Raw genomic sequence first — 57,303 nt, 5'->3', positions numbered from 1 at the left:
GCGACCTGTCCGGCCGCGTCGCCGCCGGCGGGCAGCTTCCTGGCCGCGGCGGCGTCCGCCTCGGCCGTCGCCAGCAGCGGGGCCAGGGGATCGGGGGCGTCGTCGTAGCCGCCGGAGCAGGCGGCGAGCGGCACAGCCGCGGCGACAGTGGCGCTCAGCGCGCCCAGACGCAGCACGGCGCGCCGGGAAAGGTCTGCGGTCACGTCGGCCCATCCTGCCAGGCCGCCCGGGTGCGCCGCCGCTCGCGCGTCTTCGCGGGGGCGCAGGATAAGCTTGACCTTCACCGACCAACAGGCCGAACAGGAGTGCTCCACGTGCCCAACGAACTCGCCAGCCGGCTGGAGCCGATCGTGGCCGAAGCCGTCACGACCGCGGGTTTCGACCTCGACTCGCTCGAGGTGCAGCAAGCCGGAAGGCGACAGCTGGTGAAGGTGGTCGTCGACTCCGACGACGGCGTCGGCCTGGACGAGGTCGCCGAGGTCAGCCGCACCGTCTCGGCCGCACTCGACGAGAACGAGCACGTGCTGGCGAGCGCCTACACGCTCGAGGTCACCTCGCCCGGCCTCGACCGGCCGCTCACCCAGCGCCGGCACTGGCGGCGCGCCCGGTTCCGCCTCGTCAAGATCACGCCCGTCGAGGGTTCGGCCTACCTCGGCCGCGTCGGCCACGCCGGCGAGAAGGGCGTGCGCGTCCTCGTCGACGGCCGGATCAAGGACGTGCACTACCAGTCCGTCGCGAAGGCCGTCGTGGAAGTCGAATTCAAGCAACCGCCCGCAGACGACCTCAAAGCCCTGACCGCGGACGAGAACGAGAAGAAGGAGGAGTCGAAGTGAACGTGGACATCGCCGCGCTGCGGGCGATCGAACGGGACAAGGACATCCCCTTCGACACGGTCATCGAGGCCATCGAGACCGCGCTGCTCACCGCGTACAAGCACACCGAGGGCCACCAGCCGCACGCCCGGATCGACATCGACCGCAAGACCGGCCTCGTCCGCGTCCTCGCGCACACCCTCACGTCCGAGGGCGAGGTCGACGAGGAATGGGACGACACGCCCGAGGGCTTCGGCCGGATCGCCGCCACCACCGCGCGCCAGGTCATCCTGCAGCGGCTGCGCGACGCCGAGCACGAGAAGACCTACGGCGAGTTCTCCGCCAAGGAGGGCGAGATCGTGGCCGGGGTGGTGCAGCGCGACGCGCGCGCCAACGCCCGCGGCATGGTCGTGATCCAGGTCGGCGACACCGAGGGCGTGCTGCCGCAGGCCGAACAGGTCGCGGGGGAGTCCTACGAGCACGGCACCCGGATCAAGGCGTTCGTGTTCGGCGTGTCGCGCAGCAACCGCGGCCCGCAGATCATGCTGTCGCGCTCGCACCCGAACCTGGTGCGCAAGCTGTTCGCGCTGGAGGTCCCGGAGATCGCCGACGGCACCGTCGAGATCGCCGCGGTCGCCCGCGAACCGGGGCACCGGTCGAAGATCGCCGTGCGCTCCACCATCCCGGGCGTCAACGCCAAGGGCGCCTGCATCGGCCCGATGGGCGCGCGCGTGCGCAACGTGATGAGCGAGCTGGCCGGCGAGAAGATCGACATCATCGACTGGTCCGACGACCCGGCCAGGTTCGTCGGGAATGCATTGTCGCCGGCGAAGGTTGTTTCGGTACGTGTCGTGGACGAGCGCGCCAAGACGGCGAGGGTCGTCGTGCCGGACTTCCAGCTGTCGCTGGCGATCGGCAAGGAGGGCCAGAACGCCCGCCTCGCCGCCCGGCTCACCGGCTGGCGGATCGACATCCGCAGCGACGCGGCCCCCGCCGAGCCGGCCGGTCCGGCGCAGGGTGAGCAAGACCACGCCGGCCAGGCGCGGCCCGCCGCGGCGACCGGTTCGGCCGACTGAAGGTGCAGGCGCTAGACTCGACAACGGTTCAAGTCCCGCGAAGGGCCACTGGGGACACCCCCGACCTCCCGCGTCACCGGCACTCGCCGGTGCGCACGTGTGTCGGCTGCCGGAAACGGGACTTGACCGGCGAACTGCTGCGCGTGGTCGCGGCGGACGGGCGGCTGGTCGTCGACGAACGTCGGCGGCTGCCGGGACGGGGTGCGTGGCTGCACCCGGGACCGGGCTGCCTGGCCAAAGCCGAGCGGAAGCGGGCGTTCCCCCGGGCTCTCCGGGCCCAGGGCGCGCTCGAGGCCGCGGGACTGCACCGCCACGCGGCGTTCGCCGAGGACAACGACGCCGGGACGCTCCCGGGGTCGCGGGAAACAAGGAAGCAGGTCGACCCGTCATGAGTCAGCCGTGAAGCTGAAGCCATGAACGCGCGACGATAAGGACGAGGTCAGCGGGTCCCCGCCTGGCCTCCCCTAGATGAGGAGAGCTGTGCCAGGCAAGGCCCGTGTACACGAGCTCGCTAAGGAGCTCGGCATCACCAGCAAAGAAGTTCTCGCCAAGCTGAAGGAGCAGGGCGAGTTCGTGAAGTCCGCGTCGTCCACCGTCGAGGCGCCCGTCGCCCGCCGGCTCCGCGACGCGTACCCCGCCAAGGGCGGGAAGAAGCCCGGCCCCACTCCGGGACCGCGGCCCGCTCCGGCCCCGAAGCCGCCCGCTCCGCAGCAGCAGAGCGCCGCTTCGCAGGCCCCGTCCGCTCCGGCCCCCGCGCCGCAGCAGGCCCCGGCCGTGAAGCCGGGACCGCAGGCCGCCAAGCCGGCGGCGTCCCCGGGCCCGAAGCCCGGCGGCCCGCGCCCCGGCCCGCGTCCGCCCGCCCCGGCCCAGCCGGCCCCGGCGCAGGAGGTCCCGGCCGCCAAGGCCGAGCCCGCCGCGCCCAAGCCGGCCCCGAAGCAGCAGGACTCGTCGTCCGCCGGTTCGGTCGTGCCGCCCAAGCCGCAGGGCCCCAAGCCCGGCGGCCCGAAGCCCGGTCCGCGCACCCCGCGGGTCGGCAACAACCCGTTCGGCGTCGGTTCAGGTTCCCCAGCCCCGCGCCCGCCCGCCTCGCGTCCCGGCCCCGGCCAGGGCGGCGACAACCGTCCCCCGCGTCCGGGCGGCGGCCAGGGCGGCGGAGAGCGTCCGCCGCGTCCCGGCGGGCAGGGCGGCGGCAACCGGCCTAGCCCGGGCAACATGCCCCCGCGCCCGAACCCCGGCATGATGCCGGGCCGCGCCCGTCCGGCCGGACCGGCAGGCGGCCGCGGCGGTCCTGGCGGCGGCGGTCGTCCCGGTGGCGGCGGCGGCCGTCCCGGCGGCGGCGGCGGTGGCGGCGGCTTCCGCGGCGGCCCCGGTGGCGGCGGCGGTGGCGGCGGTTTCCGTCCCGGTGGCGGCGGCGGTGGCGGCTTCCGTCCGGGCGGCGGCGGTGGCGCCCCGGCCGGCGGCGGCGGTTTCCGCGGCGGCGGCGGCGGTCGCGGCGGCCCCGGCGGTCGCGGCGGCACGGCCGGCGCCTTCGGCCGTCCCGGCGGGCCCTCGCGCAAGGGCCGCAAGTCGAAGCGGCAGAAGCGCCAGGAGTACATGGACAACATGCAGGCGCCCAGCGTCGGCGGCGTCCGCCTGCCCAAGGGCAGCGGCGAGACGATCCGGCTGCCGCGCGGCGCTTCGCTGACCGACTTCGCCGAGAAGATCGACGCCAACCCGGCTTCGCTGGTGCAGGTGCTCTTCCACCTCGGCGAGATGGTCACCGCGACGCAGTCCGTGTCGGACGACATCCTCGAGCTGCTCGGCGGCGAGATGAACTACGTCGTCCAGGTCGTCTCCCCCGAGGAGGAGGACCGCGAGCTGCTGGAGACCTTCGACATCACCTATGGCGAGGACGAGGGCGGCGAGGAGGACCTGCAGGTCCGTCCGCCGGTCGTCACCATCATGGGTCACGTCGACCACGGCAAGACCCGGCTGCTGGACACGATCCGCAAGACGAAGGTCCGCGAGAGCGAGGCCGGCGGGATCACCCAGCACATCGGCGCCTACCAGATCGAGACCGAGCTCGAAGGCGTGCCGCGGCTCATCACCTTCATCGACACCCCGGGTCACGAGGCGTTCACCGCCATGCGTGCCCGAGGCGCGAACTCGACCGACATCGCGGTGATCGTGGTGGCGGCCGACGACGGCGTCATGCCGCAGACGGTGGAGGCGATCAACCACGCGCAGGCCGCGAAGGCCCCGATCGTGGTCGCGATCAACAAGATCGACAAGGAGGGCGCGAACCCGGACAAGATCCGGCAGCAGCTCACCGAGTACAACCTCATCGCCGAGGAATACGGCGGCGACACGATGTTCGTCGAGATCTCCGCACGGGAGAACATCAACATCGACGGGCTTCTCGAGGCGATCCTGCTGACCGCGGACGCGGCTCTGGACCTGCGGGCCAACCCGGACATGGAGGCGCAGGGCGTCGCGATCGAGGCGCACCTCGACCGCGGCCGCGGCCCGGTGGCCACCGTCCTGGTCCAGCGCGGCACGCTGCGCGTCGGCGACTCGGTCGTGGCGGGCGACGCCTACGGCCGCGTCCGCCGGATGGTCGACGAGCACAACGAGGACGTCACCGAGGCGCTGCCCTCGCGTCCGGTCCAGGTCATCGGGTTCACCTCGGTGCCGGGAGCGGGCGACACCTTCCTGGTGGTCGACGAGGACCGCGTCGCCCGGCAGATCGCCGAGCGCCGCTCCGCTCGCACCCGCAACGCGCTCAACGCGTCGCGCCGCAAGCGGGTCAGCCTCGAGGACCTCGACTCCGCCTTGAAGGAGACGAGCAGCCTCAACCTGATCATCAAGGGCGACAACTCGGGTACCGTCGAGGCGCTCGAAGCGGCGCTGCTGCAGCTGGACGTCGGCGAAGACGTCGAACTGCACGTCGTCCACCGCGGCGTCGGCGGCGTGACCGAATCGGACATCGACCTGGCGACCGCGTCCGACGCGATCGTTCTCGGGTTCAACGTCCGGGCGCAGGGCAAGGCGACCGAGCGGGCCACCCGCGAGGGCGTCGACGTGCGCTACTACACGGTCATCTACCAGGCGATCGAAGAGATCGAGCAGGCTCTGAAGGGCATGCTCAAGCCGGAGTACGAAGAGGTCGAACTGGGCCGCGCCGAGGTCCGGGACGTCTTCAAGTCCTCCAAGATCGGCACGATCGCGGGTTGCCTGGTCATGTCCGGCGAGATCCGGCGCAACGCCAAGGCCCGCCTCCTGCGCGACGGCAACGTGGTCGCGCAGAACCTGCCGATCAACTCGCTGCGCCGCTTCAAGGACGACGTGGTCGAGGTCCGGGAAGGGTACGAGTGCGGTCTCACGCTGGGCTCGTACAGCGACATCAAGGTCGACGACGTGATCGAGACCTACGAACAGCGGGAGAAGCCCCGTAGCTGACGGCTTCCGCTGGGGGAGGGGCGTGCTCGCAGGCTGCGCTCGCCCCTCCCCGCCGTCAGCGTGTTGTGCGGGGGTCGAACCCCCGCGCCCCCGCCAGGGGGCAAGCCCCCTGGACCCCCGCGTGGGGTCCAGTCGGGCTGTCCGTCGAGTTTGGTAGGTGCTGACTAGCTTTGTTCGTTGGAGCTTTGGAGCTCGACTTGCTGCTCGACGACGTGCATTCGTTGAAGCAGAAACGATCCGTGGTGCGGCCGGTGGTGGCCGAACTGCGGAAACGCTTTTCCGTCTCGGTCGCCGAGGCGGGACATCTGGACCTGCACCGGCGCGCGCTCATCGGCGTCGCCGCGGTCGCCCCCGACGGCGAGCACATCCGGGACGTGCTCGACGCGTGCGAGCGGTTCGCGGCGGGCCGCCCCGAGTTCGAACTGCTGTCCGCGCGCCGCCGGCTGCTCGGCCCGGACGACTAGAACACCCGGAAATCCGGAGAAGGAGACCTCAGCCATGGCCGATCCCGCTCGGGCACGCAAGCTCGCCAAGCGGATCTCGCAGATCGTGGCCTCGGCGATCGAACACGACGTCAAGGACCCGCGACTGGGTTCGGTGACCATCACCGACGCCCGCGTCACTGCGGACCTGCACGACGCCACGGTGTACTACACGGTGCTCGGCGAAAGCCTCGACGCGGAGCCGGACTTCGCGAGCGCCGCGGCCGCCCTGGAAGCCGCGCGCGGCGTCCTGCGCACGAAGGTGGGACAGGGCACCGGCGTCCGCTACACCCCGACGCTCACCTTCGTCGCGGACAGCGTCCCGGACGACGCCCGCCGCATCGAAGAACTGCTCGCGAAGGCCCGCGAATCGGACGCCGAGGTGGCCCGCCGGGCGACCGGAGCTCAGCCCGCGGGCGAAGCGGACCCTTACAAAGCTCCTCGGGCCGACGAGGACGAGGAGCAGGCAGAAGAGGAGACGCGCGGCTGAAGCGATGCGGTCAAAGCCCGGTGTCACGCGACGCGGCCTGCTGTTCGGCAGTGCCGCGGCGCTCGTCTCCGCCTGCACCGGGCGCTCCGCCCCGGTGGTTGCGCCGACCTCGGCTGCCCCGGCCTCCAGCCCGTCGCCCCTGAAGGCGTCCGTCACGATCCACCGCAGGCACTCCGCGGCCCGCGGCCGGGACGTCGACGTCGTGCTCATGACGCCGGACGACGTCCCCAGCACCGGCCTGCCGGTCTGCGTGGCACTGCACGGCCGCGGGTCGAACGCCCGCACGTTCCTCGACCTGGGCGCGCCCGCGGCCCTCACCGCCGCGGTCCGCTCGGGCACCCCGCCGTTCGCGGTCGTCGCGGTCGACGGCAGCCACTACTGGATGCCCGACGGCGACGACGACCCGCACCGCATGCTCACCGACGAACTCCCCGGCTGGCTGTCCGAGGCGGGCCTCCGCCCGATGACCGGCCTCCTCGGCATCTCCATGGGCGGCTTCGGCGCCCTGAACCTTGCCCTCCACCGCCGCGACGTGACCGCCGTGGCGACCTGCAGCGCGGCCCTGTTCCGCACGTGGCCGGAAGCCCGGTCGCGGCACATCTTCGCGTCCGAGGACGACTGGACCGCCGCCGAACCGCTGCGGCACGTCGACGAACTCCCGACCCGAGGCCTCGGCGTGTGGTGCGGCGACGGCGATCCGTTCCTGGCGGCCAACCGGAAGCTGATCACCAGCGCCAAGCCGGAGGTCTCGCGAATCACGGCGGGCAAGCACACGGCGGAGTACTGGCAGGGAGTCCTGCCGGAAGTCCTGCGATTCCTCGGACCGCGGCTGGCGTAGCGGGATCTGCCAGTCCGGCGCGAATTCAGACCGGCTTTCCCGCCACCACAAGATCCCGCACGATCGCCTGATCCACGCGGTGCGCCAACTCTTCGTACGGCCCGCCGGACCGCACCGCCAGCCCCGCCCGTTCCAGGATCGCCACCAGTTCCTCGCGCGGCAGCACATGCGTGTTCCACGAGATCCCGATGGCCCCGCCCGGCCGCAGCACGCGGTTCCACACCGGGATCGCCGCCGCGAGGAGGTCGCGCGGGCTGCGCGCCAGACCGGTCTCGCGGTGGCTGCCGTGCTGCACGCCGTACGGCGCGTCGGTCACGATCAAGTCCACTGACGCCGGGCGGAGGACCTCGTCCGTGGTCAGCGTGTCCGCGTTCAGGTAGCTGAGCCGGCGGGTGCGGCCGGACTTGTAGTCGTCCTTGTCGAACGCGTACTCGATGTCCAGCCGGCGGCCGAGGCGGACCTTGTTGCGGCGCAGCTGCCCGGATTCCGCGGTGTGCTTCACGCGCTTCGTGCGCAGCCACGTCTTCACGAACTGTTCGTACGCCTCGAAATCGCGCGCGTCGACGTCGAGGCCGGTCGCGTCGAAGCCGTACATCACGGCCTGGTTCAGCGTCGTCCCGCGCCCGCACAGCGGGTCGAGGACGTGCAGTTCGCGGTCCGGCCAGTCCGCGGGCCGCGAGGTCGCCAGCAGGGTGAGGTTGAGCAGCAGTTTCGTGAACTGCTCGTTGGTCTTGCCCGGGTACTTCTGGATGGTCAGCAGGTCGGAGTCCGCCTTCGCCAGCGGGTGCACGGCGACCGGCCGCAGCACGCCGTCGCCCAGTTCGAACAGGGCGTACAGCGAGGACAGGTTCGACAGCAGCGCCAGGTCGCGCTCGCCGAGCGGGGCGGCGCAGGCGAATTTCACGTACCCGACCCCGCCGAGTTCGATCTCTTCGATCGCCGACACCTCGGCGGACAGACCGGCGCCGAAGGCCGCCAGTTCGGCGCGCAGCAGCGCCGGCGACGAGGCGGCGTACACGCGGTTGGCGGAAGGCAGAACGAGGATCACGTACTCAGGCATCCCGCAGAGCGTAGCGTGACACTTCGTGACAGCTTCCCTGGTACAGGACATCGAGGCCGCCGCCGCACTGCTGGCCGGGGCCACCGACGTGACGCTGCTCGGCCACGTGCGCCCCGACGCGGACGCTCTCGGCAGTGCGCTGGCCCTCGGCCACGTGCTGCATCGCCGCGGCGCGAACGTGCGGGTCGCCTTCGGCGAGCCGGACGAGGCCCCGGAAACACTGGCGTGGCTGGACGTCGACGGCCTGATCACTCCCGTCGATGCCCTCCCTTCGACGGACGGTCTGCTGGTCGCGTTGGACACCCCGACCCTGGCCCGCCTGGGCAGGCTCGCCCCGCGGGTCGCCGCGGTCCGCGACGCGGGCGGTTCGGTCCTGGTCGTCGACCACCACGCGACCAACGCCCGCTACGGCACCCACCACGTCGTGGACGACACCGCCGAAGCGACGGCAATCCTGGTCACGCGGATCGTCGAGGCGATGGGGGTCGAACTGGACGCGGCCGCCGCGCGCTGCCTGTACGCCGGGGTGGTCACCGATACGAGCGGCTTCCGCCGGGCGAGCCCCGAGACGCACCGGATCGCCGCCCGTCTCCTGGAAGCTGGGGCCGACCCAGGCGAGGTGGCCCGTCGCATCGTCGATGATCACCCGTTCGCGTGGCTGCCGATGCTGTCGACGGTCCTGTCCGAGGCGCGGCTGGAACCCGAAGGGGCGCAAGGATTCGGCTTCGTCCACACGGTGGTGCGCGCGGCCGCCGCGGCGACGGTGCGGCTCGAAGAGGTGGAGTCCGTGATCGACGTGGTGCGCGCGACCCGGGAGGCCGGCGTCGCGGCGGTGCTGAAGGAGGCCGGGCCGGGTCCAGTGTGGACGGTCTCGCTGCGCTCAGCCGGCGACATCGACGTGTCCGCGGCCGCCGCGGAGTTCGGCGGGGGAGGGCACCGGATGGCGGCGGGGTGCACGGCGGAAGGTCCGGCGGAGGAGGTGCTGGACCGGCTGCGGAAGGCGCTGGGGCGGGCACCGCTGTTGCGGGCTTCCTGAACCGGGCTGGGCGCGTTCGACGGGAGCATGAGCGCAGCCGCGTCCGGAAGCTTCGCTGGACCCGTGTCGTACTGCTGACCGGGTCCAGTGCTCGCGGCCGTTCGCGCCTGGTCAGCCTGGTCAGCCTGGTCGGCGCAGGCCGTCCAGCACGAGGGTGATGACGTCGTCGGCCTCGGCCCGCCACCGAGGACGGTCGTGGGCCGCGCCGATGCCGTGCAGAGCCATCATCACGGCCCCGGCATCCACGTCGTCGCGCACAGCACCGTCTCGCACAGCAGCGGCCACCAGGTCGGTGACGGCCTCCTCCAGCGCCTGGCTGCCCCCGGCCAGCGCGTTCGAGCGGTCGGCCATGAGTGTGGCCAGCGTCCGGGCCAGGCCCGCGTGGGCGTCGATGTGGTCGACCATGCCGCGCAGGAAGGTCGCCAGCGCCTCCGCTGCGGGAAGCGTGGCTTGCAACTCGCGGGCGCGGTCGCACAGCGCGGCGACTTCCCCGTGGTAGACCGCCTCGGCCAGCGCCTCCCTGGTGGGGAAGTGGCGGTACAGCGTGCCGGTGCCCACCCCGGCCAGGCTGGCGAAGTCGTCGAAGCGCAGGTCGAAGAATTCGCCCGCGTCGAAGATCTCGCGCGCTTTGGCGACCAGGAGATCGCGGTTGCGCTGGGCGTCGGCCCGCAGCGGCTTGCCCGCGGTCATGCGCTGCCCTCCCGTCAGCAAGCGGAGATTGTCTCCGATTCAATCGTACTGCACGAGGTGGCGCGAAAATCCTGCTGTCCGGCCGTGGCTGAGACAGCCCGCCGCCCGTGCCGGAGCACGCCACAGAGGATTCCCGCCTCTCCGCGATTCCCTTGCCTGATAAGCGAATCCCGTGTCTTGCTTGCCCGCCTAGGAGCGTCCTCGCGGTCCGGGCCGCCGGAATTGTCGGTGCCGGTAGTTACTCTCCTCCCGTGTCCGAAAACGCCACGACCACCGCCGTAAGCGGTGACCGCATCCCGCCCCGCCGAGTGTTCGGCCTCGCCGTGCCCGCGCTCGGCGTGCTCGCCGCCGAGCCGCTCTACGTGCTGGTCGACACCGCCGTCGTCGGCCATCTCGGGGCGTTGCCGCTCGCCGGCCTCGCGTTGGGCGGCGTGGTGTTGTCGCAGGTCTCCACGCAGCTCACCTTCCTGTCGTACGGCACCACGTCGCGCACCGCGCGGCTGCACGGCGCGGGCAGGCGCGCCGACGCGGTCCGCGAAGGCGTGCAGGCCACCTGGCTGGGCGTGCTGGTCGGGCTGGTGCTGCTGGTGGCGGGGCAGTTGTTGGCCGGGCCGATCGCCCGCGCGCTTTCGGGCAGCGACGAGATCGCCGCGGCGGCCGTGTCGTGGCTGCGGATCGCGTTGTTCGGCGCGCCGCTGATCCTCGTCACGATGGCGGGCAACGGCTGGATGCGCGGCGTGCAGGACGCCACCCGTCCGCTGCGCTATGTGCTGGCGGGCAACGGAATTTCCGCCGTTCTGTGCCCGGTGCTGGTGTATGTCGCCGATCTCGGGCTGGAGGGGTCGGCGATCGCGAACGTCGTCGCGCAGGTCGTGTCCGCGTCGATGTTCGTCGCCGCGCTGGTGCGGGAAAAGGTGCCGCTGCGGCCGGATTTCCCGGTGATGCGGGCACAACTGGGTCTCGGCCGGGACCTGGTGCTGCGCAGTTTCGCGTTCCAGGCGTGCTTTGTGTCCGCTGCCGCGGTGGCCGCGCGCACTTCGACGGAGGCGGTCGGGGCGCACCAGGTGGTCCTGCAGCTCTGGACGTTCCTGTCCCTGGTGCTCGATTCGGTCGCGATCGCCGCGCAATCGCTCGTCGGCGCGGCGCTCGGTGCGGGAGCGGCGCGGCAGGCGCGCGGGGTGGCCACGCAGATCACCGGATACGGCTTGATTTTCGGCTGTTTCCTCGGCGTGCTGTTCGCGGCGTTGTGGAGCGTCCTGCCGCACGCGTTTACGTCCGATCCGGGAGTGCTCGGCGAAATCCCGCACGCCTGGTGGTTCTTCGTGGCGCTGCAACCGATCGCGGGCGTGGTGTTCGCGCTCGACGGGGTCCTCCTCGGCGCGGGTGACGCCGCCTTCCTCCGCACCGCCACGCTCGTCAGCGCCGGGCTCGGGTTCCTGCCGCTGATCTGGCTGTCGCTGGCGCTGGGCTGGGGGCTGAGCGGGATCTGGAGCGGGTTGTCGCTGTTCATGGTGTTCCGGCTGGCGGCCGTGGTGGCGCGATGGCGGTCCGGGCGGTGGGCCGTGGTCGGCGCGGTGCGGGAGGCGTGATGGCATGACGGCGAAACCCGCTCGCCGCCGGCGCCCGGCGGATGCGAGGGTGGGCGCATGCCGAAGTTCACCCAGGTCGACGTCTTCACCGACGAGCTCACCCGAGGCAACGCGCTCGCTGTCGTGCACGACGCGGACGCGCTGTCCGACGAGCGGATGGCGGCGTTCGCCCGCTGGACGAACCTCAGCGAGACCACGTTCCTGCTGGAGCCGTCCGACCCGGCCGCCGACTACCGCGTGCGGATCTTCACGCCGCACGGCGAGCTGCCCTTCGCCGGGCATCCGACGCTCGGGTCGGCGCGGGCGTGGCTGGCCGCCGGGGGAGAGCCGAAAGCCGGGCACCTCGTGCAGGAATGCGGGGCCGGGCTCGTCCGGGTGCGCCGCGACGGCGACCGGCTGGCGTTCGCCGCGCCTCCGCTGCGCCGCGGCGGTCCGGTGGACGAGGCCGACCTCGCCGAGGTGAAGCGTGGTCTGCACCTCGGCGACGCCGACGTCCTCGACGGGCGCTGGGCGGACAACGGCCCCGGCTGGGTCGCGCTGCTGCTGCGCGACGCGGCGACCGTCCTCGCCATCGAGCCGGACTTCGCCGCGCTCGGCGACTTCAAGGTGGGCGTCGTCGGTGCGCAGCCGGCCGGATCCGACACGGCCTTCGAGGTCCGCGCGTTCAGCGACACCGTCGAGGACCCGGTCACCGGCAGCCTCAACGCGGCGCTCGGCCAGTGGCTGATCGGCGACGGCATCGCGCCCGAGTCGTACGTCGCGGCGCAGGGAACGCGGCTCGGCAGGCGCGGGCGGGTGCACGTCGAACGGGACGGCGACGACGTGTGGGTCGGCGGCGAAACAGTCGTCGGCATCCGGGGCGAAGCGGATCTGTGGTGAAGCACACCCCGGTCACGGCTATGTCTCGAGGTTGCTGAGGCGATACAACTATCGAGGCGGCAGCGTCGTCGTCCTCCTAGTCCGACGCTCGCCTGCTTACTGGAGGAACTCTTGACGCCCGCCGGCCGCGCCCCTGTCCGGTCCTGGCTCATCTGGCTCACCGCGGTCACGGTGTACCTGCTCGCCGTTTTCCACCGCACTTCGTTCGGCGTCGCCGGGCTGAAGGCGGCCGAACGCTTCGGCGTCGGGTCCGCCGCGCTCGGCATCTTCACCGTCCTGCAGGTCGGCGTGTACGCGGCCATGCAGATCCCGACCGGCGTGCTGGTCGACCGCTACGGCCCGCGCCGCGTGCTCACCGCCGCCGTCCTGATCCTCGGCTCCGGGCAGCTGCTGCTCGGCGTCGCCGACACCTACGCACTCGGCCTGGTGGCCCGCGGCGTCCTCGGCCTCGGTGACGCGCTCACCTTCGTCAGCGTCCTGCGCCTCGTCGCGGCGCACTTCCCGGCGCACCGGTACGCACTGCTCGCGTCGTTCACCTCCTGCGTCGGCTACATCGGAAACCTCGCCGCGACCGTCCCGCTCACCCTGCTCCTCGACGGTCCAGGATGGACAGTCACCTTCCTCGCCGTCGGCGCGGTGACGGTGCTTTATGCGGTGCCGGTCGCGCTGCGCGTCCGCGACACCCCCGAAGGCGTACCGGAACGCAAACGCGAACCCGTGCGCCCGGCGGAACTCGGCAGGCAAGTCAAACTGGCCTGGCGGACTCCCGGCACCCGGCTGGGTTTCTGGGTGCACTTCTCGACGATGTTCGCGCCGAACGTGCTGACCCTGTTGTGGGGCGTGCCTTTCCTGGTGCAGGGCGAAGGTTTGCCCGCGGCGACCGCCAGCGCGCTGCTCACCGTCTTCGTATTCGGCTCCATGGCAGGCGGCCCGCTCCTGGGCGCGGTGATCGGCCGGGCCCCAGTGCTGCGAGTGCCGCTGGTCATCGGTTACCTCGCCGGAGCGGCGATCGTGTGGGCAGTGCTGCTCGGCTGGAACGGCCACATCCCGGTAGGCGTCCTCGTCCCCGCATTCGCCTTCCTCACCCTGGGCGGCCCGGCGTCGATGATCGGCTTCGCCATCGCCCGCGACTACAACCCGCTGTCCCGCGTCGGAACCGCGACCGGAGTGGTGAACGTCGGCGGCTTCCTGGCGACCACCGTGACCGCCCTGCTGATCGGCATCCTCCTCCAGGCGACCGGCGGCAACTTCCGGATCGCGCTGCTGGTCGTCGTGGCCATGCTGGCACTGGGCGCTTCGCGAATGCTCGTGTGGTGGCGCCGGGCCCGCGCCCACGTATTCGCCGCGGAAGCCCGAGGCGAAGAGGTCCCGGTCCGCATCCGGCGGCACCGCTGGGACCGCGCCCCGGAAGAGGCCGTGGCCGCCGCCTGAGCCACCCGCGCCGACCCGGTTCGACCGCCCCGAGCATGCGTCCGGGGCGGCCGCCCGAGCCAGTCGCCCTGCTCAGGCAGCCAGGTCACTCACTGGGGCCGTCCGTTTGGGGCGCCCGCCCAGTCAGCCGATCGTCCAGGGCGGTCGGCCGGGACACTCGCCCTGGCCGGTTGCGCAGATCGGCGGCCTTGAGCGCTCGCCCGGTCGGTTCCCAGACCAGGTCGACTGCCCAGGGCACTTGCCCGGATCGTCCGCCCGAGATGGTCGACTGCCCAGGGCGCCTGCCCGGCTCATTCGCTGGAGCCGGTCAGCTGCCCAGGGCACGTGCCCGGGCCGGTTGCTCGGGCACGTTGTGGCCCAGTCGGTTCGACTCCCAGCGCGATCGCCCGGATCGTCCGCCCGAGCCGGTCGACCGCCCAGGGCACTGCCCGGACCACCCGCCCGAACCGCCCGCCCAGCCGACCAACCGCCCGGACCAGACGCCGAACCCAACCCCCTCCAGTCCCCACCACCCCGCACCCCACGCCCAGAACCGGGCGCCAGCCGCGGAATCCGGTCTAGGTAGGGTTTCCGCCGTGTCTCGCCCGAAAGAACCGCGTCGTCCCGCCCCTCCTCCCGGATTGCTCATCGTCGACAAACCGGCGGGCATGACGTCGCACGACGTGGTCGCGCGGGCGCGGCGGATCATGGGCACCCGCAAGGTCGGCCACGCCGGCACGCTCGACCCGATGGCGACCGGGGTGCTGGTGCTCGGCATCGAGCGCGCCACCAAACTGCTCGGCCACCTCGCCCTCGACCGCAAGACCTATCTCGCCACCCTGTCGCTCGGCCGGTCCACCACCACCGACGACGCCGAAGGCGAACCGCTCGGCGCCGAGGCCGCGCCGGAAACCTTGGCCGCTGTCACCGACGAGCAGATCGCCGACGGGATCGCCGCGCTGACCGGGGACATCCAGCAGGTGCCCAGCGCCGTCTCCGCGGTCAAGATCGACGGCAAGCGCGCTTACGCCCGGGTGCGCGCGGGCGAGGACGTCGTCCTCCCGCCGCGGCCGGTGACCGTGCACCGGTTCGACGTTCTCGGTCTCCGCCGCGAGGACGACCGGATCGAACTCGACGCGATCGTCGAATGCTCGTCCGGCACCTACGTCCGCGCGCTCGCTCGCGACCTCGGCGCCGGGCTCGGCGTCGGCGGGCACCTGAAAGCCTTGCGCCGCACCACAGTCGGGCCGTTCACGCTCGCCCGCGCGCGCACGCTCGACCAGCTCGAAGAGAAACCGGAACTGTCGCTGGACCTCGACGCCGCCGTCGCCGCCGCGTTCCCTCGCCGCGATCTCGACGCCGCCACCGCCAAAGCCGTCCAGTACGGCAGGCGCATCCCGGCCGCCGGGATCACCGGCACGTACGGCCTTTTCGCGCCGGACGGCCACGTGCTCGCGCTGGCCTCCGACACCGAGGGAGTGACCCGTTCGGTGGTGGTCCTCCTGCCCGCATAGGGTGGGAGGCAAAGGCACCTCGCTCGGGGAGAGTTGACAACAGTGCAGCGGTGGCGTGGGCTCGGGGACCTCCCGGGCGGCTGGGGACGGTGCGTGGTCACCATCGGCGTGTTCGACGGCGTGCACCGCGGGCACCAGGAACTGATCAAGCGCACCGTCGCGACGGCCGCCGAACGCGGCGTGCCCAGCGTGGTGCTCACCTTCGACCCGCATCCGTCCGAGGTGCTGCGGCCGGGCAGCCATCCCGCGCAGCTGACGACCCTGCGGCGCAAGGCCCAGCTGGTCGAGGGGCTCGGCGTCGACGTGTTCTGCGTGCTGCCCTTCACCCTCGAGCTGTCCCGGCTCAGCCCGCACGAGTTCGTGCACGAGGTGCTGGTCGACCGGCTGCACGCGGCCGCGGTGCTGGTCGGCGACAACTTCACCTTCGGGGCCAAGGCCGCGGGCAACGTCGCGCTGCTGCGCGAACTCGGCCGCCGCTTCGGGTTCGTCGCCTACGGCGCGGAGCTGCAGGGCCGTTCGCTCGACGACGACCGCGGCGCCAACGACATCACCTTCTCCTCGACGTACGTGCGCTCGTGCATCGACGCGGGCGACGTGGTGGCCGCGGCCGACGCGCTCGGCCGCCCGCACCGGCTGGAAGGCATCGTCGTGCGCGGCGACGGACGGGGCCACGACCTCGGCTACCCGACGGCCAACCTGTCCACCGCGCGGTTCGCCGCCGTGCCCGCGGACGGCGTCTACACGGCCTGGTTCACCCGGCTGTCCGATCCGGACCGGCGGCTGCGCGCGGCGGTGTCGGTCGGCACGAACCCGACGTTCTCCGGGCGCGAGCGCACCGTCGAGGCGTTCGTGCTGGACGTCGACGAGGACTTCTACGGCCAGCACGTCGCGCTGGACTTCGTCACCCGGTTGCGGGATCAGGCGCGGTTCGGCGCGCCGGCCGATCTCGTGCGGAAGATCGACGAGGACGTGGCCCGGACCAGGGAAGCGCTCGGCTCGGACAGCTGAGCGGACCCGGTCCCGGGACAGGCCGGGCGCGGGGCGAATCGGGCGTTCCGGCCCGCGGGGGACGCCCGGAGTGGCAAGATGGGCCGGCGGCGCCGGGCCGGGGAAGCGAAGTGGGCCGGCAGCACCGGGCCGCGGGGACGACAGCGCTAGGGGAGCGGAGCTAGGTGGAGGACCACAAGATCGTCCAGCGGAACATCGCGCTGCAGCGGGAGTGGTACGGGGAGCCGCTGGGCGATCGGGTGCGCAGGCTGGTCGTGGCCTTCGACGTGTCGCAGGCGTTCCTGGCCGAGGTGCTGGGGATCAGCGCGCCGATGCTGAGCCAGGTGATGAGCGGGCGGCGGGCGAAGATCGGCAATCCGGTCGTGCTGGCCAGGATGATCATGCTCGAGCGCAAGATCCTGGTGCCCGAGGTCGCCGCGGGCGACCGCGACGCGATGCAGGCCGCGCTCGAGGACGTGCGCGATTCGCGGCCCACCGTCGGCCGCGACAACATCCCGGTCAACTCCGACGAGAAGATCGTGCTCGCGGGCATCCGGGACGTCGCCGAGGACGAGAACCTGGCCGAGGCGGCGAAGCTGCTCGACGAGGACTTCCCGGCGATCGCCGACCTGCTCCGCCGCGCGGGAGCCGCGGGCCAGTAGCCGATGCAGCTGTTCACCGCGCTGCGCCCGCCCGCCGACGTCGCGGCGGAAATCGCCGACGCGCTCGGCGAACGGGACCGGCTGCTGCGCTGGTCCGATCCGGCCGGCTGGCACATCACGCTGGCCTTTTACGGCGAGGCGGACCCCGCCGGATGCGCCGCCTTCCTCGACCGGGCACTGGACGGCCGAAAATCCGTTGACGTCCGGCTCGCCGGTTCGGGAACATTCCCGGGAGTGCTGTGGTTGGGAGTGGCGGGGGAGGACCTCGCCGATCTCGCCGCGGCCGCCACCATGGGCTCCGGCGAACAACGCCCGTACCGGCCGCACCTGACGCTGGCGCGATGCTCCCGCACGCGGCCGCCGACGGCGTGGACGGAACACCTCGCCGGCTTCCGCGGCCGGGCCTGGACCGCGGACCGGGTCGAGCTGATGGGCGGCGGCAGCCCGTACCGCACGCTGCGGTCCTGGCCGCTGCGCCGCGCGGGAGCCGGCCGCGAGCCGACGCTGCCCAGCTAGCCGCACGCGGCTGAAGCCGCAGTTCAACCGGCTGGTAACCTCGCAATCGGGTCCGGCTGCAGTCCGTGGCGGCCGCGACCGTCTCACCCGGCCGCGTGGCGCGGTGCGGGCCTCACGGCACTAGATGCACAAGGAGCACCACCAGTGGCGCTGTCCACCGAAGAGAAGAAGACGATCCTCGCCGAGTACGGGCTGCACGACTCGGACACCGGATCCCCCGAGGCCCAGGTCGCGCTGCTCACCAAGCGGATCATCGGCCTCACCGAACACCTGAAGACCCACAAGCACGACCACCACTCCCGTCGCGGTCTCCTGCTGCTGGTCGGCCGTCGCCGCCGGCTGCTGAACTACACGGAAAAGGTGGACGTGGCGCGGTACCGGGACCTGATCAAGCGTCTCGGCCTGCGCCGATAGCGTGCTGACGAGGGGGAGCGGCTTCGGCCGCTCCCCCTCGCCGCAAGCACACCCCCCACACGGCGCGAGCGCGCTGGAGGAACGATCTCGCCGGTCCTCGGTAGTGGTTCCCGGGCAACGGACCCGGGGGCTTCGATCGAAGACCGGCCTCACACCTCCTCGAGCGTCCTCGGGCGAACCGGGTCCCACAGTGGGAGACTCTCGCCGTACGAAGGAACCAAAGAGGAGATTGACCATATGACCGACTCCACCGGAGTCACCGTGTTCGAGACCGAAGCCGTTCTGGACAACGGCCGGTTCGGCACCCGCACCGTCCGGTTCGAGACCGGCCGGCTCGCCAAGCAGGCCGCCGGCGCCGTCGTCGCGTACCTGGACGAAGAGACCATGCTGCTGTCGGCGACCACGGCGTCGAAGCACCCGAAGGAGCACTTCGACTTCTTCCCGCTGACCGTGGACGTCGAGGAGCGGATGTACGCCGCCGGCCGCATCCCGGGCGCGTTCTTCCGCCGCGAGGGCCGCCCGTCGACCGACGCCATCCTCACCGCCCGCCTGATCGACCGCCCGCTGCGCCCGTCCTTCGCCGACGGCCTCCGCAACGAGATCCAGGTCGTCATCACCGTCCAGAGCCTCAACCCGGACGACCCGTACGACGTGCTGGCGATCAACGCCGCGTCGGCCTCCACCCAGATCGCCGGCCTGCCGTTCTCCGGCCCGGTCGGCGGCGTGCGCGTCGCGCTGATCGAGGACCAGTGGGTCGCGTTCCCGACCTGGCCGCAGCTCGAGAAGGCCACCTTCAACATGGTGGTCGCGGGCCGCATCGTGGGCGACGACGTCGCGATCATGATGGTCGAGGCCGAGGGCACCGAGCACACGCTCGACCTGATCGCCGACGGCGGCACCGCGCCCGACGAGACCACCGTCGCGCAGGGCCTCGAGGCTGCGAAGCCGTTCATCCGCGTGCTGTGCGAGGCGCAGCAGCGCCTGGCCGCCGACGCCGCGAAGCCGACCGGCGAGTTCCCGCTGTACCCGGCCTACCAGCCGGACATCTACGAGGCCGTCGCCGCGATCGCGTCCGACGAGCTCGCCAAGGCGCTGCAGATCGCCGGCAAGCAGGAGCGCGACGCCGCGACCGACGAGGTCAAGGCCGCCGTCCTGGAGAAGCTCGGCCTCGGCGAGGGCGAGGCCTTCGAGGGCCGCGACAAGGAGGTCGGCGGTGCGTTCAAGGCGCTGACCAAGAAGATCATGCGCACCCGCGTCCTCACCGAGAAGATCCGGATGGACGGCCGCGGCCTGACCGACATCCGCCAGCTCTCGGCCGAGGTCGCCGTGATCCCGCGGGCGCACGGTTCGGCGCTGTTCGAGCGCGGCGAGACCCAGATCCTGGGCGTCACCACGCTGAACATGCTCCGCATGGAGCAGCAGATCGACTCGCTGTCGCCGGAGACGACGAAGCGCTACCTGCACCACTACAACTTCCCGCCGTTCTCCACCGGCGAGACCGGCCGCGTCGGTTCGCCGAAGCGGCGCGAGATCGGCCACGGCATGCTCGCCGAGCGCGCCCTGGTGCCGGTGCTGCCGAAGCGGGACGAGTTCCCGTACGCGATCCGCCAGGTCTCCGAGGCGCTGGGCTCCAACGGCTCCACCTCGATGGGCTCGGTCTGCGCGTCCACCATGGGCCTGTTCAACGCCGGCGTGCCGCTGAAGGCTCCGGTCGCGGGCATCGCCATGGGCCTGGTGTCCGACGAGGTCGACGGCGAGACGCGTTATGTCGCGCTCACCGACATCCTCGGCGCCGAGGACGCGCTGGGCGACATGGACTTCAAGGTCGCCGGCACGAAGGACATCATCACCGCGCTGCAGCTGGACACCAAGCTGGACGGCATCCCGTCCGAGGTGCTCGCGGCCGCGCTGAAGCAGGCGAAGGACGCTCGCCTCACCATCCTGGAAGTCATCGCCGAGGCGATCGACGGCCCGGACGAGATGAGCCCGTACGCCCCGCGCGTCACGTCGGTGAAGATCCCGGTCGACAAGATCGGCGAGGTCATCGGGCCGAAGGGCAAGATGATCAACTCGATCACCGAGGAGACCGGCGCCGACATCTCGATCGAGGACGACGGCACGATCTACGTGGGCGCGGCCGACGGCCCGTCGGCGGAGGCGGCGATCGGCAAGATCAACGCCATCGCCAACCCGCAGCTGCCGAAGGTCGGCGAGCGCTTCCTGGGCACCGTGGTGAAGACGGCCGCGTTCGGCGCGTTCGTCTCGCTGCTGCCGGGCAAGGACGGCCTCGTGCACATCTCGAAGCTGGGCAACGGCAAGCGGATCGCGAAGGTCGAGGACGTGGTGAACGTCGGCGACAAGATCCGCGTCGAGATCGCCGACATCGACAACCGCGGCAAGATCAGCCTGATCGTCGTCAAGGAAGAAGAGGCGGCGAAGCCCGCTGAAGGCGACGCGGAGGCGGAGAAGGCCGAAGCCAAGTAAGGCTCGCGCCCCGCACAGCTTGGTCCGTGAAGGCCCCCTCTCCGGCCGGGGAGGGGGCCTTCACCGCATGTGAGCAAAGGAATCCATTGGCACGGCAGGTTTCCGGGCACGAGCAGCCCGTCGGCACGACCCGTACGCTCGAGTCCACTTCGGACGGTGCGGTCGTCAAGCGGAGCGTCCTTCCCGGCGGCCTGCGGGTGATCACCGAGCACGTCCCGGCGTCCCGGTCGGCGACGGTCGGGCTGTGGGTCGGGGTCGGTTCGCGGGACGAGCCGTCGCCGGTCGCGGGCGCGGCGCACTACCTGGAACACTTGCTGTTCAAGGGAACCGCCCACCGCGACGCCACCCAGATCGCGGAGGAGATCGACGCGGTCGGCGGCGAATTCAACGCCTTCACCGCGAAAGAGCACACCTGCTACTACGCCCAGGTCCTGGACGCGGATCTGCCGCTGGCGCTCGACCTCGTCACCGACGTGGTCTTCGAAGCGCAGTGCACCGATCGCGACATGGACATGGAGCGCAGCGTCGTCCTCGAAGAGATCGCGATGCGCGACGACGACCCGGAAGACCTGCTGCACGAGGAGTTCGTCAGCGCGATCCTCGGCGACCACCCGCTGGGCCGTCCGGTGCTGGGCACGGAAAAGTCCATCACCGAGATGTCGCCGGTCGCGCTGCGCGGCTTCTACCGCCGTCGCTACACCCTGCCGCGGATGGTGCTCGCGGTCGCCGGGAACGTCGAACACGCCCAGGTGCTGCGGCTGGTCAAGCGCGCACTGAACGATCGCCTGGGCGGCACGGCGACGCCGGTCGCGCCGCGGTCCGGCCGTGCGCGGCTCAAGACGGTGCCGAAGCTGGCGCTGCACCCGGACGACACCGAACAGGCGCACGTGATGCTCGGCTTCCGCGCGCTGCCGCGGCACGACGAGCGCCGGTTCACCCTGTCGGTGCTCAACGCGGCGCTCGGCGGCGGCATGAGTTCGCGGCTCTTCCAGGAGATCCGGGAGCGGCGAGGCCTGGCGTACCAGGTGTATTCGTCGGTGGCGAGCTACGCCGACCTCGGGCACATGTCGGTGTACGCGGGCTGCCAGCCGGAGCGCCTCGGCCAGGTCGCCGGCGTGATCCGCGAGGTGCTCGATTCGGTCGCCGCGGACGGGCTGTCCGACGCCGAGGTCGCGCGCGCCAAGGGGCAGCTGCGCGGCGGGCTCGTGCTGGGCCTGGAGGACACGTCGTCGCGGATGTCCCGGATCGGCAAGAACGAGCTGAACTACGCCCGGTACCTGGGCGTGGACGACACGATCGCGCGGATCGACGCGGTCACGACCGAAGACGTGTGTGCGCTCGCTCGCACTCTGCTGCGGCGCCCCGGCGGGGTGTCGTCCGCGGCGGTGGTGGGGCCGTACGCTCACGCCGACGACCTGCCGGACGATCTGCACGAGGTGATCGCGTTATGACCGAGTCCCCGATCCGCGTCGGCGTGCTGGGCGCACGCGGCCGCATGGGCGCCACCGTGGTGAAAGCCGTGGAAGGCGCCGCGGACCAGGAACTGGTGGCCGCGCTGGACGCGGGCGACGATTTCGCCGCGCTCGAGAACGCCCAGGTGGTCGTGGACTTCACGCATCCGGACGCGGTGATGGACAACCTGCGCTGGCTGATCGCGCACGACCTGCACGCGGTCGTGGGGACTACTGGCTTCAGCGAGGAGCGGCTGGCCGAACTGCGCGGGCTGCTGGCGGACAAGCCGTCGGTGGGCGTGCTGATCGCCCCGAACTTCGCGCTGGGCGCGGTGCTGGCGATGCGGTTCGCGGCGCAGGCGGCGAAGTTCTACGCCTCGGCCGAGATCATCGAACTGCACCACAACCGCAAGGCCGACGCCCCGTCCGGCACCGCCGCGCACACCGCGCGGATGATCGCCGCCGCGCGGGCCGAGGCCGGGGTCACTCCCGGCTCGGACGCCACCACGTCCGAATTGGACGGTGCCCGCGGCGCCTCCGTCGAGGACGTCCACGTGCACTCGGTCCGGCTGCCGGGCCTGGTGGCGCACGAGGAGATCCTGTTCGGCGGCGAGGGCGAAACCCTGACCATCCGGCACGATTCGCTGGACCGGACGTCGTTCATGCCCGGCGTCCTGCTCGGCGTGCGCTCGGTGGTGTCGCGTCCCGGCCTGACGGTCGGCCTGGAGAACGTGCTCGACCTGTGAAAGCTCGCAATTTCGCGCTGCTGATGACGGCGGCGCTCGTGGTGTACCTCGTCCTGCTGGCCGACCGGGCCGTGGCGCTGCTGCAGACCGGGACGCCGGCCGGGATCGCGCTGGGCATCGGCGTGTTCCTGCTGCCGCTGCTGGGCGTGTGGATCGTCGTGGTGACGTGGCGCTCCGGCCTGCAGATCCAGCGGCTGTCGCGGCGATTGGACGCCGAGGGCGGCCTGCCGGACGTGTCGGACCTGCCGCGCCGCCCGTCCGGCCGCGTGGACCGCGACGCCGCGGATGCGTGGTTCGACGAACGCCGCGCGGAGGTCGAGGCGGACCAGGAAAACTGGCGGCCCTGGTACCGGCTGGCGTACGCGTACGACATCGCGGGCGACCGGCGGCGGGCGCGGGCGACCATGCGCAAGGCGATCGAACTGGAAGCGGCGGAACGGAAGTAGCGCCGGCACCGCACTCCCGCTGATGTTCGTGAGGGGCACCCTGAGGGAATCAGATTCCCTCAGGGTGCCCCTCACGTACGTCTAGTCGCTTACTGCAGCCAGCCGGCGAACATCGCGGGCGAAGCCGCCAGCAGGCTGAACCGCACCCACCGCCCGGCGAGGCCCGCGGCGAGGAACGTCGTCAGCCGCATCCGGACCATCCCGGCGAGCACGCTCGTCGCCATGAACGGGGGCAGCCCGACGAGCGAGCTGACCCCGTAGGTGCCGGTCATCCAGTGCGGATGGCGCTGGCAGCGTTCGCGCAGCGCCTCGATCTTGCCGCGGATCACCTTGGTGCGCAGCTGCCAGCGGACCCGTCGCGGCGTCATCGGGCGTTCGCGGTGCAGCCGGTCGTGAAGGAATTTCGGGAGCCGGATCGAGCCGCGTGCGGCCAGGTAGTACATCAGTTTCCCGGCGATCTGCCCGACCGCTACCGCGCCGCCCAGCCACAGCCAGGGCACGCCGGGCTGGCTCGCGCAGAGGCCGATGACGAAGAGCTCGGCGTTGATCAGCGGCACGATCGCCGAGCCGAAGGCGACGCCGAGGGTGATGAGCACCCATCCCATCGCGCCACCCCCTCCGTGTCCGTGCTCACTCCAAGCTATCAGCCATCACGAAAAGATCACGGGGGTTAACCCCACTCTTTCCCGGGGAGCCAACCCCAGAAGATCACCTGGCCGACCGGTCTCGGACACCTTCTGCTGCCACTCTCGAACCCGTGCCTGAGGTGCCGATCGCCGACCGTTTCGCCGGGTTGTGTGCCGCCGTCGTGCGCGTACTGCCATTCGGGTTGCCGCGGATCGTCGCGCCGAGTTTCCTCGGTTTCGCGGTGATCAACGGCTTCACCTTCGGTGTCGATCTTCTGCTGCTGACGCTGTTTCACGGCGGGTTGAAGTGGCCGGTGTGGCTGTCGATCAGCGTCGCATACGTGGTCGCGTTCGGGTTGAGTTTCGTGCTGAACCGAGCGCTCAACTTCCGTTCGCACGCGCCGGTGGGCCGCCAGGCGGTGCTGTACGTGGCGGCGATCGCCGTGAACTACCTGGCGTTTTTGCTCGGGCTGGGCGCTGGATTGGCCGCGCTGGGCGTCGAATACCACCTGTCGCGGCTGATCGCCGGGGCGTGCGAGGGCGTGTTCATGTACTCGGTGATGCGCTGGGTGGTCTTCGCGAAGCGCGAAGAGCCGGTCAGTGTGTGAGTTCCAGTTCCAGGGTGCCGGTGAGCCGGACCTCGCGCAGCGTGCCGCGGCCGGTGTCGAGGGTGCGGACGGTGCCGTCGGGAGACCAGCCGGCGCGGCGGTAGAAGCCGAGCGTCGCGTGGTCGGACTGCGCGACCCAGGTGATGCCGCGGCTGAGCCCGTTCGCGCGCAGGTCGGCGGCGGCGGTCGCGAGCAGCCGCCCGGCGTGCCCGCGACGGCCCCAGCGCGGCTCGACCACCAGCGACGCGATCAGGCCGGGTGCGTCCTCGGGCGCTGACCCGTCGGCCGCGGCGGCTTCGTCCTGCGGGGCCGGGCCCGCGACGCAGTAGCCGACCGTGAAGGAGCCCTCGGCGGCCAGGTAGACGCGGGAGCCGGGGTACTCGATCGTCTCCGCCCAGGTGCCTTCGAGGTCGGCCTTGTCGAGTTCGTCGATGGCTTCGTCGCCCAGCAGGCCGGCGTAGGCGGCCCGCCAGGTCAGCCGCTGGATGCGGGCGATCTCCGCGGCGTCGGACGGGTTCGCGGGACGGACTTCGGCGGCACTCACGCGGGCAATGTACCGAAACTGTCGGGGGTGGCTGGCACCATGGCGGAATCATGCAGACGATCAGCCTTTCCGCCGCCCGCCGCACCGCTCTGGCCGCGCAGGGGTTCGCCGACCCGCGGCCCGCCTCCGACCCGACCCGGCGGCACCTCGCCAAGGTGCTGTCGCGGGTCCAGTTGCTGCAGCTGGACTCGGTCAACGTCGCCGTGCGCGCGCACTACATGCCGCTGTTCTCGCGACTGGGCGCGTACGACCCGGCGCTGGTCGACGACGCCGCGTGGAGCCACCGCGCCCGACGGCCGCGGCTGCTGGTCGAGTCGTGGGCGCACGAGGCGAGCCTGCTGCCGATCGAAGACTGGCCGCTGCTGCGGTCCGGCGCGAAGCGGGACGGCTGGTGGCGGAACTACACCAAGGTGGTCGACACGATGCCCGGCCTGCTCGACGACGTGCTGGCGGTCGTCAAGGAACACGGCCCGATCGGCGCCGGAGCGATCGAGAAGGAACTGGAGACCGAGGCGGTCCGGCGCGGGCCGGGTGCGTGGTGGGAACGCTCGGTGGTGAAGAAGGCGTGCGAGTACCTGTTCGGCGTCGGCCAGCTGAGCACCGGAACGCGGCGGTCCTTCGAGCGGCTGTACGACCTGACGGAGCGAGTCGTGCCGCCGGAGATCCTGTCCCGCAAGGTTTCCGCGGAGGAGGGCGCGCGCGGCCTGATCGACCGTTCGGCGCGGGCACTGGGCGTGGCAACGGAAACCGATCTGCGCGACTACTACCGCCTTGGCCCGGACGTCTCTCGGCAAGCTGTCCAGGAGCTGGTCGAGGAAGGCGTCCTGGAGCCGGTCCAGGTGGCCGATTGGCGCGCGGTCGCGTACCGGCACGCCGACGCGCGGACGCCGCGGGCAGTGTCCGGGCGGGCTTTGCTGTGCCCGTTCGACCCGCTGATCTGGGAACGCGCGCGGACGGAGCGGTTGTTCGGATTCCGGTACCGCATCGAGATTTACGTGCCGGAACCGAAGCGGGAGTACGGGTATTACGTGTTCCCGTTCCTGCTGGACGGCGCGCTGTCCGCACGAGTGGACCTGAAATCCGACCGGGCGGCCGGGGTGCTGCGGGTGCAAGGCGCGTTCGCCGAACCCGGTGCCGACCAGCCGCGAGTGGCAGCGGAACTGGCCGGAGAACTGCGAACGATGGCGGAATGGCAAGGCCTGGACGGCGTGGCAGTGGGGGAGCGGGGGGACCTGGCCCGGGCATTGCGACGAGCGGTGAAGTAAGCGGGGGCTAGTGGGTGTTGGTGCTTACCGGAATTGCCACTCACGACGGCCGCGGAAGTCTTTGCCGCGGCGGGTGAGGTTGGCGGGCGCGGAGGTCCTTGCTTGGCATGCGGGAGGTTCCCGGCGGCTCGCGGAAGTTCCCGGTGGTTATGGCGTGGCGCGCGGAAGTTTGCGGCAGCTGCCGGGCGTGAGAAAGCGTGCTCGGCTGCGGAGGACTCGCAGGCCAAAACGGCCGCCGAGCTTCGACCCGGCTGAATGAAGCAGGCCTCGCGCCCGCAGGACAACCCTGACCCGTCCCGAACCCATTGCGGCACCCCGCGTCCAGCCCATCACCGCCAGAAACGCTTTGCCCCGCCAGGAAAACCCCGTGCAGCACGAAGCGGCGGGCCGCCCCGGGATGCCTCCGGTGCGGCCCGCCGCCTCCCCCTTGCATCCGTCTGCTCGGCGCACTCGGGGTAGTGGAGTGTGCAGGCCAAAGCAGACGGGATGTCAGCCCGCCGCGCGGGTCACCACTGCGTTGCCGGTTCCGGTGCGGGCGCGGACTTTCAGCGCGACCGCGCCCTCCGGCGGCGTTTCCGAGACGTCCAGTTCGCTCGAAACCCGCCCGGCCGCCGACGCCAGTTCCACTTCCGCTCGCACTCCGCTCCGGATGCCGACGCGCACCTCTCCCGAGCCGGTGATCAGTTCGAGCGAGCCGGACGCCGCGTCGGCCACCGAGAGGTCGCCGCTGCCGGTGCGGGCCATGACGTCGCCCTCGACCGCGCCCAGCCAGACGTTTCCGGTGCCGGTGCCGAGCGTTGCCGGTCCGGCGATCGACGCCGCTTCGACCGAGCCGCTTCCGCTGCGCAACTGCAGTCCGGCCAGGGTCGGGCCGAGTTTCACGGCTCCTGTTCCGGTCCGGATGGTGGCCGCGCCGTCCGCGCGTTCCAGCGACACTTCGCCGGACCCGGTGAGGATGTCCGCGCGGCCCGCGGCGCCGGTCACCGTGACGTCCGCCGAACCCGCGCGCACTTCGAGGTGCGACCCGGCCGGCGCGTGCACCGTCACCGCTACCGGGACGTTCCGCAGCTGCCACGCCTTGGCCGCCCGCACGACGATCCGGTTGCCCGTCTTCTCGATCCGCGCCTGGCGCACCGCGTCGGCGACCGAGAACTCCGGCACGCCGCCGAACTGGTCGCCGAACTTCTCGCCGACCCACGACAGCAGGCTGCTGACCCCGTTCACCCACGACGGCTGATCGCCCGCGTCGTGCTGCAACCGCACCGTCACCCCGGACTCCCGCCCGAGCACGACCTCGACCCGCCCGATCGTGACGCCCAGGTCCAGTTCGACCGGACCGTCCGCCTCGAAGTCCTGCAGCCGCACGTACGGACCCGGTTCCGCGCTGTCGGAACCCGCCGAAGCGTCGTCCGCGGAACTGTCCGAAGTGGACGCCGCTTCGCCCGTGGGGGCGGCAGATTCGCTGGCCGCCTCCGAAGCGCCGTCGCCCGCCGAGCTGTCCGAAGTGGACGCAGCCTCGCCCGCGGGAGCGGCAGATTCGGCGGATGTCGTCGAAGCAGCGTCGGCGCTGGCCGCTTCCTCCGTCCCGAAGCCAGGTTCCCCAACCCGGTCTTCGGCGTTCTTCCCCTGGTCTTCCCGGTTCTCGCCCATGGTGGTGCCCCCTTCTAGCCTTCGACCCAGCCGTGCAGCTTGGTCTCGGTGCGGCCCCCGCCGCTGCTGCTGTCGTGCCAGCGCTGGTGCCGTTGCTGGTGCTGCTGCGCCTGGCCGAGCGCCCCCTGCACGGCCTGCGCCACGAACGTGTTCAGCGAAACCCCCTGCGCGGCCGCCGCCTGTTCGGCCTGGCCCTTGATCTGCTCGACCAGCCGCAGCGTGATCCGCGAGATGTCGCCGCCGTCGATCGGAGGGGCGGGCGGTGGCGGCGGCGGGGGAGGCGCGGACGAAGAACGGTCCTCGCCGCCGGTCACCACCACGCGCACGTCCCGGCCGTCGAGCCGGACGTCCACGACCTGGCCGGGCAGCGCGGCGGTCACCTCGGCCGCCAGGTCGGCCAGCGCGTTCATCAGCGTCAGCCGGACCGCCGGCTCCAGAGCAGACGACAGCAGTGCGGCCGCCCGCCGGGTCTGCTCGTCCCCGGCGGAGGCCGTGTTCGCGAGGTCTTCGCGAAGGTTCGCGATATACGGCGTCAAGTCCATGACACCACTATGGCGTCACCAATGACGTCACGTCAAGGCGCGGTGATGTCACCCGTGCCGCCGGGTTAGGCTGGCGGAGCCGACATGAGGGGAGCGAGACCGGTGCCGCCCAAGGTGCAGCTGATCGCGAAAACCGAGTTCTTCCCGCCCGAGGACGTGCCCTGGTCCACCGACGCCGACGGAGGCGAAGCGCTCGCCGAGTTCGCCGGGCGCGCCTGCTACCAGTCCTGGGAGAAGCCGAATCCCGCGACCGCGACCAACGCCGGATACCTCGAGCACGTCATCGACGTCGGCCACCTGGCCGTGCTGGAGCACGGGTCGGTCACCTTCTACCTGTCCGGGATCTCCCGTTCGCTCACCCACGAGCTCATCCGGCACCGGCATTTCTCCTACTCCCAGCTCTCCCGGCGCTACGTTCCCGAGCGCGACGCCGAGTTCGTCGAGCCGGACGTCATCGCCGAAGACCCGGTGCTGCACGAGAAATTCGTCAAGGCGACGCAGGCCAGCGCGGCCGCGTACGACGAGCTGCTCGCCGGGCTGGAGGAGAAGTTCGCGGACACGCCCAGCGCCACCCTGCGCCGCAAGCAAGCGCGCCAGGCGGCCCGCGCCGTGTTGCCGAACGCGACCGAAACCCGCATCGTCGTCACCGGAAACTACCGAGCCTGGCGGCATTTCATCGCGATGCGCGCCACCGAGCACGCGGACGTCGAGATCCGTTCGCTGGCCATCGAATGCCTGCGGCAGCTGCACAAGGCGGCGGCCAACGTGTTCGCCGACTTCACGATTTCGACCCTGCCCGACGGCACCGAGATCGCCTCGAGCCCGAAAGTGCTGGAAGGCTGACAACGCACTGATGAAACACCTGACGATCGACCTCCGCCCCGGCCCCTACTCGGTCGTGCGGCTGCCCGCCGACGCCGCCGTTCCCGCCGAACTGCTCGAACCCGGCGAGCCCGCGCTCGTGTCGGTCACCCGCACGCCCGACGAGCTGTCGGTGATCTGCCCGACCGGCCGTGAACCCGAAGGCGGCACCGTCGAGGACGGCTGGCGGCTGTTCACCGTGCGCGGGCCGCTCGAATTCACCCTCACCGGCATCATCTCCGCGCTCGCTTCGGAGCTGGCGGCGGCGGGCGTCGCGCTGTTCTCGCTGTCCACCTTCGACACCGATCACATCCTCGTGCGCTCGGACGACCTCGACCGCGCCGTGGCGGCGTTCCGCGACGCCGGGCACGAAGTGCTCCTGCCTGCCTGACGAAAGTCCGTGAAGGGCTCCTTGCCGGAATCTGATTCCCTCAAGGAGCCCTTCACGGACCGCCCCGCCGCGCCCGACGCGCGATGCCGACGTCTGCGAGGGCGGGCGCGGCGTGGCGCAGCACACCCTTGCCCCGCAAAGTTCGGCATGCCTAAACTTCGAGTTGGGGCGACCGATACCAGGGAGTGGCGCACATGGCGGTGGCGGAAGCGGCACGTCCGCGCGGCGTGGCCCGGCTGCGCGCCGGCTGGGCGCTGCTCGGACCGGCGTTCGTCGCCGCGATCGCCTACGTCGACCCGGGCAACGTGGCGGCCAACGTCAGCGCCGGGGCGCGCTACGGCTACCTGCTGGTGTGGGTGATCGTCGCGGCGAACCTGATGGCCGTGCTGGTGCAGTACCTGTCGGCGAAGCTCGGTCTCGTCACCGGCCAGTCGCTGCCCGAGGCACTGCGCGACCGGTTGTCCGGCCGGGCGCGGCTCGCGTACTGGGCGCAGGCGGAGATCGTCGCGATCGCCACCGACCTGGCCGAGGTCGTCGGCGGCGCGATCGCGCTCAACCTCCTTTTCGGGCTCCCGCTGGTCGCGGGCGGGCTCATCACCGGACTCGTGTCGCTGGTGCTGCTCGCGGTGCAGGACCGAGGCGGACAGCGCCCGTTCGAATGCGTCGTGACCGGCCTGCTGGTGGTGATCGCGGTCGGGTTCCTGGCGAGCCTGTTCGTCGAATCGCCGTCGGCAGCCGGGATCGCGAACGGCCTGATCCCTCGCTTCAGCGGCGGCGACAGCGTGCTGATCGCGGCCGCGATGCTCGGCGCGACGGTGATGCCGCACGCGGTGTACCTCCACTCCGGACTGGTCCGCGACCGGCACGGCAAACCGGAACCCGAGCGGCGCAGGCGGCTGCTGCGGGCGACCCGCTACGACGTCGGGTTCGCGATGCTGCTCGCCGGCGCGGTGAACCTCGGCATGCTGCTCGTGGCCGCGACGAATCTCCAAGGCCAGCAAGGCGTCGACACCATCGAAGGCGCACACGGCGCGGTCGCCGCCGCGCTCGGGCCAGGGGTCGCGCTGCTGTTCGCGATCGGGCTGCTCGCGTCCGGGCTGGCGTCGACCTCGGTCGGCGCGTACGCGGGCGCGATGATCATGCAAGGCTTGCTGCGCAAGAGGATTCCGATCGTGGTGCGGCGGCTCGTCACGCTCACTCCGGCGATCGTCGTGCTCGCGCTGGGTGCCGATCCGAGTGCCGCGCTGGTGGTTTCGCAGGTGGTGCTGTCGTTCGGCATCCCGTTCGCGCTCGTCCCGCTCATCCGGCTTACCTCCGACCGCGGGCTCATGGGCACGGACGTCAACCGCCGGACCACCACGGTGCTCGCCGCGGTCATCGCGGCGGTGATCATCCTGCTCAACGTCGTGCTGATCGTGCTCACCTTCACCGGCTGACGCCGTCCTGACCGGACGGAACCGGCAAGGCTGTCGGACGGTCGGACTAGCATCTGCGCGAAGCCGACCGAGGAGCCCGACCCCGTGACCGACGAACAGACCCGCCCGCACGACCCGAACCGCACCGCCCCCGCCGGCCGTGTGGTGGCCGGCCGCTACCTGCTGCTCGGCGAACTGGGCCGCGGCGGCATGGGCATCGTGTGGCGCGCGCAGGACCAGGTGATCGGGCGGCAGGTCGCGATCAAGGAGCTGCGGCTGCCCGAAGCAGAAGGCGCCGCGGTGTTCTCGGAGCGGATCCTGCGCGAAGTGCGCGCGGGCGGGCGGCTCAACGACCCGGCCGTCGTCACGGTCTACGACGTGGTCACCGACCAGGGCACCACCTGGATCGTGATGGAACTGGTCGAGGCGCCCACGCTCGCCGACCTGGTGCGCACGCACGGCCCGATGCCCGAGCAGCAGGCCGCGGTGATCGGGGAGCGGGTGCTGTCGGCGCTGCAGGCCGCGCACGCCGCCGGGATCGTGCACCGCGACGTCAAACCGGCCAACATCATGGTCGCGCCGGACGGCCGGGTGAAGCTCACCGACTTCGGCATCGCGCACGCCATCGACGACCCGCGGCTCACCACGAGCGGGATGATCGTCGGCTCGCCCGCGTTCATGGCCCCGGAGCGGGTCGAGGGCCGCGAAGCGATGCCGGAATCGGACCTGTGGTCGCTCGGCGCGACGCTGTACTTCGCGGTCGAGGGGATCGTCGCGTTCGAACGGCCCACCACGGCCGCCACGCTGCACGCGATCATGACCGAGGTGCCGTACCTGACCCGCGTGCAGGGGCCGCTCGGCGCGGTCATCCTCGGCCTGCTGGTGGCGAACCCGGAAGCCCGGCTCACCGCGGCGCAGGCGCGGGCGCAGCTCGCCCACGCCACCGGTCCGCAGCAGCGTCCGGCCACCGCGGTGATGCCGCAGCAGGAGACCCGCGTCGGCGGGCAGCCGACCCGGCTGGCGGCGAAGCCGGAAGGCAAGAGCAGGCGCGGCCTGTGGGCGGGCGCGATCGCGGTGCTGGTGATCGCCGCGCTGGTCGGCGGGTTCTTCCTCGGCAAACCGGTGTGGTCGCCGAAGAAGGACGAGCAGCAGGCCGAAACGGTCACCTACGGTCCCGACGGCTACCTCAAAGCCAAGTTCTCCTCGTACGAGATCTGCTACAACGCGGTCGTCCAGCCGGGCGTGGTGATCAGCTCGGACAACAATGTCGACTGCAAGAAGAACCACACGCTCGAGGTCTACGACGCGGCCGACCCGCTGCCGCTGGAGAACTGGAGCAACGACGACGCGGCCGTCGCCCCGTATCCCGGCCTGGAGGACATCAGCCGGGCCGCCGAGGCCCGCTGCGCGGCGACGTTCCACTCCTCGGTGGTGCCGCAGCAGCAGCGCGCCGGGCTGTCGTACCGGGCGATCGTGCCGACCCAGCAGGGGTGGCAGGTGCAGCCGGACAGCGACAGCAGCAGCGGCCCGAACCGCAAGATCTACTGCGTCCTGTCGCGGGCCAACAACGACCAGATCCCGGCGCAGATCACCGCCAAGGTCAAGTAGCCGCGCGAGAAGTTCCGCCGGGAGCGGCGCGGCGGCGGAAAATCTCCGAAGTTGCCGGTGGCACACCAGGTCGAGGCCGGGTTCGGCGCTCCGACGAGGTACCGTCGTGGCCATGTCCACCTCACCTGCCGCCGCGCCCGGACGTCCGTTCGGCCGCGTGCTCACCGCGATGGCGACCCCCTTCGACCGAGCCGGGGCGCTGGACGTGAAGCGGGCCCAGGAACTGGCCGAGTACCTCGTGGACCTCGGCAACGACGGCCTCGTCGTCAACGGCACCACCGGCGAGAGCCCGACCACCTCCGACGAGGAGAAGGCCGCGCTGGTCCGCGCCGTCGTCGAGGCGGTCGGCGACCGCGCGACCGTCGTCGCGGGGGCGGGCACCAACAACACCGCGCACAGCATCGAGCAGGCGCGGGCCGCCGCCGAGGCGGGCGCGCACGGCCTGCTCGTCGTCACGCCCTACTACTCGCGGCCGAGCCAGGCCGGGCTGTACGCGCACTTCACGACGGTCGCCGACTCGACCGAGCTGCCGGTCATGCTCTACGACATCCCGCCGCGCTCGATCGTGCCGATCGAGGTCGACACGCTGCAGCGGCTGGCCGAGCACCCGCGGATCGTCGCCGTCAAGGACGCCAAGGGCGACCTGATCGCCGGCTCCGAGGTCATCGCGAACACCCACCTCGCCTACTACTCCGGCGACGACGGCCTGAACCTGCCGTGGCTGTCGGTCGGCGCGGTCGGCGTGGTCAGCGTGATCGGGCACGTCGTGGCGGGCCGGATCCGCGCGATGATCGAGGCCTACGAGGCGGGCGACACCTCGACCGCGCGCACGAACCACCGCGCGATGCTGCCGGTGCTGCGGGCGATGTCGCGGGTCGGCGGCGTGGCGTTCAGCAAGGCTTCGCTGCGGCTGCGCGGGTTCGACATCGGCGACCCGCGGCTGCCGATCGTGGCCCCGTTCGACGACCAGTTCGAGCAGATCGCGGCCGATCTCGCCCAGGGCGGCGTGCCGCTGGAGGACAGCGCGGCCTCGGACTGGCATGGTGCACGGGTGGCACAAGCAGATTCGCAGGCGGCCTACACCGCCCCCACCTCGCACACCAGCGTTGGGACAATGCCCCGGTGACCTCACTTCCCGCCGGACCCGGCCCGACGCACCTCCCGCCCGCCCTTCCCGAGGGAGCCCTGCGCGTCGTCGCGCTCGGCGGCATCGGCGAGGTCGGGCGCAACATGACCGTCTTCGAATACGACGGCAGGCTCCTGATCGTCGACTGCGGCGTCCTCTTCCCCGAGGACGACCAGCCGGGCGTCGACCTGATCCTGCCCGACTTCCGCGCGATCGAGGACCGGCTCGACGACATCGACGGCCTCGTGCTCACCCACGGGCACGAGGACCACATCGGCGCCGTCCCGTTCCTGCTCCGGCTGCGCCCGGACGTCCCGATCTACGGTTCGCGCTTCACCAACGCGCTGCTCGCGGCCAAGGCCAAGGAGCACCGCCAGCGGCCGAAGCTGATCGAGGTGCGCGAGGGGGAGAAGCGCAAGGTCGGCGCGTTCGACCTCGAGTTCTTCGCGGTGAACCACTCGATCCCGGACGCGCTCGCGGTCGCCATCCGCACGCCGGCCGGCGTCGTGCTGCACACCGGCGACATCAAGCTCGACCAGCTGCCGCTCGACGGCAGGCTCACCGACCTCGCGGGCTTCTCGCGGCTCGGCGACGAGGGCGTGGACCTGTTCTGCGTGGACTCGACCAACGCCGAGGTGCCCGGGTTCGTCATGCCCGAGCGCGACATCGGCCCGGTGCTCGACGACGTCGTCCGGCGCGTGGACCAGCGCGTCATCGTCGCCTGCTTCGCGAGCCACGTGCACCGCGTGCAGCAGGTGCTGGACGCCGCCGTCCGGCACGGCCGCCGGGTGGCGTTCGTGGGCCGGTCGATGGTCCGGAACATGGGCATCGCGGCCGAACTGGGCCTGCTGAACGTGCCGGAAGGCCTGCTCGTCGACCTGGACCAGGCGAGCAACCTGCCCGAGAGCAAGGTGCTGTTCGTGTCGACCGGTTCGCAGGGCGAGCCGCTGTCGGCGCTGTCGCGGATGGCCCGCGGCGAGCACCGGCAGATCTCGATCCGCGCGGGCGACACCGTCGTGCTGGCCAGCTCGATGATCCCGGGCAACGAGACCGCGGTGTTCGGCGTCGTGAACGGCCTGACCCGGCTCGGCGCGAACGTCGTGCACCAGGGCAACGCGAAGGTGCACGTGTCCGGCCACGCGTCCGCGGGCGAGCTGCTGTACCTGTACAACGCGGTCCGGCCGAGCAACGTGATGCCGGTGCACGGCGAGTGGAAACACTTGCGCGCCAACGGAGAGCTCGCGATCCGCACCGGCGTCGCGCCGGACAACGTGGTGATCGCCGAGGACGGCGTGGTCGTGGACCTGGTCGACGGCAAGGCCTCGCGCACCGGCCGGGTCGAGGTCGGGCACGTGTACGTGGACGGGCTGTCCGTCGGCGACGTCGGCGAGTCGACCCTCTCCGACCGGCTGGTGCTCGGCGAGGGCGGGTTCATCGCGATCACCGTGGTGATCGACTCGAACACCGGCCGCGCGGTCAGCAGCCCGACGATCTCCGGCCGCGGCTTCTCCGACGACCCGAAGGCCCTGCACGCCGTCGTGCCGCTCGTGGAGATGGAGCTGGCGCGGACGGAGGCCGAGGGCATCACCGACACCCACCGCATCGCGCAGGCGGTGCGCCGGGTCGTCGGCCGGTGGGTCGCCGACACCTACCGCAGGCGGCCGATGATCGTGCCGACGGTCATCCCGGTCTGATTCAGCGCCGCGCGCCCGCCAGCAGCAACGCCATCACGACGATCGCTGCCTGGCGGGCGAGCGCGTTGCGGGCTCTGCGCTGTTCGGCCCGGCTCGGTCGGTGGTCCATGAGATCCCCCAGGTGTCTCGTGCGGCTCGCTCCAGTGTGGCGGGCCCGCGGATAGGACACATCCCGCTCGAGGTTGGTTCCCGTCTCCGTCCGCAGAGGGAGTCAGGCGACCTCGGCGGTCTGTCGTTGGACCAGGTAGGCGCCGCCGAGCAGCAGCGCGGCGCCGACCGCTTGCGGCCAGGCGAGGGCTTCGCCGAGCAGCGCCCATGCGAACGCCGCCGCCGCGACGGGTTCGAGCAGCCCGACCACGCTCGCCACCGAGGCGGGCAGGTGGCGCAGCGCGGAGATCCCCGCGACGTACGGGATCGCCGTCGACAGGATCACCAGGCCGAGCAGCAGCAGCCACAGCGGCGGGGCCCACGCTCCGAAGGGGACGGTCTGGCCCGCCATCCCCAGCGGCAGAGTCCACGGCGGCGCGGCGACGCTCACGAGCACCCCGCCGATCACCATGCCCCAGGTGACCAGCCCGAGCGGTTCGCGGTCGGCAACCGCGCGTTCGCCGAGCAGGAAGTACCCGGCCGAACAGAGCGCCGCGCCGAGGCCGGCCAGCAGCCCGATCGCGTCGAGCCGCAGCCCCTGCCAGACCTGCGCGACCAGCGCCAGCCCGACCATCGCGACCGCCATCCCGAACCACAGCATGCGCGGCAGCCGTTTCTTGCGCACCACGCGCACCCACAACGCGATCAGCACCGGCGACAGGAACTCCAGCAGGATCGCGATGCCGACCGGGATCCGTTGCGCGGCAATGAAATACAGCAGCTGCGTACCGGCCACGCCGAGCGCCCCGTACGCCAGGAGCATCGGCCATTCCCCGCGCCGGACGCGCAACGTGTGCGGCGCGAAGAGCGCGGTGCCGATCAGCAGCAGGACTCCCGCCGTCCCGATTCGCAGCACCGCCACCTGTTCCGGCGTCATGCCCGCGCCCATGACCGGTTTCGCGAGCGTCCCGGAGGTGCTGAAGAAGACCGCGGCGAGCAGGACGAGCGACAGCCCGCGGCCGCGGTGGATCACCCGGGGTTGTTCCAGGACGGGGAGTTCGGTGGTCACGCGCGCGACATTACGGAGCGGGACGACCGAGCGAAACTGAGTTATTCCCCGGTTTTACTAATCCGACCAAAAGTAGGCCGACCCCGACCGCGGTACGTAACCGTTGCTACGAAAGCCATTCGGCCGTGGCTGTGGTCGGATTAGTAATGATCGGCACAGTCAGGCCTGTCGCGACGTGTGTCGTGATGGTTGCCAGCCGCCGCCCCTGAATCCGCAGTGCCTGCAGTGCGGTGGCATCCGGCGCCGCGGATTTGCGCGAGACGAACGAGCCGCCGTACGGGTTGCCGGACTCCATGAGGTGCGGGTCCGCGTAGCCGAGGGGGAGGACGATCGCGCCCCAGTGGTAGAAGATGTTGTTGATGGCCAGCACGGTCGCTTCGAGGCCGCCGTGCGCGGTCGACGCCGACGTGAACGACGTCGCCACCTTGTCGGCCAGTTTCCCTTGCGCCCACAGGCCGCCCGTGGTGTCCACAAAGGACTTCAGCTGCGCGGCGGGCCCGCCGAACCGGGTCGGGCTGCCGAGCGCGAGCCCGTCCGCCCACTCGAGATCGGCCAGGGTGGCGAGTTCGTGGTGCGGCCCGGAATCGACCCAAGCCTGCCAGCGCCGGTTGCTCGCGATCGCTTCCGGCGGCGCGGTCTCGGCCACGGTGCGGACGCGGACCTCCGCCCCGGCTTCGCCCGCCCCCTCGGCGAGCGCGCCGGCGAGGACAGCGGTGTTCCCGGTGGCGCTGTAGTAAACGACCAGAATGCGGGTGCTCACACCTCGCGACCCTAGCCGGGCTCAGCGAGGCGTCCCACGATCCGGACTCAGCGCTGCGGCTTCCAGGGACTGACCGTGTCGGTCGGCCGGGTCGGATCGTAGAAGCGCGGCCGGATGGGTTCGTGGCGGCGCAACGGAACCAGGCCGTCCGTGATGGCCTGCATGATCTTGGCGTGCGCGCGAACGCCCGCGCCCGGCCGCTCCGGCTCGACGTCGGAGAGGTCCACCGGCGCGCCGAAATGCACCTTGAACCGGGGCCGCCGCAACGGCGCGCTCAACCCGGACTTCGCCAGCGGCAGCAGGTCCGCGGGCCCGTTCACCGTCTCCGTGCCCCAGTAGACGGCCTCGTGCGCGCCCCACTGGCTGATCGGGATCACCGGCACCCCCGCGGCGAGCGCGAGCCGCGCCGCCCCGGTCTTGCCGCGCTCGGGCCACAGCCCCGGGTCATGGCTGATCCGCCCCTCGGGATAAACGACGATCGGCTCGCGAGTGGTCCGCAACGCCTCGGCGGCTTCGGCGAACTGCCCGATCGCGGTCGCCGCCTTGGCCCGGTCCACGCGCAAATGCCCGCTGACCTTGAGCGCGGGCCCGATCACCGGCGCGTCGAGAATCCCGCCGGCGAGCATGAACCGGGGATTGATGCCGATCCGCTTGCACGCCGCCATGAGCACGAAGGCGTCGAACACGCCGATGTGATTGGCCGCCATGAGCAACGGCTTCCCCCGAAGCTCCCGCGGCACCGCCCCGGTGACCGTGAGCCGCCCGACGAGATTCACCAGCCCTCGGTCGAGGTTGAGCATCGTCCGCCAGATCGCGGGGGCACGGCGCGGAGCCTCGTCCTGTTGGAGCGCGAACATGAGCAGAGCATTTCACGGGGGGCAAATCGCACCAGATCGGGTGGTTCTCTCTGCTGCCGATGGCGGGGCTACCGGCAGCAGCTTCTCCTGAATGCGGGAGAAGGACCTCACTCTCGTCGGGATATGGAGAGGCACCCATGACTGACTCAGCTGTTGCTTCCGACTTCGTTCAGCGGCCGGGTTTCGACCCTGTACGCGCGGCGGCTTCGTCGCGGTCGAGCGCTCTGGGAGCTGCTGTCCGCCAGTTGAAGGCGACCGGCGCGACGCGCGCGCATATATCCGACCTAGTAGTGCTTGCAGACGCGGAGAAGAAGGAGCTGGACCGAGTGTTCCGGCATCCGGATTGGTGCAACTACCAGCGCCCCGGAACTCGCCACAACTGCGGGGCAGGTGCCGACTACGTGATCGGGGTGCCTCGCCTGGCAGGAGACCCAACGCCATCTGCGGTTGCGGAAGCTTGGGCCAATGAAGAGGACGGTGCTGAGTCAGTAAGTGTGCATCTGTTCGCGGACTCCGAGGACGACGCAAGCGGTGCATCGGGCTGGTTCACCCCCGATGCTGCTCGCGCGCTGGCCGCTCAGCTGATCGCGGCGGCCGACCTGCTCGAACGTCGCAGCTCACTGTGATCCGGGACGATTGTTTCGGGTGCGCTGCGAGTGGCACATGTGACTATCGGTCCTCGCCCGTTACCGTGGAGGCATGGCTGGGTCGGCGACGAGAAAGCGGAGCACTGCGGGAAGCGGCGGGAAGGCACCGGCGCGTAGTTCGCGTACGCCGGCGAAGTCTCGGGCCGCCGCGTCGAGCAGGTCGTCGAAAGGCCGTTCGACCAGGGGGAGTTCCCGGCCGCGGACGTCCAGTGCCCGGCGTCCGGCACCCCGGCGCAAGAACGGCGCGTTCGGGCGCGGCGTGCGCAGCACCTGGAACCTCGTGGCCAAGGGCGTCGGTTCGCTGGCCCGCACGGTCGGGCGCACGCGGGAGCTCGAGGCCGAACACCGGCGCGACGGGCTTGCTCTCGGGTTGATCGCGCTGGCCATCGTCGCCGCGGTCGGCGTCTGGTGGCGGGCGGCCGGGCCGATCGGGGCCGGGGTCGAGATCGCCACGCGGACGGTGCTCGGCGCGGGAGCGGTGACGCTGCCGCTGGTGCTGCTCGTGGTCGCCGTCGCGTTGATGCGGTCCGAGCCGAGTCCGGAGACCCGGCCGCGGATGGTGATCGGCACGCTGCTGGTCGTGCTGTCCGTGCTCGGGATGCTGCACATCTTCACCGCACTCCCGGACACCAACGACGGCCGCATGTACGCGGGCGGCATTCTCGGCGCGTTCTCCGGCGGGCTGCTCACCAAGGGCGTCACCACCTGGGTCGCGGTGCCGCTGCTGATCCTCGCGCTGCTGTTCGGCGTCCTCGTGTTCACCGGCACGCCGGTGCGCGACATTCCGCACCGCCTGCGCACCTGGGGCCTCGACGAGCAGGAGCTGGCCGAATACGAGGCCGGTCAGCACGACGACGAGCCCGAACCCGAGCCTGAGGCAGACCCGAAGTCCGTCCGGCTGCGCAAACCTTCGCGCCGCCGCCAGGCCAGTGCCGACAAGGACGGCGAGCAGCTCGACATCGACGCCGCGCTCGCCGAACCCGCCACGCCGATCCGGCCGCCCAAGCCGGTCGCGCCGCCCGCCGACGTGCCGGAGAAGAAGCCGAAGAAGGCTCCGGAACCCGCGTTGTCGGTCACCCGCACCGTCGAGGGCGACTACGCGCTCCCGCCGCCCGACCTGCTGAAGCTCGGCGACGCGCCGAAGTCCCGCAGCAAGGCCAACGACCAGATGATCGAGGCGATCACCGGCGTCCTCGACCAGTTCAACGTCGACGCGCAGGTCACCGGCTTCACCCGCGGCCCGACGGTCACCCGGTACGAGGTCGAGCTCGGCCCGGGCGTGAAGGTCGAGAAGATCACCGCGCTGACCAAGAACATCGCCTACGCGGTGGCCACCGACAACGTCCGCCTCCTGGCGCCGATCCCGGGCAAGTCCGCGGTCGGCATCGAGGTGCCCAACTCCGACCGCGAGATGGTGCGCCTCGGCGACGTGCTGCGCGCGCCGACCACGGTCAAGGACAACCACCCGATGCTGATCGGGCTGGGCAAGGACATCGAGGGCGAGTTCGTCACCGCGAACCTCACGAAGATGCCGCACTTGCTGGTCGCCGGTTCCACCGGTTCCGGTAAGTCGAGCTTCGTGAACTCGATGCTGGTGTCGCTGCTGGCCCGGTCGACGCCCGCCGAATGCCGGATGATCCTGATCGACCCGAAGATGGTCGAGCTGACCCCGTACGAGGGCATCCCGCACCTGATCACGCCCATCATCACGCAGCCGAAGAAGGCCGCCGCCGCGCTGGCCTGGCTCGTCGAGGAGATGGAGCAGCGCTACCAGGACATGCAGGCCAACCGGGTCCGGCACATCGACGACTTCAACGCCAAGGTCCGCTCCGGCGACATCACCGCGCCGCCGGGCAGCGAACGCGAGTACCAGCCGTACCCGTACATCATGGCGATCGTCGACGAGCTGGCCGACCTGATGATGACCGCCCCGCGCGACGTCGAGGACGCGATCGTCCGGATCACCCAGAAGGCCCGTGCCGCGGGCATCCACCTGGTGCTCGCGACGCAGCGGCCGTCGGTCGACGTCGTCACCGGCCTGATCAAGACCAACGTGCCGTCGCGGCTCGCCTTCGCCACGTCGTCGCTCACCGACTCGCGGGTCATCCTCGACCAGCCGGGCGCGGAGAAGCTGATCGGCATGGGCGACGCGCTCTACCTGCCGATGGGTGCCGGGAAACCGGTCCGCATCCAGGGCGCGTTCGTCGGCGACGAGGAGATCGCGGCGGTCGTCAACTTCGCCAAGGAACAGGCGCAGCCGGACTACAACGAGGGCGTCACCAGCGCCAAGGCGGGCGAGAAGAAGGAGATCGACCCGGACATCGGCGACGACCTCGACGTCCTGCTGCAGGCCGCCGAACTGATCGTCACGTCGCAGTTCGGCTCGACCTCGATGCTGCAGCGCAAGCTCCGCGTCGGCTTCGCCAAGGCCGGACGGCTGATGGACCTGCTGGAAAGCCGCGGCGTGGTCGGCCCGTCGGAGGGCTCGAAGGCCCGCGACGTGCTGATCAAGCCGGAGGAACTGGAGTCGGTGCTGTTCATGATCCGCGGCGGCTCCGACGCGGGCGGCTCGCCCGCCGGCGGCGAGGACGAAGACTTCTGAGCCGCGCGTGCAACCCGGCGGCGCGTCCGGCCCGTCCACTGCGCATGGACCTCAAGAAGCTCGCACTGGGTATCGGGACGGCCGCCGCGCTGGCCGGGTGCGCGGGCGGAACGGCCGCCATCGCGCAGACACCGTCGCGCCCGCCGGCCGCTGATCCGGGCGGAAACGTGGCGCTCACGCCCGGCCAGGAGGTGCAGGTCGCCGGACGGGACCTGACGGTGCGCTACCGCCAGCTGGTCTCGGATTCGCGCTGCAAGCCGGGCAGGCAATGCTTCGTGGCGGGGGAGGCCGTGGTGGCGCTGGTCCTCACTGAACCGGGCCGGGGCGAGCACACGTCCGTCCAGCTTCATACCGGCCGTCAGGGTCCGGACACGACTAGGTTCGCGGGGACGACGGTGAAGCTGGCCGCGGTGGACGGGTCGGGGAACCACATCCTCGTGCGGTTCTCCTGACGGCGCTCAGAACTCGAGCAGCATCCGCGAGTTCCCGAGCGTGTTTGGCTTGACGTAGGGCAGGTCGAGAAACTCCGCGACGCCCGGGTCCAGCGACCGCCGCATCTCCTCGTACACCTCGTGCGACACCGGGGCGCCGTCGATCTCGACGAATCCGTGCCCGGAGAAGAACGACGTCTCGAACGTCAGCACGAACAGCCGCTTCAGCCCCAGCTCGCGGGCTTCTTCGACGAGCCTGCCGACCAGCGCGCGGCCGATCCCGCGGCCGCGCGCCGCTTTGTCGACCACCACGGTGCGCAGTTCGCCGATGTCCTCCCACAGCACGTGCAGCGCGGCCGCGCCCAGCACGTCGTCGGTGCCGTTCTCCTCGTCGGTCGCGACCCAGAACTCCTGCACCGCCTCGTAGAGCGTGACCAGATCTTTCTCGAGGAGCACGCGGCCCGCGTCGGAATCGACGAGGGCCTTGATCTTGCGGACGTCGGCGATCCGCGCGCGGCGGACGGACGGGGAGCGGGAATCGGGCACCTGGTCAAGATAACGACCGCGAGGACCGGCCGCGCCGAGCGGCTCCATCGGGGGACCCCGGATGCGTGACGCCGCGAGCCGTCACGTATAGCTAGTGGACGCACATGACCAGTAGTCGGCGGCCCGGCCCGCCGCCGGCCCCCGGGAGGAACCTGCATGTCCGGCACCACGGTGGCTGCCCCGGAACGGCCCGGCAAACCTCCCGCCGGGCCGAGCGCGCAAGCGCGGTTCCGGCCCGAGCTGCAGGGCGTGCGGGCGCTGGCCTCGGTGCTGGTCGTGGTCTACCACGTGTGGTTCGACCGGATCTCCGGCGGCGTCGACGTGTTCTTCCTCGTCTCCGGGTTCCTCATCACCGGGCAGCTCTACCGGGCGCTGCTGCGCGGCCGCATCGAGCTGCGCGCCACCTGGGCCCGGATGATCAAACGGCTCTTCCCGGCCGCGATGACCGTGCTGCTCACCGTCGTGGTCGTGTCCCAGCTGCTGCTGCCGCAGGACCGCTGGTTCCAGACCATCCGCGAGGTCGTCGCGTCGGCGCTGTTCTACGAGAACTGGCAGCTCGCGGCCGATTCGGTGGACTACTTCGCCCAGCACAACAGCGCGAGCCTGGTGCAGCACTTCTGGTCGCTGTCCATCCAGGGCCAGTTCTACGTGCTGTGGCCGCTGCTGTTCGTCGGCCTCGGCCTGCTCGTGCGCCGGCTCGGCTGGTCGCTGCGGCGCACGGTGAACCTGCTGCTGATCGTCCTGTTCGCCGCGTCGCTCGCGTACTCGGTGTACCTCACCGCCGCCGACCAGCCGCTGGCCTACTTCCACGGCCTTACCCGGGTGTGGGAATTCGCGCTCGGCGGCCTGATGGCGATGTTCCTCGACCAGGTCACGCTGCCGCGCCTGCTGCGCATCGCGGCAGGCTGGGTCGGCGTCGCGGGGCTGGTGCTGTGCGGCGTGCTGCTCGAGGTCGACAGCGTGTTCCCCGGCTGGATCGCGCTGTGGCCGACCGTCTCGGCGGGCCTGGTGCTGGTCGCCGGGCAGACCGGCAGCGTGCTCGGCGCGGACCGCTGGCTCAGCTCGAAATTCCTCGGCTACGTCGGCAACCTCAGCTTCTCGCTGTACCTGTGGCACTGGCCGGTGCTGGTGTTTTATCTGATCGTCCGCGACCGGGTCGCGGTCGGCCTTCTCGGCGGCACGTTCGTCGTCGGCGTGTCGTTCCTGCTCTCGATCCTGACCTACCACCTGATCGAAAACCCGATCCGGCTGTCGAAGATCGGCACCACGAAACGCTGGGGTGCCTACCGGTTCGGCGTGCTCGCGCTGGCCCCGGTGCTCGTCGCGAGCGGCGTCTGGCAGGGCGTGAGCAGCGCGCGGGCGAACTACGAGATCGCGATCGGCGACCCGGACCACCCGGGCGCGGTCGCGCACGCGCCGGGCTTCGTCTACCGCGGCACGCCGTCGCCGTCGATCGTGCCGCCCACGGTGAAGCTGGCCGACGACTGGGCGCGCACGCCGCTGGACCAGTGCTCGATCTCGCCGCGCAACAAGGAACTGCAGATCTGCTCGGAGTTCCCGGAGGGCCCGCCGACGAAGCGGGTCGTGCTGGTCGGGGATTCGCACATCCAGCAGTTCCTCGCGTCTTTCCGGCCCGCGATCGTCTCGGACGGCTGGGAAGTCTCGACCATGCTGAAGGGCGCGTGCCCGTACTCGTCCGGCTCCGAGCTGATGCCCGGCGACCAGCCCTGTCTCGACTGGAACAAGGCCGTCACCGACGAACTGCTCGACACGCGCCCGGACGCGGTGATCATGCTCGGCACCATCAACTCGAAGCCGGGGCCGCACGAGACGACGCCGAAGGGCTTCGCCGACGTCTGGTCCACTTTGGACAAGGCGGGCATCCCGGTCGTGGCCGTGCGCGACAACCCGCGCTACACGTTCAACATGGCCAGCTGCGTCGCGCAGAAGAGCCCGGCCGACCCGTCGTGCTCGGTGCCGCGGTCCGCCGCGGTGGCCGCGACGCCGTCGTGGGAGCAGGTCGAGGACGTCCCGGACAACGTGACCTTCCTGGACTTCACCGACTACTACTGCGACCAGAAGCGCTGCCGCGCGGTCGTCGGGAACGTGCTGGTCTACATGGACGACAACCATCCGTCCGCGACCTTCAACACGACACTCGCGCCGATCGCGGTCAAACAGCTCAAACAAGCCCTGCGGTGGTGACCGCGCGCGGGGCGGCAAGGGACGAGTTCGGCGGCTAGCCGTCGCGGAGCGTCCCGGGTTGGGCACAATGGGGCGGCGGCGGGATCGCCGCACGGGCACCTGAGGGGGAGCTGGTCTTTTTGACGCGCGCAGGGTGGGACGCATTCCAGGCCGCACAGTCCGAGGCGGCGGCGGGCCGGACGGCCGCGCTGACCGGCCCGGACGGCGTCGGATGGCTGCTCGTCCCCGGCCAGGCGTGGCAGCGCAGGCTGCCGGACGGGAACTGGCAGTACACGCAGCCGCCCGCGGATCCCGGCTACCGCGGCGCGGCCCGCCTCGTGCCGCCGCCCGCTCCCGGCACGCCCGCGCCGGGCTACGGCGCGCCGCAGCAGTACCCGGGCGGCCAGCCGGGCTACGCCGGTCCCGGCAACGGAGGTCCCCGGCCGCCGTATCCGGGTCCGCCGAGCAACCCGGGCGGTTTCGCCGCGCCCCAGGGCAATCCCGGCGGGTACGCGGGGCCGCCGCAGGGCTATCCCGGACCGCAGGGCGGCCCCGGCGCCTATCCCGGACCCGCCGCGCCGCAAGGCAACGGATTCGGCGGCCCGCCGCCCGCTCCGCAGGGCTACCGGCCGCCGCCGCCCGGCTACCAGCCGCCGCAGGGCGGCCCGTGGTCCGGACAAGTGCCCGCGCAGCCGCCGCCCGCCGCGCCTCCGGGACCGCAGCCGCCCGCCGCGCCCGCGGGGCCTCCGCCGCTGCCCGCAGCAGGTCCTCCGGGATCGGTGCCGCCGGTCCCCGCGAGCGCCCCGAATCCCGCTCAGCCGCCGCAGATCCGGGTAGAGAGCCTCGGCCAGGCGGGGATGTTCGTCGCCGGGACCGAATCGATGGCCGAGTTCGTCACGCGCGCCACCCGGGTGGTCGCCTGGGCGGACGCCACCCGGCACGGCACCGCGAACGGCCCCGGCGAACCGCCGCCGCCGGAACCGGAACGGCCGGGTTCGGACGGCAACGGCAACAACGTGCTCGGCGACATGGCGCGGCACAGCCGGTCGGTCACGCTCGACCTGCTCGCCGCGGGCAACCGCATGTGGCAGCGCAAGGAGCAGTCCCGCTACGAAAAGGCCTACGAGGAGTGGCAGAAGGCCTACGCCGAATGGGAGAAGCGCGAAGCGGCCCGGATGACCGCGGGCACCAAGCAGCCGAACCCGTTCATCCTGCTGATCGGGGAGGCGAACACCGGCCAGCGCCGGTTCACCCGGGCGCTGAAGGCGTCGCTGACCGAGGCCGAAGTCGGGTTCGACAACGCCGAGTTCTTCGACTGCGCCGTCCTGGTCGCCGAGTACGGCGACGACCCGATCGAGCGTTCCGTGCCGACGACGATCAACGAGATCGAGAACGGCGGCTCCGCGCTCATGCTCGCCGAGCGGGTCGACGCGCTCTTCGAGAAGGACCTCGCCGGCACCGTCCGGCTGCTCCGCAACTACGCGCGCGACCAGGACAGCTGCCGCCTGATCGTCTTGGACGGCACCGAAAAGGTCCTCGAACAGCTCAGCGCCGAGGCCCCCGACCTGGTGCAGAACATGCTGCAGTACCGGCTGCCCCGGTTCGACCGGCCCGCCGAAGCGGCCGCGCTGCTCGACGTCCTCGCCCGGGAGCGCTCGTTCGGCCTGCCCGCCGACGTGCGCGACCGCCTCGCCGCGCTCGTCAAGGAACCCAGCGCCCGCACGGTGGAGGCGCTGCTGGACGCGGCCTCGCGGCAGGCGATCAGCCGGGGCGCGATGCCGGGCACCCGGATCGAGATCGGCCATCCGGACATCGAGCCGCTCGTCGCCGCGGCCGGCCAGCGCGGCGGGTCCTCGATCGAGGAGCTGCTCGCCGAACTGGACGGGATGATCGGCCTCGCCGCGGTCAAGGAGCGGGTCCGTTCGCTGACGTCCGAGATGACGATCGACGCGCGGCGCCGCGAAGCGGGCATGAAGGTCGCCGTGCGCAGCCGCCATCTGCTGCTCACCGGCAATCCGGGCACGGCGAAAACGACCGTCGCCCGGCTGCTCGGCAAGATCTACCAGGCGCTCGGCGCGCTGCCCAAGGGCCACGTCGTCGAGGTGACCCGCACCGACCTGGTCGGCGAGTACGTGGGCCAGACGTCGCTGAAGACCCGCGCGGCGGTCCAGCGGGCCGTCGGCGGCGTGCTGTTCCTCGACGAGGCCTACAACCTCGTGAACGACAAGGACGACGACTTCGGCCGGGAAGCGGTCGCGGAACTGCTGGTGCAGATGGAAAACCACCGCGAGGACCTGGTGGTCTTCGCGGCCGGCTACCCGAAGGAGATGGACGCCTTCCTGGAGTCCAACTCCGGCCTGCGCTCGCGGTTCGCCGGGTCCATCGAATTCCCGGACTACTCCAACGACGAGCTGGCGCGGATCTTCCGCGCGATGGCCAAGGGCCAGGGCTACGAGCTGTCCGCGGACCTGCTCGCGGCGCTGCCCGAAGCGGTCCGGCGGATCCCGCGCGGGCGCGGCTTCGCGAACGGCCGGTCCGCGCGCGTGCTGCTGGAAGCGGCGATCGGGAAGCAGTCCACCCGGTTGACCACCGACGGCGGCGCGGACCTGGTCACGCTCGTCGCCGCCGACCTCCCGCAGCCCGGCGAATCCGGGGTGGGCGCGGTGGACGACACCGGGCCGCGGCGCAGTCTGCCGGAGCTGCTGGCCGAACTGGACGCGATGATCGGGCTCGGCTCGGTGAAACAGCGCGTGCGGTCCATGGTGGACGAGATGGCCGTCGACGCGCGGCGGCGCGAAGCGGGCATGAAGGTCGCCGTCCGCAGCCGCCACCTGCTGTTCACCGGCAATCCGGGCACGGCGAAGACGACCGTGTCGCGACTGGTCGGGCAGATCTACCGCGAACTGGGCGTGCTGCCGTCCGGGCACCTCGTGGAAGTCGGCCGCGGCGATCTCGTCGCCGAGTTCACCGGCCAGACCGCGCCGAAGACCCGCGAAGTGTGCGAACGGGCCGCGGGCGGCGTGCTGTTCATCGACGAGGCGTACAACCTCGTGCGCGACGACAACGACGACTACGGCAAGGAAGCCGTCACCGAACTGCTGGTGCAGATGGAGAACCACCGCGAGGACCTGGTGGTCTTCGTCGCCGGCTATCCCAAGCAGATGGACGAGTTCCTCGAGTCCAACCCCGGCCTGCGGTCGCGGTTCTCCGGCCGGATCGAGTTCCCGGACTACACCAACGAGGAACTCGCCGGGATTTTCACCGTGATGGCGAAGGGCCAGGGCTACGAGCTGTCCGCCGACCTCGCCGCCGCGCTGCCCGAGGCGATCCGCCGCATCCCGCGCGGTCGCGGGTTCGCGAACGGCCGGTCCGCGCGCGGCCTGCTGGAAGCCGCGATCAGCGGGCAGTCCAGCAGGCTCGCCGCCGCCCCGGACACGCCGCCGGACCAGCTGGCCGTCCTGGTGGCCGCGGACCTGCCGGGAGAGGCCGGGGTCGCGGTCAGCGACGACGCCGGCCCGCGCCGCGGGCTGGACGACCTGCTGGCCGAACTCGACGGCATGATCGGCCTGGACGGAGTGAAGGAGCAGGTCCGGGCGCTGGTCGCGGAAACGCGGCTGGACGCGCGCCGCCGCAAGGCCGGGCTGCCGGTCGGGGCGCGCAGCAGGCACCTGGTGTTCACCGGCAACCCCGGCACGGCGAAGACGACCGTCGCGCGCCTGATGGGGCAGCTCTACCGCGAACTCGGCGTGCTGCCGTCCGGGCACCTCGTCGAGGTCGCGCGGCCGGACCTGGTCGGCGAGTACATCGGCCAGACCGCGCCGAAGACCCGCGAGGTGTGCGAGCGGGCGATCGGCGGGCTGCTGTTCATCGACGAGGCGTACAACCTGGTCCAGAGCTACTCGAACGGCACCGACTTCGGCAGCGAGGCGGTCGCGGAACTGCTGGTGCAGATGGAGAACCACCGCGAGGACCTGATCGTGATCGCCGCGGGCTACCCGGCGGACATGGACCGCTTCCTCGACGCCAACGCGGGCCTGCGGTCCCGCTTCGGCGCGACGGTGCACTTCGCCGACTACGACAACGACCAGCTGGCCGCGATCTTCACCGCCATGGCGGGCAAACAGGGCTACCGGCTCGACCCCGGGCTCGTCGAAGCGCTGCCCGGGTTCATGGCCGGCCTCGACCGCGGAACGGGTTTCGCCAACGGCCGTTCGGCCCGCGGCCTGCTCGAACGCGCGATCCGGGCGCAGGCGATGCGGCTGGCCGGCCCGGACGTCGACCTGGAGGCGCTGGACGACGCGGAGCTGACCCTGCTGACAGTCCCGGACGTCTCCGCCGCGGAATGACCCGCTCGGACGACCGGGTTTGCCGTCCGTGAAGGACTCCTTGAAGGAATCTGATTCCCTCGATGGGCCCTTCACGGACGGCGAACCCGGCGCCGGAGGAGACCGGGTCACCGCACTGGGCGACTCCGTCTCGGGGCGGTCCGGACGCGACGGCTACCCTGAACGTCGTGCCTTCTCCAGCCGCTGACTCCGCTCGCGCCCGCCGTGTCTCCCTCGTGACCTTGGGCTGTGCCCGCAACGAGGTCGATTCCGAGGAGCTGGCGGGCCGGCTGGCCGCGGGCGGCTGGGAACTGGCCGCCGAACCGGAGGACTCCGACGTCGTCGTGGTCAACACGTGCGGGTTCGTCGAATCGGCCAAAAAGGACTCGGTCGACACGCTGCTCGCCGCCGCCGACACCGGCCGCAAGGTCGTCGCGGTCGGCTGCATGGCCGAGCGCTACGGCACCGAACTCGCCGACAGCCTGCCCGAGGCCGACGCGGTGCTCGGCTTCGACCACTACGCCGACCTCTCGTCGCGGCTGGACGACGTGGTCGCCGGCCGCGCGATCGCCTCGCACACCCCGTCCGACCGCCGCAAGCTGCTGCCGATCAGCCCGGTGCAGCGGCCCGCCGCGACCGCCGAGGTCGAGGTGCCCGGGCACGCGCAGCACGGCTGGGGCCCGCGCGTCCTGCGCACGCGGCTCGACGATTCCCCGGTCGCCGCGCTGAAGATCGCCTCCGGCTGCGACCGGCGCTGCTCGTTCTGCGCGATCCCGTCGTTCCGCGGGTCGTTCGTGTCCCGCCAGCCCGACGAGATCGTCGCCGAGGCCGCCTGGCTCGCCGAGAACGGCGCGAAGGAACTGTTCCTGGTCAGCGAGAACTCCACGTCGTACGGCAAGGACTTCGGCCGCGACGGCACCCGCGCGCTCGAACTGCTGCTGCCGCGGCTCGCGGAGATCGACGGCATCGAGCGCGTCCGCGTCTCCTACCTGCAGCCCGCCGAAACGCGGCCGCAGCTGGTGCAGGCGATCGCGACCACGCCGGGCGTCGCGGACTACTTCGACCTGTCCTTCCAGCACTCCAGCGAACAGGTGCTGCGCCGGATGCGCCGGTTCGGCTCCACCGACTCGTTCCTCGCGCTCACCGAGCAGATCCGCGAGTACTCGCCCGAGGCGGGCATCCGCACCAACGTGATCGTCGGATTCCCCGGCGAGACCGAGGACGACCTGGCCGAGCTGGAGCGGTTCCTCACCGGGGCGCGGCTCGACGCGGTCGGCGTGTTCGGCTACTCCGACGAGGACGGCACCGAGGCCGAGACCTTCGAGGGCAAGCTCGACCCGGCCGTGGTCGCCGAGCGCGTCGCGCGCATCTCGGCGCTGGTCGAGGAGCTGACCGCGCAGCGCGCCGAGGACCGCATCGGCACCTTCGTGGACGTGCTGGTCGAGCACGACGGCACGGACGGCGACGACGCGGTCGGCCGCGCCGCGCACCAGGCCCCTGAGGTCGACGGGGAATGCGTCATTCTCGAGGACGAAGAGACCAAGCCGCTCTCGGTGGGCGACATCGTCCGCTGCGAGGTCGTCGACTCCGCCGGCGTCGACCTGGTCGTCCGTCCGGCACCGGACGCCGGCCGGTGAGTGCCGCGCCCAGCGGGGCTGGCGAGGGCGTGCCCCGCGCCGCGTCGGAGGGCGGGGCTCAGCTGCCCGAGGCGACTCCGGTCCCGACGCTGAACCTGGCGAACCTGCTCACCATCTCGCGGCTCGTCCTGGTCCCGCTGTTCGTGGTCGCGCTGTTCACCGGCCACGGCGAGGACACCACCTGGCGCGCGATCGCCACCGGGCTGTTCGCCATCGCCTCGGCCACCGACCAGGTCGACGGCTGGGTCGCCCGCCGCTACGGGCTCATCACCGACTTCGGCAAGATCGCCGACCCGATCGCGGACAAGGCGCTCATCGGCGCCGCGCTGGTCGGGCTCAGCGCGCTGGGGGAGCTGTCGTGGTGGGTCACGATCGTGATCGCGGTGCGCGAGATCGGCGTGACCCTGCTGCGGTTCTGGGTGATCCGGCACGGCGTGATCCCGGCCAGCCGCGGCGGCAAGGCGAAGACGATGGCGCAGATCCTCGCGATCGTGACCTACCTGCTGCCGCTCCCGGCCGGAGCGGACCCGGTGCGCTGGGTGCTGATGGGAATCGCGGTGGCGCTGACGGTGATTACCGGCGTCGACTACCTGGTCCGTGCGATCCGGCTGCGCGCCGCCGGCCGGCGCGCGATGGGCGCGTGATGACCGGAGCGCGCGAACTGGTCGCGACCCTCACCCGCCGGGGGGAAACCGTGGCCGCCGCGGAGTCGCTCACGGCCGGTCTCGTCTGCGCCACGCTCGCCGAGGTGCCGGGTGCGAGCGCGGTGCTGCGCGGCGGTCTGGTGGTCTACGCCACAGAGCTGAAGGCCGCGCTCGCCGGGGTCGACGAACAGCTGCTGGCCGAGCACGGCGCGGTGCACCCCGACGTCGCCGCGCAGCTGGCCAAGGGCGCGCGGGAGCGCTGCGGGGCCACCTGGGGCCTCGGCCTGACCGGCGTCGCCGGGCCGGATCCGCAGGACGGCGTGGCCCCGGGAACGGTGTACGTCGGGCTCAGCGGACCCTGCGTGGACACGGTGCGTGAGCTGGCCGAGACCGGTGACCGGGACACGATCCGGACCGCGTCGGTGCGCGCCGCGTTCGCGCTGCTCGGGGAACAATTAGACTGAAAACGGCGTTCGCCCTTGGCGTACGTACGTGTCAAGTCCTGCACTCGGGGTACCGCTCTGGGTAACGTAGGAGGCACCAGTTCGGGAAGGGAGGCGCGTGATGACCGTGCTGTTGCGCGAGGCGATCGGTGATCGGCTCCGTCATGCCCGCACCAACCAGCGTCGGACGCTGCGTGACATCTCCCGCGCCGCCCGGGTGAGCCTCGGCTACCTGTCCGAGGTCGAGCGCGGCCAGAAGGAAGCTTCCAGCGAGCTGCTGGCGTCGATCTGCGAGGCGCTGGAGCTGCCGCTGGGCGAGCTGCTGCACAAGGTCGCCGCCGACGTGTCGGCCCTCGACAAGGTCGAGGTCGCGCCGGTCGAAGAGGTGGAGACCGCGCCGGGCCAGACTGTTCCGGACCGGGGCGAGGCCGGGTTCGAAGGCGGCCGCCTGGTGTCGGAGCTGATCGGCGACGACCTCTCCGACCTGCGGCTTCAGCCCGCGCCGCGGATGAACACGACGTTGCGGACCACGATCGGCGCGCCCAAGCTCGCGTCCACGATCGCGGCGTAACGCCGGCGCTGTTTCGCTGCACGGCCCCGGGGATCTCCCCGGGGCCGTCGGCGTGCGCGGGGTTCCCCTCCGGGCCGGTCCCGGCCGCCGGTCAGGGCTGACCCTGAATTCCCCCGGGGTCGCCTGGAACGGCGGAGGCCGACCTGACACGATGGAACCCAACGCCGGGGTCGGTACGTTGTGCGACTAGGGGAGCGACGCCCCGCCCCGAAGCAATCAGGGCCCGTGGGACGCAAGAAGGCAGGCGGAGGAGATGGCCAACCCGTTCGTGAAGTTCTGGAAGTACATGATGGCGGCGTTCTCGTCGAAGATCGACGAGCACGCCGACCCGAAGGTACAGATCCAGCAGGCCATCGAGGAGGCGCAGCGCAACCACCAGGCGCTGACGCAGCAGGCCGCCTCCGTGATCGGCAACCAGCGGCAGCTGGAGATGAAGCTCAACCGCCAGCTCGGCGAGGTCGAGAAGCTGCAGGCCTCGACGCGCCAGGCGCTGGTGCTGGCCGACGAGGCCCGCAGCAAGGGCGACGAGGCGAAGGCGACCCAGTTCGAGACCGCGGCGGAGAGCTTCGCCGCGCAGCTGGTCACCGCCGAGCAGAGCATCGAAGACCTCAAGACGCTGCACGACCAGTCGCTGCAGGCGGCGACGCAGGCCAAGCAGGCCGTCGAGCGCAACGCGACGATGCTGCAGCAGAAGCTGGCCGAGCGCACCAAGCTGCTCTCGCAGCTGGAGCAGGCGAAGATGCAGGAGCAGGTCTCCGCCTCGCTGAACCAGATGAGCCAGCTGGCCGCGCCGGGCAACACGCCGTCGCTGGAAGAGGTCCGGGACAAGATCGAGAAGCGCTACACCACCGCGCTGGGCTCGGCGGAGCTGGCGCAGAACTCGGTGCAGGGCCGCATGATGGAGGTCCAGGAGTCGGCCACCCAGATGGCGGGCCACTCGCGGCTCGAGCAGATCCGCGCGTCGATGCGCGGCGACTCGGTCGCCCAGGTCACCGACGGCGGCGCGTCCGCGGGCGCGGCCAAGCCGGCCGCCGCCTCCGGCGACATCCAGCGGGAGATCCAGGCCCGCGTGCAGGCGGAACAGGGCAAGAACCCGGCCTGACCGGCCGGGCACGAGCGGCGCGCAGGGGGTAGGGCCGGATGACCAAGCGACGGGACTTCAGCGAGTTCAACGCGAAGCTCGAGAAGCACATCGAGCGGTTGCCCGACTACGCCCAGCGCGCTCAGGAAAAGCTGCAGCGGTACTTCCCGCCCGCCGACGAGGCGGGCGGGAAGCCGCAGCAGAACGGCCGGACCCAGCGCGGTCCGGGCTCCTCGCCGCCGGCGCCGCGCCGCCCGTCGGCCCCGGCCGCGTTTTCCGCGGTGGCCGGACAGGTGCCCGCGGTGGCCGAGGTCCGCGCGAAATGGCAGCGCTGGAACGAGCCGAGCGCGAAACACCAGCGCCGGGTCCGCCGCACCTCGCGCGTGCTGACGCTGTGGGTGCTGGTCACGATCCTGTTCGGGGTCCTCACCGTGCTCACCGCCACCGGCCTGCTCGGCGGGGCGGTGGCCGGTCCGGAGATCGGGCAGGCGGTGTTCTCCGGATTCGCGACGCTGGTGTTCGGCACGTTCAGCGTCCGCACCGGGATGCGGCTGCGAGAGCTCAAGAAGGTCGAACTGCCCGCCGCGCCCAGCGGCCCGCCGCCGCTGCCCGCCGCCGGTTCGGCCGCGCGCGAGCCGATGGAGCGGCTGGCCGAGTCGGAAGCTTCGCTGCGGGAACTCCTGAAGCAGCTTTCGGTCCCGACTTCGCTGGGCACCACGGCGGTTCCCGAGGTTTCCGTCGCCGACGCCCGCGCGACGGCCGACGAGGCAGCCCGTGCGCTGCGCGGCCTGGCCGACCGGATCCAGGCGATCGAACGGGGCCGCAATTCCGCGCCGGAGCGCGAACGTTCGGCGCTGCAGGCCGCGATCGCGAAACTGCGCGAACAACTCGACGACGGCATCGAGGGCTACGGCGGCTTGGTCGCCGCGGCCGGTCGTGCGGTGGCCGCGAGCAGTGACGGGATGGTCACGTCGCGGGAGGCGCTGACGGACGCGACGGACCGGCTCGCCGGGTTGGCGCTGGCGTTGAAGGATCTCGGCTGACCCTGGTTCCGTGGGGCGCCAGGGGGCTGACTTGCGACCGGGGAATCCGCTGCGAAACGCCCGATCCAGGGGTGAATGTGGTCCGGGCCTGCTGCTTCGCGACGACTCCGGGAATCGCAGCGATCGGGCGGAACCGCCGTCCTGATGGCCGAGTTTGGGATTCCGGTCGGCGCAACCGGACAGTCCGGCCGCGACGGTGCGTGAGTTTCCCCCGCACACCGCAACAATCGCGTAATCCGATCCTGCTGGTGACGGAAACGTCTGCGGTTTAACGTTTTTCTCATGAGGTCGGTGTTGGCACCCGCCAGGCCCGGCGTCGCGGGCTGAGGTTCGCGGCGCCGGACGTACACAGTGGACTCCTCCGATCCCGCCGAGGAAAGGACGCCCTCGTGACTACGCTCCCGCCGGAACCTGATCCTGTTCCCGTCCCTCCGCCCAGCTCGCACGAGCGGGTCCGCACCGCGTTCGAGCGGCTCGCGAAAGCCGACCGCCCCGGACTCTGGGCTTCGGTGCGGACCATGGAGGAAGTGCTCGTCGAGGCGAAAACCGTCGACGAACGCGTCCACGCCGGAGAAGACCTGCCGCTCGCCGGAATCGTCTGCGCGGCCGACGCCGACGGCCCGCCCGCGCTCGCGCGGCTGACCGACGCCGGCGCGGTGGTCCTCGGAACCACTGTCGCGGACCCGGAAAACGCGGTCGTGGGACTCGAGATCGTCGACCTGGCACTGAATTCCGCCGCCCGCGAGATCGCCGCCCCGCCTGGCGTGCTCACCCTCAAACCGACGCCCGGGCTCATCCCCGGCCCGACCGTTTCGGTGTCCGCGCACCGCCTCGCGTCCGCCCAGCGCGCGATCGCGGCGATGCTCGGCCCCGATGGTCTGGACCCGGCGGCCCGCGAATGGCCCGCCGACGTCCGGCTCGCCGCCGGGCAGCACCCACGCCTCGGCATCCCCGCCGAAGCCAGCCTCCCGCTGCCCGCGAGGAGGGCGTTCGACGTCGCCGCGGCCTCTCTGGAGGCTTCGGGTGCGGTGCTGGTCCCCGTGGACGTCAGCGCGCTTTACGGGGCCGGAAACGCCCCTGCGGCGCGCTCGCTGCTGGCGGAGCTGGACGCGGTTCTCCTGCCGACCGTCGGAGTCCTGGACGCGACGCTGAACGCCCTGGATCTCGCTGCGGTGACCGTGCCGGGGGACCGGCGGCCGTACGGGATCACGGTGGTGACAAGGGCGTTCGAGGACCAGATCGGGCTTGACCTGGCTTCGGTGCTGACCGGCGAGCAGTCGCCGGATCCGTATCCGTGCGAAAGCGTCGACGTCGTGGTGTTCGGCGCGCATCTGTGCGGCCAGCCGCTGCACGACGAACTGCACGGCGCCCGGTTCGGCGGTCTGGTCCGGACCGCCGAGCGCTACCGGATGGTGCTGCTCGACGGGGTCACGCCGCCGCAGCCCGGGGTGGTCTCCGGCTCGGCGGGCGTGGACGGCGAGCGCTGGCGGTTGTCTCCCGCGGCGTTCGGCAGGTTCGCCGCCGGCTTGGCCGCGCCGTTCGTGCTGGGCCGGGTCGAACTGGAGGACGGGAGCACGCCGCTCGCGGTGCTGTGCGAACCAGCGGCCGCGGCGGGTGGGGAAGGTCTGGACCGGTACGCGTCCTGGCGGGGGTACCTGCGGTTCGTCAGCACTGGCGGACCGCGGTTCCCCGGCTGAGGCCGGGCGGTCGCTTTCGGCGCGGGGGCCCGAGTCTTCGTGGGCGGACTCGGGCTCGGCGCTGTGCTACCGGGCGGCGAGCCCCCGGCCGACGCGGCGGACGAGCCCTGGCCCGTGCAGGGCGAAGCCGGTGTAGAGCTGCACGAGGCTGGCCCCGGCGTCGAGCATGCGGCGGGCGTCGTCCGGGCCGAGGATGCCGCCGACGCCGATGATGGGCAGCTTGCTTTCGGTCTTCTCGTGGACGAAGCGGACGACCTCGGCCGAACGCCGGGTCAGCGGGCGGCCGGAAAGCCCGCCGGTTTCGGCGGCCAGCGCGGCTTCGGTGGGGTCGATGCCTTCGCGGGAGAGAGTCGTGTTGGTCGCGATGATTCCGGCGACGCCGTGCTCCAGGCAGACCTCAAGGAGCTCGGCGAGCGCGTCGTCGGTGAGGTCGGGGGCGACCTTGACCAGCAACGGAGTGTTGCCGCCCAGTTCGGCGCCGGTCTTGCGGAGTTCGGCGAGCAGCTCGGCGAGCGCGGCTTTGTCTTGCAGCGCACGGAGACCCGGGGTGTTGGGGGAGCTGACGTTGATCGCGAAGTAGTCCGCGTAGGGGTGCAGGGCGCGCAGCGAGAAGCGGTAGTCCTCGACGGCCTCGTCCAGCGGCGTCACCTTGGACTTGCCGATGCTGATCCCCAGCGGGACGGCGGGTTTCCCGTCCGCGGCCAGGCGGTCGGCGAGGGCTTGGGCCCCGTCGTTGTTGAAGCCCATGCGGTTGATGACCGCGTCGGTGGCCGGGAGGCTGTAGAGGCGGGGTTTGGGGTTGCCCGGCTGGGGATGGCGGGTGACCGTGCCTACCTCGACGAACCCGAAGCCCAGGGCGGGCCACGCGTGGAGGGCGCGGCCGTTCTTGTCCATGCCCGCGGCCAGGCCGATCTTGTTGGGGAAGGTCAGGCCGAGGACGGTGGTGGGGTCGGCGGTGCGGTACAGCTTCGAGATCGGGCGGAGGGATTTTCCGGCTCGGCTCAGCAAGGTGACGGTGCGTTCGTGGACTACCTCGGGGTCGTGGTAGGCGAGCCGGTACATCGCTGGGCGGACGATCCTGTCGAAGAGCACGTCGTCCATGCTGCCGTATGGGGGGTGGTCTGGCTGGGGTGGATCTCGGTTGGTGTGGTGGGGGTCGCGTTGCGGCTCGTCGCCTGGCGGCGACATCGCTTTGAGTGGTGGCGTGGGGCACCCCGAAGCTTGATTGTGCTGACGGTCTGGGGGTGCTTGTCAAGGCGGGAAAGATGCCTTGACAAGCACCCCCAGACCGCAGGGAGGCTTCGTATCGGGGTGCGGGGGAGGGGCTGG

General features: G+C 71.5%; 53 protein-coding genes (1 of these 53 only partly in view). 40 read left to right on the top strand and 13 right to left on the bottom strand.

Annotated features, from left to right (window positions below; genetic code table 11):
• Positions 1–203: the start of a ferritin-like domain-containing protein gene (locus PUT80_RS31310; RefSeq protein ID WP_037812821.1), read on the bottom strand. It extends 718 nt beyond the left edge of the window; the window shows 203 of its 921 coding nt (coding positions 1–203); the start codon lies at positions 201–203; the stop codon falls past the left edge of the window.
• Between the two features lie 111 nt (positions 204–314).
• On the opposite strand from PUT80_RS31310, the gene rimP reads away from it, so the two are divergent.
• From rimP to PUT80_RS31275, 7 genes are all read left to right on the top strand, one after another.
• On the top strand, positions 315–833 hold the full coding sequence (gene rimP, locus PUT80_RS31305; protein WP_275294336.1) for a ribosome maturation factor RimP: 519 nt from the start codon (positions 315–317) through the stop codon (positions 831–833).
• The gene (gene nusA / locus PUT80_RS31300; RefSeq protein ID WP_037812537.1) at positions 830–1,888 is read left to right on the top strand and encodes a transcription termination factor NusA; all 1,059 of its coding nucleotides are present in this window, start codon (positions 830–832) and stop codon (positions 1,886–1,888) included. Before rimP ends, nusA begins: the two co-directional genes overlap by 4 nt.
• Before the next feature lie 89 nt (positions 1,889–1,977).
• Complete coding sequence (locus PUT80_RS31295) at positions 1,978–2,280, top strand: YlxR family protein (RefSeq protein ID WP_238605427.1); 303 nt, start codon at positions 1,978–1,980, stop codon at positions 2,278–2,280.
• A gap of 88 nt (positions 2,281–2,368) precedes the next feature.
• Entirely contained in the window at positions 2,369–5,326 is a 2,958-nt protein-coding gene (gene infB / locus PUT80_RS31290; RefSeq protein WP_275294344.1) for a translation initiation factor IF-2, read from the top strand.
• Between the two features lie 170 nt (positions 5,327–5,496).
• On the top strand, positions 5,497–5,790 hold the full coding sequence (locus PUT80_RS31285; RefSeq protein ID WP_037812533.1) for a DUF503 domain-containing protein: 294 nt from the start codon (positions 5,497–5,499) through the stop codon (positions 5,788–5,790).
• Positions 5,791–5,824: 34 nt separating this feature from the next.
• Positions 5,825–6,298: a 30S ribosome-binding factor RbfA gene (rbfA, locus tag PUT80_RS31280; RefSeq protein WP_037812532.1), complete on the top strand. Its 474-nt coding sequence runs from the start codon at positions 5,825–5,827 to the stop codon at positions 6,296–6,298.
• 4 nt (positions 6,299–6,302) lie between these two features.
• On the top strand, positions 6,303–7,136 hold the full coding sequence (locus tag PUT80_RS31275) for an alpha/beta hydrolase-fold protein (RefSeq protein WP_037812531.1): 834 nt from the start codon (positions 6,303–6,305) through the stop codon (positions 7,134–7,136).
• 25 nt (positions 7,137–7,161) lie between these two features.
• On the opposite strand, the gene PUT80_RS31270 is transcribed toward PUT80_RS31275, so the two are convergent.
• Entirely contained in the window at positions 7,162–8,196 is a 1,035-nt protein-coding gene (locus tag PUT80_RS31270) for an SAM-dependent methyltransferase (protein WP_275294335.1), read from the bottom strand.
• Positions 8,197–8,221: 25 nt separating this feature from the next.
• Here PUT80_RS31270 and PUT80_RS31265 point away from each other — a divergent pair, with 25 nt between their 5' ends.
• Positions 8,222–9,232 carry a DHH family phosphoesterase gene (locus PUT80_RS31265; protein WP_275294334.1) on the top strand — a complete coding sequence of 337 codons (1,011 nt, stop codon included), beginning with the start codon at positions 8,222–8,224 and terminating at the stop codon, positions 9,230–9,232.
• Between the two features lie 120 nt (positions 9,233–9,352).
• Here the strand turns inward: PUT80_RS31265 and PUT80_RS31260 are convergent, their stop codons facing one another.
• Positions 9,353–9,922 carry a TetR/AcrR family transcriptional regulator gene (locus tag PUT80_RS31260; RefSeq protein ID WP_238605431.1) on the bottom strand — a complete coding sequence of 190 codons (570 nt, stop codon included), beginning with the start codon at positions 9,920–9,922 and terminating at the stop codon, positions 9,353–9,355.
• Positions 9,923–10,173: 251 nt separating this feature from the next.
• Between PUT80_RS31260 and PUT80_RS31255 the strand changes: the two genes are divergently transcribed.
• From PUT80_RS31255 to PUT80_RS31200, 12 genes are all read left to right on the top strand, one after another.
• Complete coding sequence (locus tag PUT80_RS31255) at positions 10,174–11,511, top strand: MATE family efflux transporter (protein ID WP_037812524.1); 1,338 nt, start codon at positions 10,174–10,176, stop codon at positions 11,509–11,511.
• A gap of 57 nt (positions 11,512–11,568) precedes the next feature.
• Entirely contained in the window at positions 11,569–12,390 is an 822-nt protein-coding gene (locus tag PUT80_RS31250) for a PhzF family phenazine biosynthesis protein (protein WP_275294333.1), read from the top strand.
• A gap of 111 nt (positions 12,391–12,501) precedes the next feature.
• Positions 12,502–13,821 (top strand): MFS transporter, encoded by a 1,320-nt coding sequence (locus PUT80_RS31245; RefSeq protein ID WP_134670175.1) that lies wholly within the window; start codon positions 12,502–12,504, stop codon positions 13,819–13,821.
• Between the two features lie 575 nt (positions 13,822–14,396).
• Entirely contained in the window at positions 14,397–15,314 is a 918-nt protein-coding gene (gene truB / locus PUT80_RS31240; RefSeq protein WP_275294332.1) for a tRNA pseudouridine(55) synthase TruB, read from the top strand.
• A 42-nt stretch (positions 15,315–15,356) separates the two neighbouring features.
• Complete coding sequence (locus PUT80_RS31235; protein WP_078870440.1) at positions 15,357–16,322, top strand: bifunctional riboflavin kinase/FAD synthetase; 966 nt, start codon at positions 15,357–15,359, stop codon at positions 16,320–16,322.
• 164 nt (positions 16,323–16,486) lie between these two features.
• Positions 16,487–16,963: a helix-turn-helix transcriptional regulator gene (locus PUT80_RS31230; protein ID WP_037812516.1), complete on the top strand. Its 477-nt coding sequence runs from the start codon at positions 16,487–16,489 to the stop codon at positions 16,961–16,963.
• A gap of 3 nt (positions 16,964–16,966) precedes the next feature.
• A complete protein-coding gene (thpR, locus tag PUT80_RS31225; RefSeq protein WP_275294331.1) occupies positions 16,967–17,479 on the top strand; it encodes an RNA 2',3'-cyclic phosphodiesterase in 513 nt (170 codons plus the stop codon).
• Between the two features lie 144 nt (positions 17,480–17,623).
• On the top strand, positions 17,624–17,893 hold the full coding sequence (gene rpsO / locus PUT80_RS31220; RefSeq protein WP_009080476.1) for a 30S ribosomal protein S15: 270 nt from the start codon (positions 17,624–17,626) through the stop codon (positions 17,891–17,893).
• Between the two features lie 237 nt (positions 17,894–18,130).
• Positions 18,131–20,377 (top strand): polyribonucleotide nucleotidyltransferase, encoded by a 2,247-nt coding sequence (locus PUT80_RS31215; protein ID WP_275294330.1) that lies wholly within the window; start codon positions 18,131–18,133, stop codon positions 20,375–20,377.
• A gap of 86 nt (positions 20,378–20,463) precedes the next feature.
• Positions 20,464–21,828: a pitrilysin family protein gene (locus PUT80_RS31210; protein ID WP_275294329.1), complete on the top strand. Its 1,365-nt coding sequence runs from the start codon at positions 20,464–20,466 to the stop codon at positions 21,826–21,828.
• Entirely contained in the window at positions 21,825–22,574 is a 750-nt protein-coding gene (gene dapB, locus PUT80_RS31205; protein ID WP_037812509.1) for a 4-hydroxy-tetrahydrodipicolinate reductase, read from the top strand. Before PUT80_RS31210 ends, dapB begins: the two co-directional genes overlap by 4 nt.
• A complete protein-coding gene (locus PUT80_RS31200) occupies positions 22,571–23,020 on the top strand; it encodes a tetratricopeptide repeat protein (RefSeq protein ID WP_037812508.1) in 450 nt (149 codons plus the stop codon). The genes dapB and PUT80_RS31200 overlap by 4 nt, the downstream gene beginning before the upstream one ends.
• Positions 23,021–23,109: 89 nt before the next feature.
• Here PUT80_RS31200 and PUT80_RS31195 read toward each other — a convergent pair whose 3' ends face one another.
• Positions 23,110–23,625: a membrane protein gene (locus PUT80_RS31195; RefSeq protein WP_037812507.1), complete on the bottom strand. Its 516-nt coding sequence runs from the start codon at positions 23,623–23,625 to the stop codon at positions 23,110–23,112.
• Between the two features lie 152 nt (positions 23,626–23,777).
• Between PUT80_RS31195 and PUT80_RS31190 the strand changes: the two genes are divergently transcribed.
• Positions 23,778–24,254, top strand: coding sequence for a GtrA family protein (locus tag PUT80_RS31190; RefSeq protein WP_078870439.1), 477 nt, complete (start codon positions 23,778–23,780; stop codon positions 24,252–24,254).
• On the opposite strand, the gene PUT80_RS31185 is transcribed toward PUT80_RS31190, so the two are convergent.
• On the bottom strand, positions 24,244–24,798 hold the full coding sequence (locus PUT80_RS31185) for a GNAT family N-acetyltransferase (RefSeq protein ID WP_037812502.1): 555 nt from the start codon (positions 24,796–24,798) through the stop codon (positions 24,244–24,246). The two genes, PUT80_RS31190 and PUT80_RS31185, sit on opposite strands and share 11 nt — an antisense overlap.
• A gap of 50 nt (positions 24,799–24,848) precedes the next feature.
• Between PUT80_RS31185 and PUT80_RS31180 the strand changes: the two genes are divergently transcribed.
• Entirely contained in the window at positions 24,849–26,063 is a 1,215-nt protein-coding gene (locus PUT80_RS31180; protein WP_037812500.1) for a crosslink repair DNA glycosylase YcaQ family protein, read from the top strand.
• A gap of 489 nt (positions 26,064–26,552) precedes the next feature.
• Here PUT80_RS31180 and PUT80_RS31175 read toward each other — a convergent pair whose 3' ends face one another.
• Together PUT80_RS31175 and PUT80_RS31170 are read right to left on the bottom strand one after the other, a co-directional pair.
• The gene (locus PUT80_RS31175) at positions 26,553–27,428 is read right to left on the bottom strand and encodes a DUF4097 family beta strand repeat-containing protein (protein WP_275294343.1); all 876 of its coding nucleotides are present in this window, start codon (positions 27,426–27,428) and stop codon (positions 26,553–26,555) included.
• A gap of 299 nt (positions 27,429–27,727) precedes the next feature.
• Positions 27,728–28,255 (bottom strand): toxin-antitoxin system HicB family antitoxin, encoded by a 528-nt coding sequence (locus PUT80_RS31170; RefSeq protein WP_043827030.1) that lies wholly within the window; start codon positions 28,253–28,255, stop codon positions 27,728–27,730.
• Between the two features lie 84 nt (positions 28,256–28,339).
• On the opposite strand from PUT80_RS31170, the gene thyX reads away from it, so the two are divergent.
• The 6 genes from thyX to PUT80_RS31140 all read left to right on the top strand — a co-directional run bounded on the left by thyX (position 28,340) and on the right by PUT80_RS31140 (position 35,350).
• On the top strand, positions 28,340–29,098 hold the full coding sequence (gene thyX, locus PUT80_RS31165; RefSeq protein WP_037812497.1) for an FAD-dependent thymidylate synthase: 759 nt from the start codon (positions 28,340–28,342) through the stop codon (positions 29,096–29,098).
• 10 nt (positions 29,099–29,108) lie between these two features.
• A complete protein-coding gene (locus PUT80_RS31160) occupies positions 29,109–29,507 on the top strand; it encodes an ACT domain-containing protein (RefSeq protein ID WP_134728550.1) in 399 nt (132 codons plus the stop codon).
• 194 nt (positions 29,508–29,701) lie between these two features.
• Complete coding sequence (locus PUT80_RS31155; RefSeq protein WP_275294328.1) at positions 29,702–30,943, top strand: Nramp family divalent metal transporter; 1,242 nt, start codon at positions 29,702–29,704, stop codon at positions 30,941–30,943.
• A gap of 84 nt (positions 30,944–31,027) precedes the next feature.
• On the top strand, positions 31,028–32,530 hold the full coding sequence (locus PUT80_RS31150) for a serine/threonine-protein kinase (protein ID WP_275294327.1): 1,503 nt from the start codon (positions 31,028–31,030) through the stop codon (positions 32,528–32,530).
• Positions 32,531–32,642: 112 nt separating this feature from the next.
• Positions 32,643–33,656, top strand: a complete 1,014-nt coding sequence (gene dapA / locus PUT80_RS31145; protein ID WP_275294326.1) for a 4-hydroxy-tetrahydrodipicolinate synthase — start codon at positions 32,643–32,645, stop codon at positions 33,654–33,656.
• Positions 33,653–35,350, top strand: a complete 1,698-nt coding sequence (locus PUT80_RS31140) for a ribonuclease J (RefSeq protein WP_037812493.1) — start codon at positions 33,653–33,655, stop codon at positions 35,348–35,350. The genes dapA and PUT80_RS31140 overlap by 4 nt, the downstream gene beginning before the upstream one ends.
• A 211-nt stretch (positions 35,351–35,561) precedes the next feature.
• Here the strand turns inward: PUT80_RS31140 and PUT80_RS31135 are convergent, their stop codons facing one another.
• The 3 genes from PUT80_RS31135 to PUT80_RS31125 all read right to left on the bottom strand — a co-directional run bounded on the left by PUT80_RS31135 (position 35,562) and on the right by PUT80_RS31125 (position 38,123).
• On the bottom strand, positions 35,562–36,506 hold the full coding sequence (locus PUT80_RS31135) for an EamA family transporter (protein WP_275294325.1): 945 nt from the start codon (positions 36,504–36,506) through the stop codon (positions 35,562–35,564).
• A 106-nt stretch (positions 36,507–36,612) separates the two neighbouring features.
• Positions 36,613–37,266 (bottom strand): NAD(P)H:quinone oxidoreductase, encoded by a 654-nt coding sequence (gene wrbA / locus PUT80_RS31130; protein WP_238605438.1) that lies wholly within the window; start codon positions 37,264–37,266, stop codon positions 36,613–36,615.
• Positions 37,267–37,313: 47 nt separating this feature from the next.
• A complete protein-coding gene (locus PUT80_RS31125; protein ID WP_037812490.1) occupies positions 37,314–38,123 on the bottom strand; it encodes a lysophospholipid acyltransferase family protein in 810 nt (269 codons plus the stop codon).
• 137 nt (positions 38,124–38,260) lie between these two features.
• Between PUT80_RS31125 and PUT80_RS31120 the strand changes: the two genes are divergently transcribed.
• Entirely contained in the window at positions 38,261–38,749 is a 489-nt protein-coding gene (locus PUT80_RS31120) for a hypothetical protein (RefSeq protein WP_275294324.1), read from the top strand.
• A 60-nt stretch (positions 38,750–38,809) separates the two neighbouring features.
• On the opposite strand, the gene PUT80_RS31115 is transcribed toward PUT80_RS31120, so the two are convergent.
• Positions 38,810–39,040 carry a hypothetical protein gene (locus PUT80_RS31115; protein ID WP_037812487.1) on the bottom strand — a complete coding sequence of 77 codons (231 nt, stop codon included), beginning with the start codon at positions 39,038–39,040 and terminating at the stop codon, positions 38,810–38,812.
• Between PUT80_RS31115 and PUT80_RS31110 the strand changes: the two genes are divergently transcribed.
• Complete coding sequence (locus tag PUT80_RS31110; RefSeq protein ID WP_037812486.1) at positions 39,030–41,372, top strand: DNA translocase FtsK; 2,343 nt, start codon at positions 39,030–39,032, stop codon at positions 41,370–41,372. The two genes, PUT80_RS31115 and PUT80_RS31110, sit on opposite strands and share 11 nt — an antisense overlap.
• A 44-nt stretch (positions 41,373–41,416) precedes the next feature.
• Positions 41,417–41,824 carry a hypothetical protein gene (locus PUT80_RS31105; RefSeq protein WP_275294323.1) on the top strand — a complete coding sequence of 136 codons (408 nt, stop codon included), beginning with the start codon at positions 41,417–41,419 and terminating at the stop codon, positions 41,822–41,824.
• A gap of 6 nt (positions 41,825–41,830) precedes the next feature.
• Here PUT80_RS31105 and PUT80_RS31100 read toward each other — a convergent pair whose 3' ends face one another.
• Complete coding sequence (locus PUT80_RS31100) at positions 41,831–42,397, bottom strand: amino-acid N-acetyltransferase (RefSeq protein ID WP_051728911.1); 567 nt, start codon at positions 42,395–42,397, stop codon at positions 41,831–41,833.
• Between the two features lie 108 nt (positions 42,398–42,505).
• Here PUT80_RS31100 and PUT80_RS31095 point away from each other — a divergent pair, with 108 nt between their 5' ends.
• The 9 genes from PUT80_RS31095 to PUT80_RS31055 all read left to right on the top strand — a co-directional run bounded on the left by PUT80_RS31095 (position 42,506) and on the right by PUT80_RS31055 (position 55,974).
• Positions 42,506–44,554 carry an acyltransferase family protein gene (locus tag PUT80_RS31095; protein WP_275294322.1) on the top strand — a complete coding sequence of 683 codons (2,049 nt, stop codon included), beginning with the start codon at positions 42,506–42,508 and terminating at the stop codon, positions 44,552–44,554.
• Positions 44,555–44,673: 119 nt separating this feature from the next.
• Positions 44,674–48,879 carry an AAA family ATPase gene (locus PUT80_RS31090; RefSeq protein ID WP_275294321.1) on the top strand — a complete coding sequence of 1,402 codons (4,206 nt, stop codon included), beginning with the start codon at positions 44,674–44,676 and terminating at the stop codon, positions 48,877–48,879.
• A 167-nt stretch (positions 48,880–49,046) separates the two neighbouring features.
• The gene (gene rimO / locus PUT80_RS31085) at positions 49,047–50,495 is read left to right on the top strand and encodes a 30S ribosomal protein S12 methylthiotransferase RimO (protein ID WP_037812800.1); all 1,449 of its coding nucleotides are present in this window, start codon (positions 49,047–49,049) and stop codon (positions 50,493–50,495) included.
• Entirely contained in the window at positions 50,492–51,139 is a 648-nt protein-coding gene (gene pgsA / locus PUT80_RS31080) for a CDP-diacylglycerol--glycerol-3-phosphate 3-phosphatidyltransferase (RefSeq protein WP_275294320.1), read from the top strand. Before rimO ends, pgsA begins: the two co-directional genes overlap by 4 nt.
• Entirely contained in the window at positions 51,139–51,603 is a 465-nt protein-coding gene (locus PUT80_RS31075) for a CinA family protein (protein ID WP_275294319.1), read from the top strand. The genes pgsA and PUT80_RS31075 overlap by 1 nt, the downstream gene beginning before the upstream one ends.
• A 100-nt stretch (positions 51,604–51,703) precedes the next feature.
• Positions 51,704–52,153 carry a helix-turn-helix transcriptional regulator gene (locus tag PUT80_RS31070; RefSeq protein ID WP_037812480.1) on the top strand — a complete coding sequence of 150 codons (450 nt, stop codon included), beginning with the start codon at positions 51,704–51,706 and terminating at the stop codon, positions 52,151–52,153.
• 253 nt (positions 52,154–52,406) lie between these two features.
• Complete coding sequence (locus PUT80_RS31065) at positions 52,407–53,255, top strand: PspA/IM30 family protein (RefSeq protein ID WP_037812477.1); 849 nt, start codon at positions 52,407–52,409, stop codon at positions 53,253–53,255.
• A 38-nt stretch (positions 53,256–53,293) separates the two neighbouring features.
• Complete coding sequence (locus PUT80_RS31060) at positions 53,294–54,277, top strand: hypothetical protein (protein WP_275294318.1); 984 nt, start codon at positions 53,294–53,296, stop codon at positions 54,275–54,277.
• Between the two features lie 389 nt (positions 54,278–54,666).
• Entirely contained in the window at positions 54,667–55,974 is a 1,308-nt protein-coding gene (locus tag PUT80_RS31055) for a hypothetical protein (RefSeq protein ID WP_134736103.1), read from the top strand.
• Between the two features lie 66 nt (positions 55,975–56,040).
• Here the strand turns inward: PUT80_RS31055 and PUT80_RS31050 are convergent, their stop codons facing one another.
• On the bottom strand, positions 56,041–57,066 hold the full coding sequence (locus PUT80_RS31050) for a quinone-dependent dihydroorotate dehydrogenase (RefSeq protein WP_275294317.1): 1,026 nt from the start codon (positions 57,064–57,066) through the stop codon (positions 56,041–56,043).
• Between the last annotated feature and the right edge of the window lie 237 nt (positions 57,067–57,303).

It is taken from the genome of Amycolatopsis sp. La24, from assembly GCF_029087445.1.
In the GTDB taxonomy this organism is placed as follows: domain Bacteria; phylum Actinomycetota; class Actinomycetes; order Mycobacteriales; family Pseudonocardiaceae; genus Amycolatopsis; species Amycolatopsis nivea.
The sequence above is the reverse complement of the archived record's forward strand: the minus strand, read 5'-3'. Positions and strand labels throughout refer to the sequence as shown.

Coding starts and splice junctions, on each gene's coding strand:
- rbfA (WP_037812532.1), top strand. CDS start 5,825: ATGGCCGATCCCGCTCGGGCACGCAAGCTCGCCAAGCGGATCTCGCAG.
- PUT80_RS31275 (WP_037812531.1), top strand. CDS start 6,303: ATGCGGTCAAAGCCCGGTGTCACGCGACGCGGCCTGCTGTTCGGCAGT.
- PUT80_RS31270 (WP_275294335.1), bottom strand. CDS start 8,196: ATGCCTGAGTACGTGATCCTCGTTCTGCCTTCCGCCAACCGCGTGTAC.
- PUT80_RS31260 (WP_238605431.1), bottom strand. CDS start 9,922: ATGACCGCGGGCAAGCCGCTGCGGGCCGACGCCCAGCGCAACCGCGAT.
- PUT80_RS31250 (WP_275294333.1), top strand. CDS start 11,569: ATGCCGAAGTTCACCCAGGTCGACGTCTTCACCGACGAGCTCACCCGA.
- thpR (WP_275294331.1), top strand. CDS start 16,967: ATGCAGCTGTTCACCGCGCTGCGCCCGCCCGCCGACGTCGCGGCGGAA.
- PUT80_RS31215 (WP_275294330.1), top strand. CDS start 18,131: ATGACCGACTCCACCGGAGTCACCGTGTTCGAGACCGAAGCCGTTCTG.
- dapB (WP_037812509.1), top strand. CDS start 21,825: ATGACCGAGTCCCCGATCCGCGTCGGCGTGCTGGGCGCACGCGGCCGC.
- PUT80_RS31195 (WP_037812507.1), bottom strand. CDS start 23,625: ATGGGATGGGTGCTCATCACCCTCGGCGTCGCCTTCGGCTCGGCGATC.
- PUT80_RS31180 (WP_037812500.1), top strand. CDS start 24,849: ATGCAGACGATCAGCCTTTCCGCCGCCCGCCGCACCGCTCTGGCCGCG.
- PUT80_RS31170 (WP_043827030.1), bottom strand. CDS start 28,255: ATGGACTTGACGCCGTATATCGCGAACCTTCGCGAAGACCTCGCGAAC.
- thyX (WP_037812497.1), top strand. CDS start 28,340: ATGAGGGGAGCGAGACCGGTGCCGCCCAAGGTGCAGCTGATCGCGAAA.
- PUT80_RS31160 (WP_134728550.1), top strand. CDS start 29,109: ATGAAACACCTGACGATCGACCTCCGCCCCGGCCCCTACTCGGTCGTG.
- PUT80_RS31155 (WP_275294328.1), top strand. CDS start 29,702: ATGGCGGTGGCGGAAGCGGCACGTCCGCGCGGCGTGGCCCGGCTGCGC.
- dapA (WP_275294326.1), top strand. CDS start 32,643: ATGTCCACCTCACCTGCCGCCGCGCCCGGACGTCCGTTCGGCCGCGTG.
- PUT80_RS31125 (WP_037812490.1), bottom strand. CDS start 38,123: ATGTTCGCGCTCCAACAGGACGAGGCTCCGCGCCGTGCCCCCGCGATC.
- PUT80_RS31120 (WP_275294324.1), top strand. CDS start 38,261: ATGACTGACTCAGCTGTTGCTTCCGACTTCGTTCAGCGGCCGGGTTTC.
- PUT80_RS31105 (WP_275294323.1), top strand. CDS start 41,417: ATGGACCTCAAGAAGCTCGCACTGGGTATCGGGACGGCCGCCGCGCTG.
- PUT80_RS31100 (WP_051728911.1), bottom strand. CDS start 42,397: ATGGAGCCGCTCGGCGCGGCCGGTCCTCGCGGTCGTTATCTTGACCAG.
- PUT80_RS31095 (WP_275294322.1), top strand. CDS start 42,506: ATGTCCGGCACCACGGTGGCTGCCCCGGAACGGCCCGGCAAACCTCCC.
- PUT80_RS31075 (WP_275294319.1), top strand. CDS start 51,139: ATGACCGGAGCGCGCGAACTGGTCGCGACCCTCACCCGCCGGGGGGAA.
- PUT80_RS31070 (WP_037812480.1), top strand. CDS start 51,704: ATGACCGTGCTGTTGCGCGAGGCGATCGGTGATCGGCTCCGTCATGCC.
- PUT80_RS31065 (WP_037812477.1), top strand. CDS start 52,407: ATGGCCAACCCGTTCGTGAAGTTCTGGAAGTACATGATGGCGGCGTTC.
- PUT80_RS31060 (WP_275294318.1), top strand. CDS start 53,294: ATGACCAAGCGACGGGACTTCAGCGAGTTCAACGCGAAGCTCGAGAAG.